Source organism: Roseicyclus marinus (assembly GCF_030163795.1).
GTDB classification, from domain to species: domain Bacteria; phylum Pseudomonadota; class Alphaproteobacteria; order Rhodobacterales; family Rhodobacteraceae; genus Roseicyclus; species Roseicyclus marinus.
Map to the genome: position 1 here is coordinate 397429 of NZ_JASJOF010000002.1, position 54160 is coordinate 451588.

The following is a 54160-nucleotide window of genomic DNA, read 5'->3' on the forward strand; positions in this document are numbered from 1 at the left end:
CGAGGTTCAGTTTTCCGGACCCTCACCGTCGCGCAGCGCGTCGAGCGCCCGGCGATCCCGTTTGGTGGGGCGTGGCCCGCTCCGTTCGGCCGGGATCGCATCCGCGCGCTCGGGCGTGAGATCTTCGTAGAGCGTCTGCGCCTCGGCCGCGGGACCGCGTCGGACGCCCAGGCCCGTGATCCGCACAACACGGATCCGCGCACCTTGCGGGAAGGTCAGCACATCACCCGGCCCCACGGCGGTGGCGGGCTTGACCACGCGCGCCGCGTTCACCCGCACTTGGCCATCGGCGACCAGCCGGGTGGCGAGGCTGCGCGTCTTGAAAAACCGCGCCTGCCACAGCCACTTGTCCAGCCGCCCTGTGGGGCGCGCCTCGGTCAGGTCTTGTCCCTCAATCCGGCGAGCGCCTGCGCAAAGGGATTATCGGGGTCGATCCGGTCCTTCTTGCGCTCGGGGCGGGCGGAAAAGACCTTGGGGCCGTCATCCTCCCGCTGGGGTTTGCCGCCCTTGCCACGCTGCGGCTTGCCACCTTTGCCACGGGGTTTGCCGCCTTCGCCGCGGGGTGGGCCGCCCTCTCCACGGGGCTGACCCGCGCCTGCGCGCTGGCCCTGCCCCTGATCTTGGCCCTGGCGTTTGCCGTCGCCCCGGCGCGATCCCTTGTTCCCGCCGCCCTGACGACGCGGGGCCCAAGTGAAGGTGTAGAAAACCTCGGTCTCCGCTGGGGCGGCGGCCTCGTCGCCGGGCGCGTCCTGCGGCACTTCGGCCGGCGCATCGTCGGGGACCTCCTCAGGTGCAGAGGGCGGCGTCTCGACCGGGGTTTCCACGGGCATCTCGGCGGGGGGCGGTTCGGGCATCGGGTCCGGCGTATCCGCTCCTTCAAGGCCGGTGGGCACCGCGGCGCCGAGAACGCTTTCATCCATCGTCTCGGGCGCGTCGGTTGCGGCAGGCTCGGGCGCGGGGGCCGGGGCAGGCTTAACCTTGGGCCTTTCGCCGCGTTCGGCGCGATAGCCGAGGCCACCCATCAGATCGGCGAATTGTTCCAGCGTCAGGCCGCTGATCGACAACATGTCGGGCGTCGCCTCGAAGCCTGCGCGCGTGTCGCGTGCCCGCAGCATGTCGGCCAGACGCTCCAGCATGTCGATCCGGATCGCGCGCGTGCCTGCCGGACGGTAGCCGGACATGGCGTAATAGCCGCGCGGTTGCTGGCTGTCGTGCGGAATAGTCACAAGCCCGGGAGGCGGGCTTTCGGGGAAAACATCAAGCCCCGACCACAGCCCCCAAAGAACCAAACGCAGCCGGGTCGGCGCGGGCTTGAGGAGCAGGGGTTGAAAGATCGTGAACTGGCCAAAGCGCACGCCATGCTTGCGCAACATGCCGCGCGCATCTTGATCCAGCGCCTTGATGTCATCGGCGATCTCGGAGCGGGGGACGATCCCGAACCCTTCGCGCATACGAAACGCCACGCCGCGCGCAAGCCCCGTCACGGCCTCGTCGCGCGACAAAGCCAGAAGCGGTTCGAACTGCGCCGCGATCCGGCGGTCGATGAAATGCTGCAACCGGCGCTGGACCTTGGTAACGACCTCGGGCCCGGCTTCGTCATCGACGAAAGCCTCAGCAGTGGGTTTCAGCGGATCGTCGCCCTTGACCAGCTTGCCGATGGCCTGATCGCCCCACATCAGCCCACCCTGTTCGGTCACGTCGAATTCGGTGTCGGGCGTGTTGTAGAAGCGGTCGGCGCGCAAGTGGAACTCGGGGCGGAGCGCCGCCATCGCGGCCTGGCGCAGGGTCTTTGCCTCGTCGGGGCTGGCGGTCTGGTCCTGGCGGAAACGGAACCCTTCGATCCGGCCCAGAACCTGGCCTTCGACCGTCACTTCACCCTTGTCGTTCACATCAGCCACCAGGCTCTCCTTCTGTTTCAACCGCCGGAGCAGCACGCTCGTCCGCCGGTCGACAAATCTTTGCGTCAGCGCACCATGGAGCGCATCGGACAGACGGTCTTCTACGGCACGCGTCGCCTCGCGCCAATGGGCAAGATCGTCCACCCAGCCGTCACGTTGCGCGACGTAGGTCCAAGTCCGGATGAAGGCGAGCCGCTTGGACAGCGTGTCGATATCGCCCTCGGTCCGGTCGATCCGCTTGACCTGACGGGCCAGCCAATCGTCGGGCACCCGACCCAGATCATGCAGGAAATCGAAGATACGCCCCAAAAGCTCGGCGTGTTCCGTGTGGCTGATGCCACGAAAATCGGGAATGCGGCAGACATCCCACAAAAGCCGAACGTCGCGCGCATCGCGCAATCGACCCTTCACATCGTCGCGCTCGGAAATCGCCTTGAGCGCCATAAGATCGTCGGCCTCACGCGCGCGGGACAGCCAATCATCCTCGATCGGCTGTTCGAGCGAGGCGACAAGCCGCGCGACCGAGCCGAACTCCAGATCGGAGTTACGCCAAAACAATTTGCGGATCGGGGCAAAGCGATGCTCCTGGATCGCAAGCGCCAGATCATCGTCCAACGGCGGTGCCTCGCCCGTCACGCCGAAGGTGCCGTCTTGGGTGTAGCGCCCGGCCCGGCCCGCGATCTGGGCCAGTTCATTGGGCATCAGTTCTCGCATACGCCGCCCGTCGAACTTGCGCAGACCCGAAAAAGCGACATGCCGGATGTCGAGGTTCAGGCCCATCCCGATCGCGTCGGTGGCGACCAGTACATCCACGTCGCCGTTCTGATACAGCTCGACCTGCGCATTTCGCGTGCGCGGGGACAGCGCCCCCATGACCACCGCCGCCCCGCCCTTCTGACGGCGTAAAAGCTCTGCGGTGGCATAGAGATTTTCGACGGAAAAGCCCACGATCGCACTACGTGGGGGCATCCGGCTTATCTTTTTCGAACCCGTATACACAAGCTGTGAAAAACGTTCGCGACTCAGGAATTGCGCACGGGGAACGAGTGCCGCAATCGCCCCGCGCATCGTCCCAGCCCCGAGAAACAGCGTCTCGTGAAACCCCCGCGCGTGGAGCAGCCGGTCGGTGAAGACATGCCCCCGCTCGGGATCGGCGCAAAGCTGGATCTCGTCGATGGCGACGAAATCCGCGCCAAGGCCCACAGGCATCGCCTCGACCGTGCAGACCCAGTACTGGGTACGCTCGGGCACGATGCGCTCTTCGCCGGTGACCAGCGCCACGACCGAGGGACCGCGCAAGGACACGATGCGGTCATAGACCTCGCGCGCCAGCAGGCGCAGCGGCAGGCCGATGATCCCGGTGCGATGCGCCAGCATCCGTTCGATGGCGTAATGCGTCTTGCCGGTGTTGGTCGGGCCCAGCACCGCAGCGATGCGGCCCCTGTCTGTCGTGCTGCCGTCCATCATCTGGCTGACTTTCCTCACGCCCCCGACGGCGGGCTGGGCGGGTTCAGAGGGCCTGCCCCTCAAGCGCGCGTTCGACCCGGCCCACCGCGTCGTTTATTTCGTCGCGGTGCGGATGTATAGCCTGCGCCGCCCGGAAGGCAGCCAGCGCCTCCTCCGGCAGCCCCATTTCCTCGAGCATGAAGCCCAGACCGGTCAGCGCCCCGAAATGACGCGGCTCCAGAGCCAGGACACGCTGGATATCGGCGATCGCGGGGCCGTAGCGATTCGCCTCGAAGAACATCGTGGCCCGCGCGTTCCAGCCCTCGGCGAAATCGGGCGCGTGATCGGTCAGCGCCGTCAGGTGATCGTAGGCCGCCGTCAGGTCGCCCCCTTCAAGCGCCGCACGCCCTCGGTCCAGAAGGTAATCTGCCGAAGCTGACCCGGAGCGCGACCAAAGCAGGATGATCTCTTCCTCGACCACGGGCCAGTTGCGCAGATCTGGCTGGGCCAGCCGATCCAGAAGCTCATCGGCGCGCGGTCTTTCCTGCGCCATGGCCGGCAGCGTGACCGCACATAGAAGTGCCGCAAGGGCAGTGTTGTGGAAGAACCGCATCCTTTTCATGATGCGAAGGTAGCATGTTCGCGCGGGGCTTCCATATCAAACCCGTGCGACCGAAAACGTGACGGAAGGGGAACGGCAAATGAGCGTGATTGACGAAGCGGTAAAGGCATTGGCCGCGAAACTGGGTGACGGGTTCGACGGCTCAGCCAAGTTCGTGATCGAAGGCGAGGGCGCAGTGATCGTGGACGGCGCGGGCGTCCGCGCGGCCGCAGAGACCGACGAAGCGGATGTGACCATGACGGCCAGCTCCGACACGTTCCAAGATATCCTTGACGGCAACCTGAACCCCACGATGGCCTTCATGTCTGGCAAGCTGAAACTGGACGGCGACATGGGCACGGCGATGAAACTCGGATCGGCGCTGTCCTGATGACAACCGGCGCTGCACCTCACGGCCTGTCGCCTGCACCCTTCTTCGACGATGTCGCGGAAGGGCCGCAGGGCGTGTCGGCCTATTGGGTGCACAGCGCCGATGGCACGCGCCTGCGGTTTGCGGTCTGGCCAAGCGGGCCCAAGGGCACCGTCCTGATGATGCCGGGCCGCACAGAATATTGCGAGAAATACGGACGCGTCGCCGCCGATCTGGCGGCGGCGGGCTATGGCATGGTCACCTTCGACTGGCGCGGGCAGGGATTGGCCGACCGGCCCGAACATCGCCGCGACATGGGCCACGTCATGAGCTTCGACGAATACCGGCAGGATGTGGCGGCCTTTCGCGGCGCCATCAGCGCACTACACCTGCCCGGCCCTTTCTTTTTGATCGGTCATTCCATGGGTGGTGCCATCGGGCTCAGGGCGCTCCATGACGGATTGCCGGTCAAGGCCGCGGTCTTCACCGCACCGATGTGGGAAATCCAGATGAAACCCCATCTCAAGGTGCTGCGCGGGCTGGTTCTGAGCCTGTCCGGCCCGCTAGGCTTGGAGCAGAGCTTTGCCCCGACGACCGGGCCCTATCAGCCGATGCCCTTCGACGACAATCCGCTGACCACGGATCGCGCGCAATTCGACTACATGGCCCGCCAGACCGAGGAACATCCCGATCTGGCGCTGGGGGGGCCGTCGATCCAATGGCTGAAATCGGCGCTGGCGGAATGCGCGGCGCTGATGGCAATGCCTGCACCCGCCCTGACCTGCACGGCCCTTGTCGGCACCCGCGAAAAAATCGTCGAACCCGAGGCGATCGAGCGGCGGATGGCGACATGGCCCGGCGGGCGTTTTGCCCTGATCGACGGGGCCGAACACGAGGTTCTGATGGAGGCGCCCGCGATGCGCACGCAAAGCCTGCGCATCATCCTCGACACCTTCGACGGCGCAGCCTAGGCCGGGACCAGCACGCCGCCCGACAGCTTCAGACGCCGATCCATCCGCGCCGCGAGGCCAGGATTATGCGTTGCGATCAGCGCGGCCATGCCCGTATCCCGCACCAAGCCCATGAGCGTGTCGAAAACAGTATCCGCTGTCTCGGGGTCGAGGTTTCCGGTGGGTTCATCGGCCAGCAACAGGCGCGGCTGGTTGGCCAGGGCCCGGCAAAAGGCGACGCGCTGTTGCTCGCCCCCCGACAGCGTGCCGGGGCGATGATCAAGTCGGTGATCCAGCCCCACGCGACCGAGCAGGTCACGCGCCCGCGCCTCGGCCTGATCTTGCGTGATGCCATGGGCCAGTTGCGGCAGGACGATATTCTCGACCGCGCTGAATTCCGGCAGCAGGTGGTGGAATTGGTAAACGAACCCCACCATGCCGCGCCGCGCCTCGGTCCGGGCACGATCACTTGCGCGCGACAGGTCCTGTCCGCCGATCACCACCCGGCCCGCATCGGGCGTATCCAACAGCCCCGCGATATGCAGGAGCGTCGATTTCCCCGCGCCCGACGGCGCAACCAGCGCCACGACTTCGCCCGGCGCGATGTCCACGGCGGCACCGCGCAACACGCGCACCTCGTTCGGACGGCCGAGGTTGTAGCCTTTCTCGATGCCCTCCAGTCGCAGTATGGCCTCACTCATGGCGCAACGCCTCGACCGGGTTCATCCGCGCCGCGCGGCGGGCAGGAAAGATCGTGACAACGAAGGACAGGCCCAGCGACAATGCCATGGCCGAGGCCACATCGCCCCATTCCAGTCGCGCGGGCAGGCTGGAAATCAGCCGTATCGACGGATCCCAAACCCCGCCCCCCGCGACCCAGTTCACGAAATCGAAGATCGGGTCGATCCAGATCGCAAAGGCGCAGCCAAGCGCCACGCCCGCCAGCGTCCCCGCCACCCCGATGGCCGATCCGCACAGGAAGAAGACGCGCAGCACCGAGGCCTCGGACAGGCCCATGGTGCGCAGGATGCCGATGTCGCGCGACTTGTTCTTCACCAGCATGATCAGGCCCGACACGATGTTCAGCGTCGCGATCAGCACAAGGATCGAGAGGATGATGAACATGATGTTGTCCTCCATCTGCAAGGCTTGCAGGAAGGCCCCGGAACTGTCGCGCCATGTCCAGATCGACACGTCGCCCGCCGCTTGCAGGATGGGCAGGATCATCGGGCCGACATCCTCGGGATCGTCGAGATAGACCTCGATCTCGTCGGCCACGCCGTCGCGGTTGAAATAGCTCTGCGCTTCGGCAAAGGGCAGGTAGACGCGCACCCGGTCGATGTCCCAGCGTCCGACCTGGAAGATGTAGACCACCTCGTAGGCCGAGACGCGGGGACTTGTGCCAAAGGGCGTGCGCGCCCCGTCGGGAGAAATCAGGCGAACACGGTCACCGATTTGCAGTCCCAGCTCGCGCGCGACGCCGATGCCGATGGCGACCCCGTCGCCCTGACCAAAGCGCGAGAGATCGCCGAAGGCCTGTTCGGGTTGGGCGACCAGCGGCACGGTGGCAAGGTCCGCAGGGGTGATCCCCGTCACCTCCACGCCGGCATTGCGCCCCTCATGCGCGGCCAGAACCTGCCCCCGGATCACGGCTGCGGCATGGCTGACGCCCGGCACGGCGGCGACGGCGGCGGCGGCTTCGGCGTAATCCTCGAACACCCGGTTCTGGCGACCATCGGCGTCCAACTCGACCTGATCGTAAAGGCTGACATGCGGGTTCGCGCCAAGGATGGTACCGACGAATTCGTAACGAAATCCGGTCCTTACGGCGAGCGTCGCGATCAGCGCGGCAACCGCCAGCATGATGCCCAGAAAGCTGATCACCGTCATCGTGCTGACCCCGCCCTCGGCCCTGCGCGCGCGCAGGTAGCGCCAAGCGATCATGCGTTCGAAACGGGAAAAGGGCGGCGGGGACTGGGGCAAGAACAGGTCCTTTCGATTGCCGCGCACCCTGCCCGGTTTCGCCGCCCTGTCAAGCGCAGGCCCTGATTGCCGCTGCGGCGCATCTTGACCCCGGCAAGGTTCCGCGCGCTTGTTGGGCAGGGAATGGAGAGAGACAGGATGCATCAGCCCGCCATCACCGGCACCGGCGTCTTCACGCCGCCCGAGATCATCACCAACGACGAATTGGTCGCGGCCTTCAACGCGCATGTCGATCTGTGGAATGCCGAGAACGCCGCGGCCATCGCGGCGGGAGAGGTCGAAGCCAAGGCTTATTCCTCGTCCGAGTTCATCGTCGCGGCCTCGGGGATCGAACGGCGGCATGTGCTTGACAAGTCAGGCGTTCTTGACCCCGCCGTCATGCATCCGTGGCTGCGGGAACGCGCCGACGACGAACCAAGCGTGATGGCGGAGATGGGGGTCGCGGCGGCGCGCGCGGCGCTGGAGATGGCGGGCGTCGCGGCGGGCGAGGTCGATCTGGTGATCTGCGCGGCCTCGAACCATGAGCGTGCCTATCCTGCGATTGCCGTTGAAATTCAGCAGCTTCTGGGATCGGGTGGTTTTGCCTTCGACATGAATGTCGCCTGTTCCTCGGCGACATTCGGGATTCAGGCGGCGGCGGACATGATCCGGTCGGGCAGCGCGGGCAAGGCGCTGGTAATATCGCCCGAGATCTGTTCGGCGCATCTGGAATGGCGCGACCGGGATTGTCATTTTATCTTCGGAGACGTGGCGACCGCCGTTCTGATCGAGCGCGAGGACGAAGCCGCGAAACCGCGCTTCGTCATTCGCTCGACCCGCTGCGCGACGGAATTTTCCAACAATATCAGGAACAACAACGGGTTCCTGCGGCGCACGCGCAAGGGCCATATGGAAGACCGGCGCGACATGCAGTTCATGCAAAACGGGCGCAAGGTCTTCAAGGATGTGTTGCCGATGGTCTCGGCGCATATCGCGGCGCACATGGCAGAGGAAGGCGTGCAAGCCGTTGATCTCAAACGGCTTTGGCTTCATCAGGCCAACAAGACGATGAATGATTACATCGGCCGCAAGGTGCTGGGCCGCGATCCCGAACCGGGCGAGCAGCCCAATATCTTGCAAGATTACGCCAATACGTCCTCGGCCGGGTCGATCATCGCTTTCGCCAAGTATTCCAAGGATTTGGAGGCGGGCGACGTGGGGCTGATCTGTTCCTTCGGGGCTGGATATTCGGTCGGATCGGTGATCGTGGAGCGGCGCATCGGGTGAGTTGGGGCGGTGCGCCGTGACAGGCGCAGGAGGCAGATCACGGTGCGCCTAAAGGCGCACCCTACGGGTTAAGGAAGGGTTGAGATCGCGGGCGATCCCTTGCGGAAAGATTAAATTTTCGAGGCGAATGTGGACGGATCGTTAACGTCCCGAAAGCCTTGCAACGGATCGTCAGGGAAAGCCCTCGACCCCGACCCCTCACCCCCGGCTTTCGGCCTCGAGACGGAGCTTCATCTCGACCAGCACCTTTTGCAATTCGAGCGTCTCTTCCAGAAGGCGGCGCGCCTCGTTGATCGAGATCTTCCCGTCCGCGATCGAGAGGTGATATTCCGCCATCAGGATCGCGAAGCGCTGGCTGAGCGCGATGACATGGCTGTTCACGCCCACCGCGCCCGACGAATTGCTCCGCGTCTCGCCCCGCGCGATCTGGCTGCCGTTCAATTCGGCGAGCGCTGCCGTGACATGCGGAAAACTGGCCGCCGCCTCGAGCGCGGCCACGGCATCGACCGGCATGAAGCGGTCGGCATGTTCGGAGCTTTCCGAGAAATAGCGCCCGAGTGTCGCCTTGGACCGGCCCGTCAGCTCGCAGGCGGCAGCGAACCCCACATCCTTGACCAGACGTTCGGTATGCCGCTTGAGATAAGTTTGCGCCCGGTCCGTCATGACACCCTCGTCCACGCCAAGATGGGTGGCAGAAAACCTGCTTTGGCCGGGCGGGTCAATCTTGCCGGGGCACGGGCTTCCGAGGCAGAAGGGGGGCCATGGCAAAGCTCTATTTCCATTACTCGACGATGAACGCGGGGAAATCGACCCTGCTGTTGCAGGCCTCGTACAATTACATCGAACGGGGGATGCAGACCTATCTGATGACCGCGAATTTCGACGATCGCGCGGGAACGGGAAAGATCGGCAGCCGGATCGGCATTTCCGCGGAGGCCGATACTTATGCGACGACGAGCGACCTGTTCGCGATGATCGCGGCGCGGATGCAGCGGGGGCCCTGCGCCTGCGTGCTGATCGACGAAGCGCAATGGCTGACGCGCGAACAGGTCTGGCAATTGGCGCGCGCGGTCGACGATCTGGGCGTGCCGGTCATGTGCTACGGGTTGCGGGTCGATTTCCGGGGCGAGTTGTTCCCGGGATCGGCGGCATTGCTCGCGCTGGCCGACGAGATGCGGGAGGTGCGCACGATCTGCCATTGCGGGCGCAAGGCCACGATGGTGATCCGCGTGGACGAGACGGGCCGCGCGCTGACCGAAGGGGCGCAGATCGAGGTGGGCGGAAATGACCGCTACGTGAGCCTCTGCCGGGTGCATTTCCGCGAGGCTGTGGGGGATCGGCAAGTCACCTGAGACCTTCGTCGCCTGCGGCGCCGAGCCCCTTGCGAGGGGCGCTGCCCCTCGCGCTCCCCGCCGTATTTGGGGGAAGATGAAGAGGCTCAGACAGGGTTCGGGAGCGCGCGTCCCTCGGCGAAGGCGATGCAATTGGCGAGCGCCATGCGGCCCATGTCTTCACGAACCTCGAGCGCGGCAGTGCCCAGGTGCGGCAGGAGCGTGACGTTTTCCATGTCGATGAGCGCCTGCGGCACCGCGGGTTCGAATTCGAAGACATCGAGGCCTGCGCCCGCGATCTGGTTCTGCGCGAGGGCCGTGATCAGGGCCGCCTCATCCACCACGTCGCCGCGGGAGATGTTCACGAAGATCGCATGGGGCTGCATCGCGGCGAATTCGGGCGCGCCCATCAGGTGATGGGTCTCTGCCCCGCCGGGGGTGGCGAGGACCACGATATCGGCGGCGGCCAGCGCCTCGGCCATCGGCAGTTGGGTGGCCGGGAAATCGACGGATTTGGGCGAGCGGTTGGCATAGAGGATCTTGCAGCCGAAGCCGAAATGGCAGCGCCGCGCGATGGCCTGACCGATGCGACCCATGCCGATGATGGCCATGGTGCGGCCCGAGACATGCATTCCGAGCATCTGGGTCGGGTGCCAGCCGGTCCATTGGCCCGCGCGCAGCATCCGTTCGCCCTCGCCCGCGCGGCGCGCGGTCATCAAGATCAGGGTGAGCGCGATATCGGCGGTGGCGTCCGTGACGGCACCGGGCGTGTTGGTGACGGCAAGGCCCGCAGCGCGGGCGGCGGTCACATCGATATGGTTGTAGCCCACCCCGAAATTGGCGAGCAGTTTGGCACGGGGTTCGGGCACCTCGGCGAAGGCCGGGGCGCGGAAGGCATCGCCCAAGGTGGGCAGGATCAAGTCATGGTCGCGCAGCGCCGCCACGCATTCGGCATGATCCATTGGCGTGGTGACGGTGCGGCAGGTGACTGTGAAGCGCGCCTCGGCTTCGGCCATGACGCTGTCGGGAAGGCGGCGGGAGACGAGGAGGCTCAGCACATCTTTTCTCCGTTGGGGACGGGTTGGTCGGGGGCGATGAGGACCACCTTGCCGTCTGCGTCATGCAGGCCGAGGACCAGCGCCTCGGACATGAAGGGGCCGATCTGGCGGGGCGGGAAATTCACCACGCCCAGAACCTGCCGGCCGATCAGGGCCTCGGGTGTGTAATGGGTGGTGATCTGGGCAGAGCTTTTCCTTGTGCCGATCTCGGGGCCGTAATCGACCCAGAGCTTGATCGCGGGTTTGCGGGCCTCGGGGAAGGGTTCGGCGCGGATCACGGTGCCGACGCGGATGTCGACGCGGGCGAAATCGTCGAAGGTGATGGTGTCGGTCATCCCTTGAGTTCCCGGCTGCGGTTCGTGGCGGCGGCGACGGTGGCGCGGATGAGCGGGGGGAGGCCCTTTTCCGGGTCCATCAGGACGCCAAGACCCGCCTGCGTGGTGCCATTGGGCGAGGTCACGTTGATGCGAAGCTGTTCGGGGGTCTCGGTCACGGCTTCGGCGAGCGCACCCGCACCTGCGACGGTGGCCTTGGCCAGTTGCATGGCGAGCGCTTCGGGCAAGCCTTCGGCGACGCCTGCAGCGGCGAGCGTGTCGATGAGGTGGAAGACGTAAGCGGGACCCGAGCCGGAGAGGCCCGTGACGGCGTCGATCTGATCCTCGGTCTGAAGCCGGACGACCTGGCCGATGGCCGAGAGAAGCGTTTCGGCGAGGTCGAGATCGGCGGGCCTGGCCGCGTCATTGCCGATGATCGCGGTGATGCCCTTGCCGATGGCGGCGGGCGTATTGGGCATGGAGCGGATGACGCGGGTGGCGGGGCCGAAGGCGGCCTCATAGGCGGCGATGGGGGTACCGGCGGCGACCGAGAGGACGAGGGTGCCGCCGCCGCCGAAGCGGGCGACCTGCGGCAGGGCGGCCTGCATCATCTGGGGTTTGACGGCGACCATGAGGACGGCCGGATCGGCCGGGAGATCCGCGTTGATCGCGACACCCGTGGCCCGCAGCCAATCGGAGGGGTTGGGGTCGATCACATGGACGGCGCGCGCGGGCAGGGCGTTGTTCAGCCAGCCCTCGAGCATGGCGGAGCCCATCTTTCCGCAGCCCAGCATGACCAGCCCACGGTTCGAGATATCGGCGAAATCCATCCTGTCCCCCCTTGGTTCGGGGGGCGAGGTTAGGCGCGGCCGTAGGTCTCTGCAATGGCGACCTGCATCGCCTCTTCGGGAGTGCGGTTGCCCCAGCAGGCGAGCTGGAAGGCCGGGTAGTAGCGTTCGGCGGCCATGACGGCGGTTTCCACCATGCAGGCGATCTGGTCAGGGCTGGCCAGTTGTTCGCCCGCAAGGACGAGGCCGTAGCGGTAGACCATGAGTTTCTGCGCGGCCCAGTAGGTGAAGGCCCCGGCCCAGCACCGGTCGTTGGTGAGGTTGAGGGTTTCGTAGAGGGCAGGCAGCGCTTCGGCGGGCGGCTCCATCTCGAAGGTGCAGATCATGCGCAGGGTTTCGTCATAGGCCGACCAGGCGAGCGTGACGGAATAGGTGCGCCATTGGCCTTCGATCGCCATGGCGATCTGGTCATCGGCGATACGGTCGAAATCCCATTCGTGGTGGGAGGCGAGCGTTTCGACGATGTCGATGGGATGGAGGTCTTCGATGTCCAGATACTGCTCGGAATGCGACATGGCCCAGGCCTCGTGTTCGGCAGCCTTGCGGGCCTTGGGTCTCTGTCCAAGACGCCCGCTATCGGCTGGGTGCCTTTCATATCGGTGGGGGCGTGATGCCCTTCACCTACGAAATACGGTGCGGCGGTTGGGGCCTTGTGTAAAGCAGTATTTTCGTGACGGACAGCGAGAGTTCCGCAAGGGGCGGTGGTATCCACAAGATATTGTGGGGTGTGGGTTATTCTGCGGCTATGGGCATAGGCAGGCTAAGGCAGCGGCGGATTTCCCCGATGTGACGCGGATCGAGACCGTTGGCGGGGATCTCGATCAAGGGCAGACCGGCGGCCTTGCAGGCGATGCGCTTTATCTTGTCACGCTTGGATGCGTCTTTCTGATCATGGCCTCGGCCGTGGTATTCCAACGCCGCCAGCGGACACCAGTTTTGGTCTACGATCAGGAAGTCAAAACGCTTTGCGTTGATCATGTTGAACGCGATTTGTCGGTCAGACCGGCGTGCGCCTCTTGGAAGCGTCAGGACCTCGCCGACCGAAACTTGTGCCAACAGCCGGTGCCCCCCGCGCACTTTGCGCAATTCGGCCTCGATTGCGTTGAAGACTTGGCCTTCAGATCGGTTCAGGAGCGGTCGTGCTGTCAACGACATCGAGGCAAGCACTTCGGTATCGGCACGACGTGCTGACTTGCGCCCTTTGCCCCCCTTTCGCGCGGCCAGCGTGACCACGGCTATCGCAAATGCGAGAAGAACAGGCACAATCAAAAGTGTCCACGGGACGTTCATCGCCTCGAGGACATCGGCAAAAGGTGAATTGGTCAACATGACACGCTCCGGGCTACTGACGCCCGAAGAGTTTCACCGGATTATGGAACAAGATGGTTGGCCGGTTGGCAACTTTGCGGCCAACGGGCCGTTCAACTGCCCTTCGCCTCGAGCGCGGCGAGGCGGGCCTTGAGCGCCTCGTTCTCTTCGCGGGCCTTTTGGGCCATGGCGCGGACGGCTTCGAATTCGTCGCGGGTGACGAAATCGCGGTCGGCGAGCCAGCGGTCGATCAGCGACTTCATCGCCGTTTCGGCCTCTTCGCGCGCGCCCTGTGCCACGCCCATGGCGTTGGTCATCAGCTGGCTGATGTCTTCCATGATCTTGTTGCGGGTCTGCATGGGCCGGGCTCCTTTGTGGTAGACCCGGATATGGCCCCGCGGGGCCGTGGGATCAAGGTTGACTTCGCCGCAGGCCGCGACCACCCATGGCCGCGACCTGATCCCCGGAGCCCTTGCCGCCCCATGCCCTTTGCCATTCCCTTTCCCGACCTGTCGCCCGAATTGTTCACGATCAACATCGGCGCATTCCAGTTCGCGCTGCGTTGGTATGCGCTGGCCTATATCGCGGGCTTGGTTGCGGGCTGGTGGCTGATCGTGCAGGCGGTCAAGCGCCCGGCGCTCTGGCCCGGCGATGCCGCGCCGATGCAGCCCGCACAGGTCGAGGGGCTGCTGACGGCGGTGGTTTTGGGCGTGATTCTGGGCGGGCGGATCGGCTTTGTCCTGTTCTACCAGCCGGGGTATTACCTGCAGAATCCGGGGCAGATCCTTCAGATCTGGCAGGGCGGCATGTCGTTTCACGGCGGGCTGATCGGGGTCGCGCTTGCGGGATATGTCTTTTGCCGCCTGAACAAGGTGCCGCCGCTGCAACTGGCCGATGCGATGTCGATGGTGGTGGCGATCGGTCTGGGCCTTGGGCGGCTGGCGAATTTCATCAACGCGGAATTGTGGGGACGGCCCACGGATCTGCCTTGGGGCGTGATCTTTCCCGGCGAGGCGGCGCAGGCCTGCGCGGGGCCTGTGGGGATCGTGATGACGGAGCTGGGCGAGATGTGCGCGCGCCATCCCTCGCAGCTCTACCAAGCCTTGCTCGAGGGGCTGGTGATGGGAGCCATCTTGTTGTGGCTGGCGTGGGCGCGCGGCTGGCTGAAGCGGCCCGGCGCGGTGACGGGGATGTTCTTTGCCCTTTACGGGATTGCGCGGTTCGCAGTGGAATTCGTGCGCCAGCCCGATGCGCAATTCGTGGGGCCGGACAACCCGGTGGGCTTTGCGCTGGCGCTGTCGCCCGATGTCGGCGTCACGATGGGGCAGATCCTGTCGGTGCCGATGATCGCGGCGGGCCTGTGGCTGGTCGCGCGGGCGCGGCGTGCGGCATGAGCGCGCTGAGGGATCGGTTGATCGCGCGGATCGCGCGGATGGGGCCGATAACGCTCGCCGATTACATGGGAGAATGCCTGCTGCACCCCGAGCATGGCTATTACGCGACGCGCGATCCCTTGGGCCAAGCGGGCGATTTCACCACCGCGCCCGAGATCAGCCAGATGTTTGGCGAAGTGATCGGGCTTTGGCTGGCACAGGTCTGGATGGATCAGGGCGCGCCCGCGCCGTTCATCCTGACCGAGCTGGGGCCGGGGCGCGGGACGCTGATGGCCGATGCGCTGAGGGCGACACGTGCCGTGCCGGGGTTTCACGACGCGCTCAGGCTGCATCTGGTCGAAGCCTCGCCGGTGTTGCGGGCGGCGCAGGGGGCGGCGCTGGCCCCTTACCAGCCGGTCTTTCACGACAGCCTGTCCGATGTGCCGGAGGGGCCGATCTGGCTGGTGGCCAACGAGTTTTTCGACGCGCTTCCGATCCGGCAATTCCTGAAGGGCAAGGGCGATGGCTGGCACGAGCGGATGATCGGGGCCGAGGGCGACCGGCTGATCCTTGGGCTGGGGCCTGCCGCGCCGGTCGGCGCGCTGGCCCATCGGCGGGAGGTGGCGGAGGGCCAGATCGTGGAGACCTGCGCCCCAGCCGAGGCCATCGCGGGCGAGATCGGGCGGCGGGTGGCCGCCCATGGCGGCGCGGCACTGATCGTGGATTACGGCGATGCCGAGAGCATCGGGGATACGTTTCAGGCGCTCCGCGCGCACAGGCCGGTTGACCCGCTGGAAGATCCGGGGATGGCCGATCTGACGGCGCATGTAGCCTTTGGCCCGATCGCGCGGGCGGCGGCGCCTGCACGGGCGAGCGGGTTGACGGCGCAGGGCGTGTTTCTGGAGCGGCTGGGGATCACGGCGCGGGCGCAGGTGCTGGCGCGCAACCTGACCGGTGCGGCGGTGGAGGCGCATGTCGCCGCACACAGGCGGTTGACGCACCCGTCCGAGATGGGACACCTTTTCCGCACGCTCGCCCTGACACCCATGGGCAGCCCGCTGCCCCCTGCCCTGGACCCTGCCCCCGCGACTGGCCCCACATGCCCCTGACCGCGACCCTCGATATCCTGACCTCGCCGCTGTTGGACGGCGTTAGGCACGGATTCTTTTCGCGGCGGGGTGGCGCGTCATCGGGGATTTTCGAGGGGCTGAATTGCGGCGGCGGATCGTCGGACCAATCCGAGATCGTGGCGATGAACCGCGACCGGGTGGCCGATGCGATGGGCGTGCCCCCCGACAAGCTGGTGACCGCGCATCAGATCCATTCGGCAGTGGCGGTGCATCTGGACGCGCCGCCCGGCGACAAGCCGCGCGCCGATGCCGTTGTGACGGCGACGCCGGGGCTGGCCATCGCGGTGCTGACGGCCGATTGCCAGCCGGTGCTGTTTGCTGACCGCGAGGCGGGCGTGATCGGCGCGGCCCACGCCGGGTGGCGCGGCGCGCTGGACGGCGTGCTGGAGGCCACCGTGGAGGGGATGGAGCGGCTGGGCGCACGGCGGGACGCGATCCATGCTGTCATCGGCCCCTCGATCAGCCAACGCGCCTATGAGGTCGGGCAGGAATTCTTTGAACGCTTCGTGGACGAGGACCGGACCAACGGCCGGTTCTTCGTGAACGGGGCGGATGGGAAATACCTGTTCGATCTGCCGGGCTACGGGTTGATGCGGTTGCGCGCGGCGGGCGTGGCCGGGGCGGAATGGACGCGGCATTGCACCTATCACGATCCGGATCGGTTCTATTCCTACCGGCGGGCGACGCATCGGGGCGAAGCGGATTACGGGCGATTGATCTCCGCGATTCGGCTGTAGGTTCGGGATTCGGGCGGTCTTGCCCGAATTGAGGAGCGGCTTTCGGAGAATGGGGCGGGAAGGCGGCGGGCCTTGCCCCGGCTTTGCCCAGATGGCGCGGGGGCAATGGCGCGAATTTGCGGAAAATGCAGTAAAACAATCGCCTTTTTGCCCTGTCCCCTGCCCCGAAAACGCCCCGAAGATTTACCGCGTCTTGACGGTTTCGCCCTATCCCTGCCGGAAAGCCCCGGCAATTTCTGTTTCAAGCCCCGGAAGCGGGCAGACACGCAACACGGCATGAAGGACGAGGCAGATGAAAACGCGGCGCTGGATGAAAGCGGTTCTGGTGGAAGCCCAGAAAGAGCAGATCGAAATGCCCTGGTCGCGCGCGAAGCGGGCCGAGGGACGGGCCGCGAAGCTGGCCAAGGTCGAGGCCGCCGAATAAGGCGGACCTCATCCCGCGCGGACCCAAGGCGCGGATGCTTGCAAGGGGGCGGCCAGAATGGCCGCCCTTTTTCCGTTACGGGTCAGGCCTGGGGGTCAGCCGAAATCGTAGCGCGTTGCGTCGAGCGCGGCGATCAGGGGCTGCAACGCGCCTTCGAAGCGTTTCCACGCGCCGACGGAGCCACGGTTGATCGGTTGGCGCACCTGCACGGAGCTGAGGGTGTGAACTTGCCGTTCGGTCCGTTCGGGGGTGAGGCAGGCCGGATCCCAAGGCAGGCCGCAGAAGTCGAGCAGCGCGCGCACATGGGGTTCGGGATCGGCAGTCAGCGCCTCGTAATCGACGATGTGGATCGCGTCCGGAATGCGTTTGCGCCACGCGGCGACGGCGGCGTCGAACAGACGGATCTGGCGGGCGATGTCGGTCAGGTCGTTGGAATAGCGATGGGTGCCGTCGCGAAAGAGGTTCTTGTAGATCGACAGGCCCACATCGCGCCGGTCGCGTTCAAGGACGACGAAGCGGGCGTCGGGCAGCGTGTCGAGCGCATAGCCCATGGTCGCATAGGTCGAGATGGATTTGTCCGTCGTGCGGCAGTCGCGGGATGCGGCGCCCAGTTTCCGGGCCATGCCGGCGACATAGGCCTGTCCGATGGCCTGGGCGTCGTAATCGGTGCCCTTGGAAAACCAAGCTTCGACCGCTGGATGGAGAAGGGGTGTCATCACGGCCGCCTCGCCGCCCGCCGCGACCTGAGGATGGGCGGCGAGGATGGTTTCCACCAGCGTCGTGCCCGAGCGCGGCAGGCCGGTGACGAAGATGGGCGCCGCCCCGGATTGGCCACGGGTGCGCGGCGTCCATGCGGCGATGGCGTCGCGCAGGAAGCCGTGGTCCGCCTCGAAATTCCACGGGAACTTGCGGCGCGTCATCGTGTTGGCGCGGTCGAGATGGGCAAAGACCTCGGCGTCGCGTTTCTGGTCTTCGAGGGCCTTGGCGAGCGCGAAGGACATGTAGCGGGTGGCCTCGGGATCGGCTGCGGCCTCGGGCAGACGCTGTTCGAGGGTGGCGACATGGGGCGCGCCGGGGGGTTGTTTGCGGGCGCGCATCAGCGCGAGCCACGCAAGCGGGTGATAGGGACGGGCGTCGAGGACGGCGAGAAGATCTGCCTCGGCCTCATCGATGCGGCCCGCTGTTTCCAGAAGGGACGCACGGGTGAGCAGAAGGCGGGGATCGGCGGGAGCCTTGGCCAGACCCTCGGCCAGAACCTTGAGCGCGGCGTCGGTTTCCGTGCGGTCGAAGAGGGCGCGGGCCCATGTCTCGCGCAGGGGGACGGGATCGCCGCCTGCCTCGAGCGCCTTGCGGTAGAGCCTGTCGGCCTTGCGCGGATCGCCGGTTTCGAGTTCGGCAAGCGCCTTGCGCATGGCGGCGGCGGATTTGTCCGAGGGGATGAGGCCAAGGCGCTGCGCCTCGGCCATGGCCTTGGCCCGTTCGGGTCCGTCAAGCACGTCGATGAGCGCGGTCCAGATTTCGATCTGACGCGGCTTGATCTCGAGGGCGCGGCGGAACCATGTCGCCGCCTCGGCGCGGCGACCGGTGCGGGCGGAGATCAGACCGAGTTGGAAACAGGGTTCGGCCAAAGGGCGGGTGCGCAGGATCGCAGCGTAGATTTGTGCTGCCTGTTGCAACTGGCCGGCGTTTTGCAGGCGAAGGGCCTGTTGATAGGCGGCCGGGATCTGTTGGGGCGATACCGGCGTCGGCGCGCCGGTCATGCCGTTTGGCCCAGCCGATCTTCCATCACGTCGAAGGGCACGCCCGGTGCATCCTTGGCGCCCCGGATCACCAGCGCGGTGCGGACGCTGGCGACATTGGGCGCGGCGGTGAGTTGCCCGGTCAGGAAGCTCTGGAAGGTGGAGAGATCGGGCGCGACGCATTTGAGGATGAAATCGATCTCGCCGTTGAGCATGTGGCATTCGCGGACGAGCGGCCAGTCGCGGCAACGATTCTCGAAAGCGATCAGATCTGCCTCTGCCTGCGAATGCAGACCCACCATGGCGAAGACCTGCACTTCAAATCCGAGCATCCGGGGATCGACATCGGCATGATAGCCGCGGATGAAACCGGCCTCTTCCAATGTGCGGACGCGGCGCAGGCAGGGCGGCGCGGAAATACCGACGCGCTTGGCCAGTTCGACATTGGTCATGCGACCATCGTCTTGCAATTCCGCGAGGATCTTGCGGTCGATCGGGTCGAGCTTGGTCTGTGGCATCTGGTCCGGTCCCCTCGCGCGATTTCCGATTCTGACCACGGCTGGCGTGGTCCGCGCAACTTTATTTCACACCCGCGCAACAAATGGAGCATATCGGCCCGGCGTGCAACCCTCTGACGCAGGGCTTTCGCCCGACGCCTTGCGGAAATATATGCGGATGGGCACAAGGACCAGTCCCGCCGACCGAGCGCGCGCCAAAGCAGGAGAGACCGATGAGTGATGCACCCCGCCATACCCGACTGTTGATCATCGGATCGGGCCCTGCGGGCTATACCGCCGGGGTCTATGCCAGCCGCGCGATGCTGAACCCGATCCTCGTGCAGGGCATCCAGCCGGGTGGGCAGCTGACCATCACCACCGATGTCGAGAACTGGCCGGGGGATGCCAGCGTCATGGGCCCCGACCTGATGGTGCGGATGGAAGCCCACGCCAAGGAGATGGGGACAGAGATCATTTCCGACCATATCCAGTCGCTGGACCTGTCCAAGCGCCCCTTCGTGGCGGAAGGCGATAGCGGCACGACCTATACGGCCGATGCCGTGATCCTTGCCACCGGGGCGCAGGCGAAATGGCTGGGCCTGCCGAGCGAGGAACAATTCAAGGGCTTCGGCGTATCGGCCTGTGCCACCTGCGACGGGTTCTTTTACCGCGGTCAGGAGATCGTCGTGGTGGGCGGCGGCAACACGGCCGTGGAAGAGGCGCTGTTCCTGACCAATTTCGCGTCCAAGGTGACGCTGATCCACCGCCGCGACAGCCTGCGGGCGGAAAAGATCATGCAGGACCGCCTGTTCAAGAATCCCAAGGTCGAGGTTTTGTGGAACCACGAGATCGACGCGGTGATCGGGGCTGACGGTTCCACGGGTGGACCCAGAGGCGTCGAGGGCGTGCGCGCGCGTCATGTCGAGACCGGCGCGATCACGGAAGTGCCCTGCAAGGGGTTCTTCGTCGCGATCGGCCATGCGCCCGCGAATGACCTGGTGAAGGACCAGCTGGAGCTGCACAACGGCGGCTATGTGAAGGTGGAGCCGGGCACGACGCGTACGAGCATTCCGGGCGTTTTCGCGGCGGGCGATCTGACCGATCACGTCTATCGGCAGGCGGTGACCAGCGCGGGCATGGGCTGCATGGCGGCGCTGGATGCCGAGAAATGGCTGGCCGAGCATGAGGCCGAGGCCACGGCCGCGGCGGCGGAATAGGCCCAGAAGGCCCGCAATTTGACGAAAAGCCCCTGCGCGGCCCCGCGCGGGGGCTTTTTGTTGCTGGATCTGCAACAGTTCGTTCAAACTTGAACAAACCCCTTTCGTGCGGCGCTTTCCCGGTGTATGTTCAATTCTGAACAAACCAAACGCACCCATGATCACCTCCACACCCACCCCGCCCGAGGAAGACCTGCTGTTCCGGCTGCTGCGCCAGCTGGACATCGCCCCCGAGGCGTCGCAGCGGGCGACGGCGGAGGCGTTGGACATCAGCCTCGGGCGGCTCAACGCGCTGCTCAGGGCTGTGACGGACGCAGGGTTGGTGCGTCTGGCCGAGCGTGACAGCGCCGATAGGCGCGCACGCGTTGCCTATGCCCTGACGGCGCGGGGCGCGGCGGAGAAGGCGCGTCTGACCGACCGCTTTCTGGCCCGCAAGCTTGCCGAGTACGACGCGCTCCATGCCGAACTGACCGGCACGGGGAGCGGTTTTTCCTTTCTCAAGTCCAGGACCCTGATGATGCAGAACCACCTTGCCCCCGTTCCGGAACTCTATGTCTCGGCCGACAGCGCGCAGAAGCTGAAGCGGGAGGCCGCCGATCTTTTGTCCTGGGACCTGACGCCGCGCCAGACCTGCGACCTGGAACTGTTGATGAACGGCGGGTTCAACCCGCTCAAAGGGTTCCTGGGCCGGGAGGATTACGAGAGCGTGGTGGAAACCATGCGGCTGGCCGATGGCACGCTTTGGCCGATGCCGATCACGCTGGACGTATCGGAGGATTTCGCCGCCAAGGTCGAGCCGGGACAGGATATCGCGCTGCGCGATGCGGAGGGTGTGATCCTTGCGATCCTGTCGATCGGCGACAAGTACATCCCCAACAAGGCGCGCGAGGCGCAGATGGTGTTCGGCGCGGATGACGTGGCGCATCCGGCGGTCAATTACCTGCATCACGTGGCGGGCCCGGTGTATCTGGGTGGGGCCATCACCGGCATCCAGCAGCCGGTGCATTACGATTTCCGCGCGCGGCGCGACACGCCCAACGAATTGCGCGCCTATTTCCGCAAGCTCGGCTGGCGCAAGATCGTGGCCTTCCAGACGCGCAACCCGTTGCACCGGGCGCACCAGGAACTGACCTTCCGCGCGGCCAAGGAAGCGCAGGCGAATCTGTTGATTCACCCGGTCGTGGGCATGACCAAGCCCGGCGACGTGGACCATTTCACCCGCGTGCGCTGCTACGAGGCGGTGCTGGACAAATACCCGGCGGCGACGACGCATATGAGCCTGCTCAATCTGGCGATGCGGATGGCGGGCCCGCGCGAGGCGGTCTGGCACGGGCTCATTCGCAAGAACCACGGCTGCACCCATTTCATCGTGGGCCGCGACCATGCGGGCCCCGGCAAGAACAGCCAGGGCGTCGATTTCTACGGCCCCTATGACGCGCAGGAGCTGTTCAAGACGCATGAGGCCGAGATCGGCATCGAGATGGTCGATTTCAAACACATGGTCTATGTGCAGGAAAAGGCGCAATATTATCCCGCGAACGAGGTGCCCGAGGGCGATACTGTCCTTGATATTTCCGGCACCGAATTGCGGCGGCGGTTGCGCGAGGGGCTGGAGATCCCGGAATGGTTCTCCTTCCCGGAAGTGGTCAAGGAATTGCGCCGCACCTCGCCGCCGCGCAGCCAGCAGGGGTTCACCGTGTTTTTCACGGGCCTGTCGGGGTCGGGCAAGTCGACCATCGCCAATGCGATCATGGTCAAGCTGATGGAACAGGGCGGACGGCCGGTAACGCTGCTCGACGGTGACGTGGTGCGCAAGCATCTGTCGAGCGAGCTGGGCTTTTCCAAGGAGCATCGGGACATCAACATCCGCCGGATCGGTTACGTGGCAAGCGAGATCACCAAGAACGGCGGGATCGCGATCTGCGCGCCCATCGCGCCCTACACGGCCACGCGCCGCGCGGTGCGCGAGATGATCGAGGCTTTCGGGGCCTTCATCGAGGTGCATGTGGCGACCTCTCTCGAGGAATGCGAACGGCGCGACCGCAAGGGCCTGTATAAGCTGGCGCGTGAGGGCAAGATCAAGGAATTCACCGGGATTTCAGACCCCTACGAAGCGCCGACCACCGCCGAACTGGTGGTGGACACGGAGGGCATGGACGTGGATTACTGCGCCCAGCAGGTGTTGTTGAAGCTCGAGAGCATGGGGTTGATCGCGGCCTGATCTCCCTTTGGCACGGCTGTGGAGGGGTCGGTTTCCGAGGGAAACCGGCCCCTTTTACTGCCGGGGCGCGGGGCGGCGGCTGCGGGACCGGGGCGCTGCCCCGGACCCCGGAGTTTTTTGGCCAAGATGAAGGGGGCGGTGTCCGGTGCACCGTTCCGGTGTCGGGATGGCGTGGACCCGGGGGCGGCCGGTGGATTGCGGCGGGCCCTATTGCGCCGGGGCGGGCGCGGGATCGGCGTTCGCCTCGGTCGTGTCGGGATCGGCGGCGGGGGTCGGGCCGTCGACCGCCGCCCCTTCGGTCGGCAGGCCGTTTTCCCATGTGCCGCGCAGGACCTCGCCGCTGGCGTAGCGCATCGTGCCCTCGCCCTCGCGGCGGCCGTCGACGAAGCGGCCCTCGTAGACATCGCCGTTGGAATAGGTGGCGATGCCGAAGCCGTTGATTTCGCCGTTCGCCCATTCGCCGACATAGGAGAAGGCATTGGGTTCGGGCATGGTCAGCCGCCCCTGCCCCGAGCGTACGCCCGCGACGAAGGTGCCGTCATAGACGGAGCCATCGGTATAGGTGGCGCGGCCCTGTCCGTGGCGCAGGCCGTTTTCCCACTGACCCTCGTAGCGGTAGCCGTCGGGATGGGTCATGACGCCCTGCCCGTGCTGGCGGGCGTTGAGGAATTGGCCGACATAGGTGAGCCCGTTGGCATAGGTGGCGGTGCCCTGCCCCTGGATCACGCCCTCGACCCAATCGCCCGTATAGGAGGCGCCATCGGGATAGGTGATCGTGCCCGTGCCATGGGCGAGATCATTGGCGAAACCGCCCTCGTAAACCGAGCCGTCGGGATAGGTGACGCGGCCTTGGCCGGAGATCTGCCCCTCGGCCCAGTCGCCGGTATAGACATAGCCGTCGGTCGCGGTGAAGGTGCCTGTCCCGTGGCGCTGGTCGTCGCGGAATTCCCCCTCGTAGACATCACCGTTGGCGTAGCGGACCGTGCCGCTGCCCTGGCGCTGGCCGTTCGCGAGCGCGCCTTCGTAGACATCGCCATTGGGCTGGGTGAGGGTGCCGGTGCCGTTGATCTGGCCGTCGGCCCATTCCCCCTCGTAGGTGACGCCATCGGGCATGACGAGGCGCCCGGTGCCCGCACGCTGACCCGCGACGAAGCCGCCCTCATAGGTCGCGCCATCGGGGTAGGTGATCGTCCCTTGGCCCTGTTTGACGCCCTCCTCCCACTCTCCCTCGTAGCGGTAGCCGCCGGGGCCGCTCATGACGCCCTGACCATGGTGCAGCGCGTTGCGGAATTCGCCGGTGTAGCTGACGCCGTTGGAATAGCTGGCCATGCCGCTGCCGTGGATGCGCCCCTCGGCCCAGTCGCCTTCGTAGGTGGAGCCGTCCGCGAAGGTGATGCGGCCCTGACCCTCGGGGCGGCCCGCGACAAAGGCGCCCTCGTAGATCGAGCCATCGGGGAAGGTGGCCCGGCCTTGGCCGCGAATCTCGCCGTCGACCCATTCGCCGATGTATTCATAGCCATTGGGCAGGCGGTACGTGCCCTGCCCGTGCTGCACGCCGTTGCGGAACTGCCCCTCGTAGATCCCGCCATTGTCGTATTGCTGGATGTCGGTGACGATCGGCGCGGTTTCGGCGGCGGCATCGGCGGCGGGGGCTGCAGCCTCCTGCGCGGGAACGGCGGTGGAGGAAAGAAGCACGGCGAGAAGCGCCATGGCGTGGGTCTTGCGGAACACTGGTGTCGCCTCCCTGTGGCCCGTGGCCTGTCGGTCTGTCTGGTCGGTCTTCAGGCTAGGGGGTCGGGGGCGGCGGCGCAACGGCTTTGCGGGATGCGCAAGGCGGGACGGCGGGGGCCTGCCCCTTGGCCTCGGGGCGCTTTCTGTTACATCTGCCGCGACGATGAGCGCGAAAGGGGCCGCCCATGGCCGAGAGGTTCCGCCTGAGCCTTGCACAATTGAACCCGACGGTGGGCGACCTGCGCGGCAATGCCGCGCTGGCCCGACGCGCCTGGGAAGAGGCGCGGGCGGCGGGGGCCGACATGGTGGCCTTTCCCGAGATGTTCCTGACGGGCTACCAATTGCAGGATCTGGTGCGCAAACCGGCCTTTTCGGCGGATGTCGGCCGCGTGCTGGCCGATCTGGCCAAGGATTGCGCGGACGGGCCCGCCATCGGCATCGGCGGGCCGCTGCCCGGCGGCGACAAGCCCTTCAACGCCTATTTCGTCTTGCAGGGCGGCAAGATCACGGCGCAGGTGCTCAAGCACCATCTGCCCAACTACAAGGTCTTTGACGAGAAGCGCTATTACCATGCCGGCGACCCCTCGGGGCCGGTCCGGGTGGGGCCCCTGCGGATCGGTATCCCGATCTGCGAGGATGCGTGGTTCGAGGATGTGACCGAAACGCTGGCCGAGACAGGGGCCGAGATCCTGCTTGTGCCCAACGGTTCGCCCTATCACCGGGGCAAGATGGACACGCGACAGGCGATCATGGTGAGCCGCGTGATCGAGACCGGGTTGCCGTTGGCCTATGTGAACCTCGTGGGCGGGCAGGATGACCAAGTGTTCGACGGGGCGAGTTTCGTTCTGAACCCGCATGGCGTTCTTGCCTGCCAGATGCCCGCCTTTGACAGCGTGTTGACCCATGTCGATTTCGAGCACGGGGCCGAGGGATGGCAGGCCGTGGCGGCCGAGAAATCCGCCCTGCCGGATCCGTGGGAGGCCGATTACCGCGTCATGGTGACGGGATTGCGCGATTACTGCGCCAAGACCGGGTTTTCCCGCGTGCTTCTGGGCCTGTCGGGGGGCGTGGATTCGGCGTTGGTCGCGGCGATCGCGGTCGATGCGCTGGGACCGGAGAACGTGCGCTGCGTGATGCTGCCCTCGCGGTTCACGTCGCAAGCCTCGCTCGACGATGCGGGCGATGTGGCGCGGCGGCTGGGTGTGCAACTCGACACGGTGCCCATCGGGGCGGCGCACGAGGCGGTGCTGGGCACGCTTGGCCCCCTGTTCGAGGGGCGCGCGCCCGACCTGACCGAGGAAAACATCCAGTCGCGCCTGCGCGGCGTGATGCTGATGGCGCTTTCGAACAAGTTCGGCGAGATGCTGTTGACCACCGGCAACAAATCCGAAGTGGCCGTGGGCTATGCCACGATCTATGGCGACATGGCGGGCGGCTACAATCCGATCAAGGATCTCTACAAGACCCGCGTCTTCGAGACGTGCCGGTGGCGCAACGCCCATCATGCGGCGTGGATGCAGGGACCGGCGGGCGAGATCATCCCGCCCGTCGTGATCGACAAGCCGCCGACGGCGGAATTGCGCGACAACCAGAAGGACGAGGACAGCCTGCCGCCCTATCCGGTTCTGGACGAGATCCTGGAGATGCTGATCGACAAGGAAGCGTCGGTCGCGGATCTTGTGGCGATGGGCCATGACCGAGACGTGGTGAAGAAGGTCGAAAGCCTGATCTACATCAGTGAATACAAACGCTTCCAGTCCGCCCCCGGCGCGAGGTTGACGGAACGGGCGTTCTGGCTGGATCGGCGCTATCCGATCGTGAACCTGTGGCGCGACGACGGCTAAGGCGGATCGCAGGAATGGACGGAATGGGCGGGATGGTGGGCAGATTGCCCACCCTACGGCCTGCCATGCCCCCTCAATGCACGCTGACGGGCGTCATGTCGTTCTGGCGGGCCACGACGAAGGCAAGCTTGCGGTCCTTGACCAGCGCCAGTTGCTCTCCGGTTTCGCTGCCGATGGCATAGAGCGTTTCGATGCCTTTGGCCTGCTCGCGGATCTCGTCGGGCAGATCGGCCACGGCTACGGGGCGGATGTAGACGATGGGACGGCCTTGCGGCGTGGCGGCGTCATGGTCGGTGGTCATGGTCTCATCCCTCCTTTCGCGTGGTGGTCCGGCCGTTGATGCGGATCGTCTGCACCACGGTTTCGGGCTGGCTGCGGCGCAGATCGATGTGCAAAAGCCCGTTTTCCATCGATGCGCCCGCGACCTCGACCCCTTCGGCCAGAACGAAGCTGCGCTGGAACTGGCGGGCTGCGATGCCACGATGCAGGAAGACGCGGTCGGCATCCGCCTCGGCCTGGCGGCCCCGGATCACCAATTGCCGATCTTCGAGCGTGATGGTCAGGTCATCCTCGCCAAAGCCCGCGACGGCGAGCGTGATGCGATAGGCGTTCTCGCCCTTTTGTTCGATATTGTAGGGGGGGTAGCCATTGGCGTCCGCCTTGGCGGTGCGTTCCACCAGGCGTTCGAGTTGATCGAAACCCAGAAGAAACGGGTGCGATCCAAGCGTCAGTTTCGTCATTCGGGGCACATCCTTGCGATTAAGCGATCTGCACATGGGCGACGCATCCCGGATACGGCGATGCGCCTTGCCTTTCATATGGAGCTTCGGCGGCGGCGCGCAAGGTTCCCATGCGCGAGGCTTGGCGGCCGTGCGGCGGCGCGCTAGACTGATGCGCCTGCCCCAGACTGACCCAGACTGACCCAGCGATCGGACCGCCCGGCATGAACGCCCCCAAAGGCCCCAGCGAATTGACGCACGAGGATGTGCTGCGCATCAAGCTCGAGGTGCTCAAGCGCGAGCATCGCGATCTCGACGATGCGATCGCGGCGCTGCACGACGCGGTGAACCCCGATCAACTGACCCTCAAGCGCCTGAAAAAGAAGAAGCTTTTGCTGAAAGACCAGATCGCGCGGATCGAGGATGAACTGACGCCCGACATCATCGCCTGAGCATGGCCTGCGCCGCATTGCGCCCGGGGCGCGCGCGGCTATAGTGCGGCGCTCAATCCGGGGCCGCGAGGGCAAGGCGCATGGCTGAGATCGAGGTGGGAATCATCATGGGCAGCCAGTCCGACTGGCCCACGATGCGCGAGGCCGCCACCGTGCTTGACGAGCTGGGCGTGGCTTACGAGGCGCGGATCGTGTCGGCCCATCGCACGCCCGACCGGCTTTGGGACTATGGGCGCGCGGCGGCGGGCCGGGGGCTCAAGGTGATCATCGCGGGCGCGGGCGGCGCGGCGCACCTTCCGGGCATGATGGCCTCCAAGACACGGGTCCCGGTGATCGGTGTGCCGGTGCAGACCAAGGCCTTGTCGGGGGTCGATTCGCTCTATTCCATCGTGCAGATGCCCAAGGGCTATCCCGTGGCCACAATGGCGATCGGGGCGGCGGGCGCGGCCAATGCCGGGCTGATGGCGGCGGCGATCCTCGCCACGTCGGATGCGGCGCTGGCCGAACGGCTTGACGCGTGGCGGGCGGCGCTGTCGGCCTCCATCCCCGAGGTGCCGCAAGATGACTGAGCCGCTCGCGCCCGGCGCGACGATCGGGATCTTGGGCGGGGGGCAATTGGGCCGGATGCTGTCGATGGCGGCGGCACGGCTCGGCTATCGCTGCCACATCTACGAGCCGGGGGCGGCCCCGGCCGCCGATGTGGCTCATGGGCTGACAACCGCCCCTTACGAGGATCTCGACGCGCTGCGCCGCTTCGCGCAGGCCTGTGACCTGATCACCTATGAATTCGAGAATATCCCGGCCGCGGCGCTCGATGTGCTGTCGGAAACCACGCCGCTGTTCCCGGATCGCCGCGCACTGGAGGTGAGCCAGGACCGGCTGGTCGAGAAGAGTTTTCTTGCCGGTCTGGGCCTTGCCACGGCCCCTTTCGCGGCCATCGACGGGCCGGGCGATCTGGCGGCGGCCCTTGCCGTCACCGGCACGCCCGCGATCCTGAAGACACGCCGCTTCGGCTACGACGGCAAGGGGCAGGCCCGCGTGATGGCGCCCGAGGCGGCGGAGGCGGCCTTGGACAGCCTCGCGGGTGCCCCCGCCATCGCCGAAGGGTTCGTGCGCTTCTCGAAGGAAATCAGCGTGATCGCCGCGCGCGGGCGCGATGGGAGCGTGGCGGCCTATGACCCGGGCGAGAATGTCCATGTGGACGGCATCTTGTCGACCACCACGGTGCCCTCTGCCCTGCCGCTCAAGCTCCGGACCGATGCGGTGCTGATCGCCTCGCGGATCCTGAACGCGCTCGACTATGTCGGCGTGATGGGGGTGGAATTGTTCGTGACGCCGGAGGGCCTCGTGGTGAACGAGATCGCGCCGCGGGTCCACAATTCCGGGCATTGGACGCAGGCGGGCTGCGCCGTCGACCAGTTCGAACAGCATATCCGTGCCATCGCGGGCTGGCCGCTGGGCAATGGTGCGCGCCATGCCGATGTGGTGATGGAGAACCTGATCGGCGCGGATGTCGCCCGCGTGGGCCAGCTTGCCGCCGACCCGGGCGTTCAGGTCCATCTCTACGGCAAGGACGAGGCGCGGCCGGGCCGCAAGATGGGGCATATCAACCGCGTAATCGGGGCGGCCTGAGGCGCGACCGCCCCTTCATCTTCCTGAAAATACGGGAAAACGGCCCTCTCCGCCCCGAGCCGCCGTCATTCGATGAGCGATTCCAGCGCCCCGATGTAATCGAGATCCTCGACAAAGGCCCCGTCGCGCAGGAAGGCCATGGTCTGGGCGATGACGCGGGGGTTGTTCATCATGAAGGTATGGGTGACCGGCAAGGTGATATGGCCCGCCATGCCTTCGACGCGGGTGCTCTCGACGGCGACCTTGCCGTCATCCTCGCCGGGGATCAGGGCGGAATAGATCGGGTTCAGCGTCTGGTTACCCGCGATCACGCCCAGTTCGAAATCCACCGGCGGCAGGCGGCTGGGCAGATCGGCGGGGCCGGTGCCCAATTGCTGCCCAGCGGGGCCGTTGATCCATTCAAAGGCCTCGAGCTCGCCCAGGACATCGACCAGTTCCGAGCCGCCGTTGGGCGGGGCCAGCATCACCACCCGCCCCATGGACACGGGCCGCGCGCCCCCTTGGGCCAGCGTGTAGCGGAGCAGGATACCGCCCATGGAATGGGTCACGAAATGCACCCGCCTGTCGCCGCAGGCCGCGACCGCGGGCACCAGCGTGGCCGCCGAGAGTTCCGCGATGGGGGCGCGGGTCGAGGGATAGCCCTGGTTGATGACATGGTAGCCTTCGGCGCTCAGCGCTTCTTCCATCACGAAAAGCGAAGTTTCGGTGCGGGCGAGCCCATGCAGCAGGATCACGCACTCATTCGTCATGGCCTCCTCCGTTGATTGGGCCATGGCCCTCGCGGCGGGCAAGAGACACAGGATAAGCGAGAGCACTGGCACGATCTTGTTCATGGCGTGCAACATAGGCGCGCAAGTATCCTGCTGCGAGGGGGATTGTCGGCGCGGGAACGCTGCGTCACTCTTGGCCCATGTCACATGCCAACCGCCCCCGTCTTGCCGTTCGCGGCCTGCTCTTGATCGAGAACCGGCTGCTGCTGGTGAATGCCTGGGGCGGGGGGAAAAGCGATCTTCTGTGCGCGCCGGGCGGCGGGGTGGAGATGCACAGCTCGCTCCCTGACAATTTGATCCGGGAATTCCACGAGGAAACCGGGTTGAGCGTGGCGGTTGGTGCGCCCTGCATGGTCAACGAATTCCACGCGCCCGGGCATGATTTCCATCAGGTGGACATCTATTTCCGGGTGCATCTGGTGGCGGGCGACCCGCTGGCGCCATGGACCGACCCCGAGGGGATCGTGACCGAGCGCCACCTGATCGCACAAGACGACATGCACCGCTATCGCTACAAGCCCGACAGCCTGCCCGACGTGACCTGGTCGGATATCGTATATTACGACGCGCTGGAACCCTTGGTCCGCTGAGGCCAGAGGCCCCAAGCGATGCCACCCAGAACCAGCGCGCCCGCCCCGAGCATCCGCAGGCTGGGCGCCTCGGACAGGAAGATCACGCCGCCAAGCGCCGCGATGACCGGGACGGACAATTGCACCAGCCCCGCGACGGACGCCCCGATGCGCGGCAGAACCTCGTACCAGAGCGCGTAGCCCAAGCCCGATGTGACCGCGCCGGATGTCACTGCCAGGGCAAGACCCGCCCAGGCGGCGTCATTGGCGGGGTTGCCGCCCGATTGGACCAGCACGGCAAGAAATCCCGCGATAGTGGCCCAGACGAAGGCCGCGCCGGTATCGCCCAAAGGGTCCGCCGAACCGCGCCCGATGAGGGAATAGATACCCCAGCCGATGGCGGCGAGGATCATGGACGCCACCGACAAGGCCGGAAGGCTGACCGAACCGCCGGGCCAGACCAGCCACGCAAGGCCACAAAACGCCAGCGCCGCCCCGATCCAGCGACGGGCAGGTGGGCGTTCCCCCATGACAAGTGCGCCTGCGAACATCGTGACCTGCACCCCACCGAACAAGATCAGCGCACCAAGCCCCGCATCCATCGCAAGGTAGGCCAAGGAAAAGCCGATCAGGTACGTCGTCAGCATCAGGCCGCCCAGCATCCGGCGCGGCTGCAAAAGCGGCAGGCTGCCATGGCGGAGCCGGATCAAAAGCACCAAAAGCGCCGCCCCCGAGACGGCGCGGACCAGCGCGAAATCGAGCGCACCGATCTGGCCCGCGCCCACGGCGGCGCGGTTCAGCACAGAATTGGCGGCGAAGGCCACCATCACGAGAGTCGTAAGCGCGATCAGCCTCATGCCAGCCACCGGACGGCCAGAGCGCCTGAAAGGTGGGACACGCGGCCCGCCACGATGGTGCCCGCGACGCGGCCTGCCCCGTCAAGAATAGCCAGATCCGCGCGCAGGCCTTGGGCGATCCGCCCCCGGTCCGTCCAACCCATGACGCGCGCGGGGCCGTCCGAGACGAGGGACCATGCCACGGACCATCCGTAGCGGTCGCTTAGACGCAGGGCGGCGCGGGCAAGCGAGGGATAGTGGTAGTCGGAGACGAGCGCATCGACGAGCCCCGCCTCGATCAGCGTCTCGGCCGCGATCTTGCCGCTGTGCGAGCCGCCACGCACCACGTTGGGCGCGCCCATGATGACGGGATCGCCTTGTGCCTTGGCGGCTTGGGCGGCGACAAGGGTTTCGGGGAATTCGCTGATTTCGGCCCCAATCGCCCGGAACTTGGCCCGATCCGCCGGGGTGTGGTCATCATGGCTGCCCATCCGGACGCCCAGGGCGCGAAATTCCTCCGCTATGGGGGCAAGACGGGCCATCACATCGGGGTCGTTGGAATGTAGCACCCGCAACATCGCCTCGTGGGCCTCAGGGGACCGCCCGGCCTTGAGCGCTTGGCCCGTCAGGCGGGGCGGGCGTTTGCCGGCGGCCAGTTCCTTGTGGGGCAGGTGATCGTTCCAGACGACGTAGCCGATGCCGAACCGCGCCACGAGATCGCGCATCGCATCCAGCGTGTCGAGCATGTGAGTTTCGACGCGCAATTGCAGCACCATGTCGGTCAGGGGCCGGGCATCGGCCAGCGCCTCGGCAAGAGCGGCGGCGAATTCGGGGCCGCGCATACCCCCTTCCCAACTCCAGAATTGGGCGAGGGTCGCGCTCGTGATACCGCAGGCACCGCATTCGGCATCGAGCGCGGCAAGGCCCATAGCGGGGCTTTCGACCGCGCCACGTCGCGGCGCCATGTGACGTTCGAACCCGTCGCCATGCAGGTCGATGATACCGGGCAGGATGCGGAAACCCGTGAGATCAATCTCGCGCCCGCCGCCGCCCGTGATCCGCCCCTCGGCCAACGACAGATCGGTGCGGGCGAAACCATCGGGCAACAGCACCTCGGCCCCGATCAGACGGAGCGGCGGCAGGTCATTCATCGCGGTAGCCCCGGCGCATCAGCGCCGCGATATCGGCATCGGCAAGGCCTGCAGCCTGTGCCTCATCGAGCAGGGATGCGAAGGCATCGAGCGTGGGGGTGGCGACCCCCGCCTCGGCGGCCACGCGGCGAAAGACGCCATTGTCCTTGGCGACACCGCTGATCGGAAAGCCGACGCTGTCGTCCTGCCCGAGGATGCGGGGCAGGCGGTCGCGCACCATGGGCAGGCCGGCCGGCCCGCCCGTCAGGATGGTCAGCGCGGTTTCGAGCGGCAGGCCCGCACGGGCGGCGATCTGCAATTGTTCGACAAGGCCCGCGGTATAGCTTTGCATCAGCGCGTTGTTCACCACCTTCATCACGAGGCCCGTGCCGAGCGGGCCGACATGAAAGATGCGGTCCGTCAGCGCCGAAAGCACCGCCTGCGCGCGGCCTGCTGCATCCGCTGCGCCACCGATGAAGAAACCGCAACTGCCTGCCGCGACCATCTCGGGCCCACCCGAGACAGGGGCATCGACGATCATGGCACCCTTGGCCGCGAAGCGTTCCGCGCGGGATTTGACGATCGCGGGGACGACCGTGCTGGTTTCGGCGACAAGCTTGCCCGCGATGTCCAGCGACAAAAGCCCGTCGAGCGTGTCGGCCACGGCAATGTCATCGTACAGGCTCAGGATCAGAACGTCCGAGGTCGCGACGAGCGCCGCCAGATCGGGCGCGGAGGATACGCCGTCGACCGCGCGCCCGCTGCGCGTCCAACCGGTAACGGGAACGCCCTGCCCCGCCAAACGCTCTGCCATGGCCGCGCCCATGCGGCCCAAACCGATAACGCCGATCTTGTCCATGTGCGCTGTCCCGAATGTGTCCATGCCGCGTCGCGGCGACCATGGCATGCGCCCGCCCGGCCCACAACCGCCCGGCATCTTGCCACGGGGGATGGCGGCGCGGCATCCTGTGCCGTCACAATCGAACGGAGATGCCGATGCCCGATCTCGCCCGCACCGCTGCCGAAATGATCGGCGGCATGGATCCCGTACTTTGGCAAGGCGCCTATCGGTTTTTCAGCACGACCGACCGCGCCGAGGCAGAGCGTTTGCGCGTCGAGGCGGTGGCCAGTTTCGAGGAGGAGGAAGGCATATCGCTGATCGTTCTCGCCGCGGACGATGCGGCGGATGCGATGCGGCGCATCACGCTCAGGGTTCATTCCGCGCTCGATGGTGTGGGGCTGACGGCGGCAGTATCCGGCGCGCTCGCGCGCAACGGCATCGCCTGCAACATGGTCGCGGCCTTCCACCACGATCATGTCTTCGTTCCTGCCGCACGGGCGGAGGAGGCGATGGAGATTCTGAGGGCGCTTCAGGCGCGCGGGGGGTAGGCGGCGGGCGGACATGACAAAGGGGCCCGAGGGCCCCTTTGCTTGGTGACGCTTCCCCCTCTCGGGATCGTTTCCCTTGGAAACGACCCTGTCGGGGTTACGCGCATCCTTGCAGGATGCGCTTACATCATGCCGCCCATGTCGGGCATGCCGCCGCCTGCGGGCTCGTCCTTCTTGGGCTTGTCGGCCACCATCGCTTCGGTGGTGATCAAGAGGCCCGCGATGGATGCCGCATCCTCGAGCGCGGTGCGCACGACCTTGGCCGGGTCGATCACGCCGAACTTGAACATGTCGCCATATTCTTCGGTCTGCGCGTTGAAGCCAAAGCTCTTGTCGTTCGATTCGCGGATCTTGCCGGCAACGACCGAACCGTCGACGCCTGCGTTCTCGGCGATCTGGCGCAGCGGTGCTTCGAGCGCCTTGCGCACGATGGCGATGCCGGCGTTCTGGTCCGAGTTGTCGCCGGTGACGCCTTCGAGCGCCTTGGCACCCTGCACGAGCGCCACACCGCCGCCGACCACGACACCTTCCTGAACCGCGGCGCGGGTTGCGTTCAGCGCGTCATCGACGCGGTCCTTGCGCTCCTTCACCTCGATCTCGGTCATGCCGCCGACGCGGATGACGGCAACGCCGCCCGCCAGCTTGGCAACACGTTCCTGCAGCTTTTCACGATCGTAATCGCTGGTGGTTTCCTCGATCTGCTGACGGATCTGGGACACGCGCGCCTCGATCTCGGGCTTGTTGCCCGCGCCGTCGACGATCGTGGTGTCGTCCTTCTTGATCAGGACCTTCTTGGCGCGGCCCAGCATGTCGAGCGTCACGCCCTCGAGCTTCATGCCGAGATCTTCGGAGATCACCTGGCCGCCGGTCAGGATCGCGATGTCCTGCAGCATGGCCTTGCGGCGGTCACCGAAGCCCGGTGCCTTGACGGCCGCGATCTTGAGGCCGCCGCGCAGCTTGTTGACCACGAGGGTCGCCAGCGCTTCGCCTTCCACGTCTTCCGCGATGATCAGGAGCGGCTTGCCCGACTGGATCACGGCTTCGAGCAGGGGGACCATCGGCTGCAGCGACGAGAGCTTCTTCTCGTGCAGCAGGATCAGCGCGTCATCGAGTTCCGCGACCATCTTGTCGGGGTTGGTGACGAAGTAGGGCGACAGGTAGCCGCGGTCGAACTGCATGCCTTCGACGACTTCGGTCTCGGTCTCGAGGCCCTTGTTCTCTTCGACGGTGATGACGCCGTCGTTGCCGACCTTCTGCATCGCATCCGCGATCTGGCGACCGATTTCCTTTTCGCCATTGGCGGAAATGGTGCCGACCTGGGCGACTTCGTCGCTGTCGGTCACGTCGCGGGCAGCGGCCTTGATGTGCTCGACGACCTTGGAGGTGGCCATGTCGATGCCGCGCTTGAGGTCCATCGGGTTCATGCCGGCGGCAACCGCCTTCATGCCTTCCTTGACGATGGCCTGGGCCAGAACCGTCGCGGTGGTGGTGCCGTCGCCGGCCTCGTCATTGGTGCGGGAAGCGACTTCCTTCACCATCTGCGCACCCATGTTCTCGAACTTGTCTTCCAGTTCGATTTCCTTGGCGACCGACACACCGTCCTTGGTGATGCGGGGCGCGCCGAAGGATTTCTCGATCACCACGTTGCGGCCCTTGGGGCCGAGGGTCACCTTCACCGCATCGGCGAGGATGTTGACACCCTTGAGCATGCGGTTCCGGGCGTCGGTGGAAAAACGTACGTCTTTAGCAGCCATCTTGGATAGCTCCCTTGAATTTGCGTTTCGGTTGGTCGGAAAGGATCAGGCGGCCTTGGCGGCCTTCTTGGCATCGAGGATGCCGAGGATGTCGCTTTCCTTCATGATCAGCAGTTCTTCGCCGTCGATCGTCACTTCGGTGCCCGACCACTTGCCGAACAGGACGCGATCACCGGCCTTGACTGCCATCTCGATCAGTTCGCCGGAATCCTTGCGTGCGCCGGGGCCGCAAGCGATGACTTCGCCTTCGGAGGGCTTTTCCTTGGCGCTGTCGGGGATGATCAGACCGCCCTTGGTCTTTTCCTCGGATTCGATCCGGCGGACCAGCACGCGGTCGTGAAGCGGTGTGAATGCCATCTCTCGAACTCTCCCTATGGGTTCGGTTGCAACTCTGGTGTTGTCACTCGACCGGGGTGAGTGCCAACACCGCGGAGATAGGGACAGGCTCCGCCCGTGTCAACAGGTCGCCTGCACGGGATATTCGCCGCGAGGCACCGCGCGCGCAGCGCCCGACGGCCTGCGGCACACTTGCCCCCCTGACAAGCCCGGCGGGCTTCGCTATGACGCGGCGCAAACAGATCCAATCCGCGGAATGAACCCATGACCACGCTCGTTTTCGGCCACACCTCCCCCGACACCGATTCCACCGGCTCGCCGATCATCTGGGCCTGGTACCTCAACGAGATCCGCAAGGATCCGGCCGAAGCTGTCCTTCTGGGCGAACCCAACACCGAGGCGGCCTTCCTCCTGCAGCGCTGGGACCTGCCCAAGCCGCGTATCATCGCGGATGTGGAACCGGGCCAGCCGGTGGTGATCGTGGACACCAACAACCCCGCCGAATTGCCCAAGGGCATCAACGGGGCCGATATCCGCGCCATCATCGACCATCACAAGCTGGTCGGCGGTCTGGAAACCAAGGGTCCGATCGAGATCCGGATGGAGCCCTTGGCCTGCACCGCCACGATCCTGCACAAGATGATCGGCGCAGATATCGCCCAAGCGCCCGAATGGCTGAAGGCCACCATTCTGACCTGTATCCTGTCCGATACGCTGGAATTCCGCTCTCCCACTACCACGCCAGAGGATCGCGCCGTGGCCGAGGCGCTGGCCGCGGAACTGGGCCTGTCGATCCCCGATTACGCCGCCGAGATGTTCGCGGCGAAATCCGATGTCTCGGCCTTCTCCGACGCTGAACTTCTGCGGATGGACAGCAAGACCTACGAGGTCGGCGGCAAGACCTTCCGCGTCAGCGTGCTCGAAACCACCTCGCCCGAGACGGTTCTGTCGCGCAAGGCGAGCCTGATGGAGACGATGCCAAAGGTCGCGACTGAGGATGGCGCGGACCAGGTGCTTTTGTTCGTCGTCGATATCCTGAACGAACAATCCACGCTGCTGGTGCCGAACGATCTGGTGGCACAAGTCGCCGCGAAAAGCTTTGGCGCGGATGTGGGCGGGGCCGATACGATCGTCCTGCCGGGCGTGGTCAGCCGCAAGAAACAGATCATCCCCAACCTCGCCCTTTGACCGGCCGGCCCCAAGGCGGGGCCTGCCTTCATCTTGGCACGAAAACTCCGGGGGAGGGCGCGCAAGGCGCGACCGGGGGCAGCGCCCCCTCCCCGTCCCCGGCGGCTGCACCGACTGTGGTCAGGCACCGTGCGGCGCGATCTTTCGCGGGAAAAACTTGCCCAGGCGACGGCTTTGACGGCGCAATCCCTCGACGGGCCGCGCAGGACCGCCTAAACCGCCCCTGACCTTTGACAGGAGCGCCCCCATGACCCGCATCATCGACAGCTTGGCCCAGATTACCGAGCATTATGACGCGCTCTTCTGCGATTTGTGGGGCTGCGTCCATGACGGCGTTCGTGCCTTTCCCGCCGCGGTCGCGGCGCTGCGGGCGTTCCGAGAGCAGGGCGGCACGGTCGTGCTGGTGACAAATGCCCCCCGCCCGCGCGCCAGCGTCGCCAAGCAGCTCGACCGGCTGGGGGTGCCCAGCGATTGTTGGGACGTGATCGCCACATCGGGCGACAGCGCGCGCAAGGCGATGTTCGAGGGCGTGGTGGGCAGCAAGGTCTGGCATATCGGCGAGCCGCATGACGCCCCGTTCTTCGAGCGGTTGCAGCTGTTGGAAAACCCGGTCGAGATCGAGAAAGTCGCGCTCGAAGAGGCGGAGGGGATCGTTTGTACCGGCCCCTTCGACCCGATGGCGGACCCGGCGGTGATGCGGCCGCAGTTCCTGCTGGCCAAGAGTCGCGGGCTGAAACTCCTGTGTGCCAATCCCGATCTCGTGGTCGACCGGGGCGAGACACGGGAATGGTGCGCGGGTGCCTTGGCGCAGCTTTACACCGAGATGGGCGGTGAAAGCCTTTATTTCGGCAAGCCCCATCCGCCGATCTACGACCTTGCGCGGCGACGGCTGGAACAGCTGGGCCGGTCGGTTTCCGACGACCGCATCCTGGCCGTGGGCGACGGGATTCTGACTGATGTTCTGGGCGGTCTGGGCGAAAGCATCGACACGCTTTTCATCACCGGGGGCCTTGCGCGGGCCGAGACCGGGACCGAGGATCAGCCCGACCCGGCAAAGCTGGCGCGGTTCCTGACCACGGCGGAGATGGAGCCGAGCTACTGCATCGGGATGCTGCGGTAAAATCAAGCGATTGGGAAACGTGACGGGCGGCGGAGCCGTGCCGTTTGCGGTGTTTCGGGACAGCTAGGGTGGGATCGCCTGCGCAACATAATTGCGACATATCGGGGTCGCTCGGGCATTTTATTTCTTTCTGCATTGCAGAAGCGTGGGGGAATCGGGTATAGCCGCACCATCATGCAAAAGGTGCCCGCCATGCTCGACAACATCACGACCGGCACGATCGTCATCGAGGATCTGGAGATCGGGATGACCCGGTCTTTGCAGAAGCTGATAACCGACACCGATATCGAGCTGTTCGCGCAGGTCTCGACCGACCGGAACCCGGTGCATCTGGACGATGATTATGCCCGCGACACGATCTTCGAGGGGCGGATCGCGCATGGCATGCTGACCGCGGGGCTGATTTCCGCCGTGATCGGCGAGCAATTGCCGGGGCATGGCACGGTCTACCTGGGTCAGACGCTGAAATTCATGGCACCCGTCCGGCCCGGCGACATGGTTCATGCCGAGGTCGAGGTAACCGAGATCGACCATGGCCGCCGGCGCGTGACGCTGGCCACCCATTGCCGGGTCGGCAAGACCGTGGTGCTGAAGGGCGAGGCCGTGGTGCTGGCCCCGTCGCGGAAATTCGATTGACCAAAGGTTAAGATCGCGGCCGCTTTCTTGAGGAAGGGTTAACGGCGCGGGCTGCTTGCGCATCGGCGCGGGGGCGGCTACCCGTCTTGCCATGCGCATCCTGCACGACCCCCAGTACACCCGTCCCGAGGACCGCGGCGCATCCGCCGCGATCGGGAATTTCGACGGGGTGCATCGCGGCCATCGCCATGTCATCGACCTGGCCCGGCGACCGGGCGTGCCCTTGGGCGTCGTGACCTTCGAACCGCATCCGCGCGCCTATTTCGCGCCTGATGCTCCGGCCTTTCGCCTGATGAACGCCAGCGCGCGGGCGCATCGGCTGGAAAAGCTCGGCGTCGAGATCCTCGCCGAACTGCCCTTTGACCGGCATCTGGCGGGGCTGTCGGCAGAGGATTTCGCGCGCGACGTGCTGGCGGGAGGATTGGGCCTGTCCCATGTCGTCGTGGGGGCGGATTTCTGTTTCGGCAAGGGACGGACCGGAACGGCGGCGATGCTGCGCGATTTCGGCGCGCGCTACGGGTTCGATGTGACGGTGGCCGACCTGCTGCTGGAAGGCGGCGATGGGGCGGTATCCTCGACCGCGATCCGGGCGGCGTTGAGCGAGGGGCGGCCGCGCGATGCCGCCGCCATGCTGGGCCACTGGCACCGGATCGAAGGGCCGGTCCTGCATGGCGACAAGCGCGGGCGGGAACTGGGCTATCCGACGGCGAACATGGCACTGGAGGGGCTGCATGTGCCCAAGCTGGGCGTTTACGCGGTTCTGGTCGATGTGCTGGAGGGGCCGCACAAAGGCACCTATCGCGGGGTGGCCAACCTTGGCATAAGGCCGATGTTCGCGAGGGAGACGCCGAACCTCGAGACCTTCCTCTTTGATTTCAAGGGCGACCTTTATGGGCGGCAGCTGTCGGTCGGGCTGGTGGAATGGCTCAGGGGCGAGATGGCCTTTGACGGGTTGCCCGCGCTGATCGCGCAGATGGACCGCGACAGTGCCGCCGCGCGCGAGGCGCTGGCGCGGACATGAGAGAGCGGTTCTGGGAACGGGTGCGCCCCGAGAAGATGACGCCCGAGGAATGGGAGGCGCTGTGCGACGGCTGCGGAAAGTGCTGTCTCAACAAGCTCGAGGACGAGGAGACGGGCGAGGTCGCGCTGACGCGCGTGGCCTGCCGGTTGCTTGACGATCAAAGCTGCCGCTGCGGGCAATATGCGATCCGCAAGACGCTGGTTCCCGAATGCATCCAGTTGACGCCCGCGACGATGAAGGATGTGGCCTATTTCATGCCCGCGACCTGCGCCTATCGGCTGATCCACGAGGGCAAGCCGCTTTTCTGGTGGCATCCGCTGGTGTCGGGCGATCCCGAGAGCGTGCATGAGGCGGGTGTGAGCATGCGTGGCCTGACGGTGCCGGAATTCGAGGTGCCCGAGGAAGATTGGGAAGATTACATCATCGAGGAGCCGGGCACATGATGTTCGCCAGCGACAATACCGGGCCGGTGCATCCGGCGATCATGGCGGCGGTGGCAGGGGCCAATGACGGCTATGCCATGCCCTATGGCAATGATCCCACGACCGAAGCCGCGCGGGCGGCCGTGCGCGACCTGTTCGAGGCGCCGGAGGCTGCGGTGGAATTCGTGGCGACGGGGAGCGTGGCCAATGCACTGGCGCTGGCCTGTCTGGCGAAGCCTTGGGATGGCGTCTTTTGTCACCGGATTGCCCATGTCGAGGAGGATGAATGCGGCGCGCCGGATTTCTATTCCGGGGCCAAGACGATCCTGATCGACGGGGCGGATGCGAAATTCACGCCCGAGGCGCTGGAGGCGGCGATTCTGCAATGCAAGGCGCGTGGCGTGCATGGCGCACAGCCCGGGCCGGTGACGATCACCAATATCACCGAGCGCGGGACGGTCTATACGCTGAACGAAATCCGGGCGATCACGGCTGTCGCCCACGCGCATGGTCTGGCGGTGCATCTGGATGGCGCGCGGTTCGCCAATGCCTGCGCGGCGCTCGGGTGCAGCCCGGCGGAGATGACGTGGAAGGCGGGTGTGGATGCCGTGAGTTTCGGCGGCACCAAGAATGGCTGCATGGGCGTTGAGGCGGTCGTGTTCTTCGACGCCGCGCACAGGCGGGAACTGGAGTTGAGGCGCAAGCGCGGCGGGCATCTGTTTTCCAAGCATCGGTATCTGTCTTCGCAGATGGTGGCCTATTGCGAAGGCGGGTTGTGGCTGGAGATGGCCAAGGCCGCCAATGCGCGGATGGCGCAGCTGGTGCAGGGTCTGGCGCGGGTGGAAGGGGCGCATCTGTGCCATCCGGTGGCGGGCAATCTTGCCTTTTTCGAGGTGCCGCGCGCGGCCCATGCCCGCGCCTTTGCCACCGGGGCGCAATATTACACCTTTGGCGGGACGGTGGAGGACGGGCCGGGCGATGCGCCGTTGCGCTGCCGGATCGTTTGCGACTGGGCCAAGACGTCGGAGGATGTGGACCGTCTTCTGGAGGCTTGGGCGGGGTAGCGTTTTCCCCGGGGAAAACGGTTTGGAAACCTCGAGGTTTCCAAGACGGAAAACCGAGGGTTCCGCCACCTCACCCCAGAAGGTGCCGGATTTCCTGCGCGACGGGCCCTGCATGGGTGATGGGGACCATATGGCCCGCGCCCGGGATGATGGCGCGGCGTGCCTGCGGGATCGCGGCGGCCAAGCCTGACTGGATTTCGGCGATGACGGGGGGGGAGGCCGCCCCTTCGATCAACAGGACCGGGCAGGCGAGTTGCCCGAGACGCGGCAGGAGGCGGGCGCTGTCGTCTTCGAGCGCGGGGCTGCTGGCGGGCACGACCCAGATCCGGTCGATCATGTAGGCCTGTTGGGTCTTTGGCATAGCGTCGAGCGGCACCCCCCCGCCCCATTGCGCAAGGAAGTCGCGCGTCGCGCCCTGTGCATCCCCGGCGTCGAGGCGCAGGCCGACACCCGCCATCCCCGCGACATGCGCGGCCCAGCCGGGGCCGCCCCGCGCGGCGGCGAACAGGACGGGTTCGATCAGCGTCAGGCTTGCCACGCGGTCGGGATGATCCAGGGCGAGGCGCAGCGCGACGGTCGCGCCGAAGCTGTGGCCGATCAGGTGGGTCGGGTGATCAGGCAGATGGGCCAAGGCCGCCTCGGTCGCCTGATCGTGGTAGTCGCGCGCGGGGTCGGGTGCAGGCCCGCGCCCGTGGCCGACAAGATCGGGGGCGGTCAGCGTCAGGCGGTCCGCCAGCGCGCGGGCCATGCCATCCCACGCACCGGAATGGGCGAGCGAACAATGAAGGAGGAGTGCAGGCTCACCCCCCTGCCCCCAGTGGCGCGCGTAGGCCGTCACAATTTCCCGGCGAGGAAGAGATCCAGATCCTCGATCCGGTCCTGACCCCAAAATTTCTCGGACCCGTCGACGATGTAGAAGGGTGCGCCGAAGACGCCCTTGGCGATGGCGTCCTCGGTGTTGCGGACGTAATCCTCGGCGCCTGCAAGCATTCCCATGCCCGCCAGCCCCCGGTCGAAGCCGGCGGCGGCGAAGCAATCGGCGATCACGTCATCCTCGGCGATATCGCGTTTGTCGCGCCAGACGGCGGCGGTGAATTCATGGACAAGCTGGCCCAGATTGCCGCCGCCCGCGCGGATCGCCGCGATGAAGGCATAGGACGAAGGCGCAGGGTTGATTGCGCGATAGGGCGGGTCGAGATCGAGGGGCAGGCCGTATTTGGCGGATTGGCGGCGCAGTTCCTGAAGCCGGTAATCGAGGCGGGCGGGATGGCGTTCCTTGACCGCCACGCCGCCGGTGCGGGGGAAGATGCCGCCGGTCAGGTCCATCGGCCTGTAGGTGATGGTGGCATCGTGGCGGGCGGCCACCTCCTCCATCCGGAGACCCGCGAGATAGGTGTAGGGCGACACGGTGGAGAAGAAATATTCGATATGGGCCATGGTGGCCGCCTCCCTTTTCGGCTTTGCGCGGAGCCTAGACGGGTGTTAGGGGGTGTCAATATTCCGCGCACGGGGACAGGCGCGGAACCTGCTGCCAAAAGGACATCGCACCATGCCTGCACAAGACCCGAAACTGATTTCCGGGAACGCGAACCTGACGCTGGCGAACGCAATTTCGCGGCGGATGTCGATGCATCGGGGGATGCAGGTGGGGCTGGTCGATGCGCGGGTCGAACGGTTCAACGACGGCGAGATCTTTGTCGAGGTGTTCGAGAATGTCCGCGGCGAGGACATGTTCATCATCCAGCCGACGTCCAAGCCGGCCAATGACAACCTGATGGAGTTGTTGATCATCACCGATGCGCTGCGCCGGTCGAGTGCGGCGCGGATCACGGCCGTGATCCCCTATTTCGGCTATGCGCGGCAGGATCGGCGGACCAAGGCGCGCACGCCGATTTCGTCCAAGCTGGTGGCCAACATGATGGTCACGGCGGGGATCGAGCGGATTCTGACGATGGATCTTCATGCGGCGCAGATCCAGGGGTTCTTCGATATCCCGGTGGACAACCTCTATGCTTCGCCGATCTTTGCACTGGATATCCTGCACCAGTTCAATGGCGACATGTCCGATGTGATGGTGGTGTCGCCCGATGTGGGAGGCGTGGCCCGCGCGCGGGAACTGGCCACCCGGATCGGCGCGCCGCTCGCCATCGTGGACAAGCGCCGCGAGAAGGCGGGCGAGGTCGCGGGGATGACGGTGATCGGGGATGTGGCGGGGCACAAATGCCTGATCGTGGATGACATGTGCGACACGGCGGGCACGCTGTGCAAGGCGGCCGAAGTGCTGATGGAGGCGGGCGCGACGGAGGTTCATGCCTATACGACCCATGGCGTCCTGTCGGGCCCTGCGGTGGAGCGGGTGAGCGGGTCGGTGCTTAAGACGCTGGTGATCACCGATACGATCGAGGCGCCTGCCGCCGCGCGGGCCTGCGCCAATATCCGCATCGTGCCGACCGCGCCGATGTTCGCGCAAGCCATCCTGAACATCTGGAACGGGACGAGCGTGTCGTCTCTCTTCGATACGCAGACGCTGGTGCCGATTTACGAGGGGCTTTACCCCAAGGGCATGTGGGGGCGGTAACGCGCGCCTTGGCCGGTGGTCGGTCGGACGCTTGGCGGTGGTGGGTCTGAGGGGGCGCTGCGCCGGGGTTGATGGCGGCACGGCGCGGATTGGTCGTCAGTAGAGATCCCAATCATCCTCGGCCTTGAGTTCGCCCAGTGCCATCCAATCGGCCCGGATGCGGGCGACGCGGCTGTCGCCCCATGTGCGAAAGACAAGCTGGAAGCCGGTGACCGTGACGGCCTCGGCGCGCAGGTCGGCGCGCTGGTTGGTGTCGCCGTCCATATCCCACATCGAGATCCCGACATGGACCATGGGTGGGGACCGGAAAGGTTCGGAAAACGTGACCGCGACGCGTTTTTCGCGCGGGCCGTCGCCTGTCCACATCGGGCCATTGTCCGCGAAATCGCTGAACAACAGGACAGAGCCCTGATCCGCGCCGATCTGGTGGTGGGTCAGGCGTTTCATCCTGCCGTCCGCTCCAATTGCCTTGGCCCCGGATCATGGGCGGATTTTGCGGCAGCAGCGTGGCGAGATGCGGGAAAGTTGTGACGGATGGCCACGAAAAAGGCCCCCGCAGCGGCGTGCGGGGGCCTATCTTGTGCGACGCTGGGCAAGTTCAGCCGAGGATGAGACCGCGGGCGGCCTCCATGTCGGCGACCAGTTTGGCCGTCGCATCGGCGTTGGTGGTGGCACCATCGCCTGCGGACAGCGCCTTTTCATGGGCGGCGCGGGCATCGGCGATGAAACCGTCGATCACCTCGGCGGTGACTTCGCTGACCGGGAGCGCCTGTTCGGCCAGAACGGTCACCGTCGGCCCCGCCACATCGGCGAAACCGCCGGTAACGAAATAGGCGGTTTCAGCCCCGCCCTCGGCCCCGTCGAGACGGAGCACGCCGGGACGCAGCGTCGTGATCATCGGTGCGTGATCCGCCATCGCGGTCATGTCCCCGTCGGTGCCGGGGATCTGCACCCCTTCGACCGCGACCGAGGCCAGCCGGCGTTCGGGCGAGACCAGATCGAATTGCAACTTGGCAGCCATTCGCGGCTCTCCTTGATGGCAGAGGGTGGACGGCAGCGACCTTGCGGGTCAGGCCCGCAAGACGGCCGCCGCCCCCGATGCGTTACGCGGCGTCTGCCGCCATGCGTTCGGCCTTGGCGATCACCTCGTCGATGCCGCCGACCATGTAGAAGGCGCCTTCGGGGAGGTGGTCGTATTCACCCGCGACCACGGCCTTGAAGGAGGCGATGGTGACATCGAGCGGAACCTGCACACCGTCGGAGCCGGTGAAGACCTTGGCCACGTCGAAGGGCTGCGACAGGAAGCGCTGGATCTTGCGGGCGCGGGCCACGGTCAGCTTGTCCTCTTCGGACAGTTCGTCCATCCCGAGGATGGCGATGATGTCCTGAAGCGACTTGTAGCGCTGCAGGATGCCCTGAACGTCGCGGGCGACCTTGTAGTGCTCTTCGCCGAGGATCTTGGGATCCATGAGGCGCGAGGAGCTATCGAGCGGGTCCACGGCCGGGTAGATGCCCAGTTCCGAGATCGCGCGCGACAGAACGGTCGTGGCGTCGAGGTGGGCGAAGGTGGTGGCCGGTGCGGGGTCGGTAAGGTCGTCCGCGGGAACGTAGACGGCCTGGATCGAGGTGATCGAGCCCTGCTTGGTCGAGGTGATGCGTTCCTGCATCTGGCCCATGTCGGTGGCGAGCGTCGGCTGGTAGCCCACGGCCGAAGGGATGCGGCCCAGAAGCGCCGACACCTCGGAACCCGCCTGGGTGAAGCGGAAGATGTTGTCGACGAAGAACAAAACGTCGGTGCCGGACTGGTCGCGGAACTGTTCGGCAAGCGTCAGGCCGGTCAGAGCGACGCGCGCGCGCGCGCCCGGAGGCTCGTTCATCTGGCCGTAGACCAGCGCCACCTGCGATTCCGTCAGGTTGTCGGGCTTGATCACGTTCGATTCGATCATCTCGTGATAGAGGTCGTTGCCTTCGCGGGTGCGTTCACCCACGCCTGCGAAGACCGAGTAGCCCGAGTGCACCTTGGCGATGTTGTTGATCAGTTCCATGATGAGAACCGTCTTGCCCACGCCGGCGCCGCCGAAGAGGCCGATCTTGCCGCCCTTGGAATAGGGGGCGAGCAGGTCGACGACCTTGATGCCGGTCACGAGGATCTCGGACTCGGTCGACTGGTCGTTGAATTCGGGGGCGGGCTGGTGGATGGCGCGGTATTCCTCGGCCTCGACCGGGCCGCCTTCGTCCACGGGTTCGCCGACGACGTTCAGGATGCGACCAAGGGTGGCGTTGCCCACGGGGACCATGATCGGGCCGCCGGTGTCCTTGACTTCCTGACCGCGCACGAGGCCTTCGGTCGCGTCCATCGCGATGGTGCGCACGGTGCCTTCGCCCAGGTGCTGGGCAACTTCGAGCACGAGGCGCTTGCCGCCGTTGTCGGTTTCAAGCGCGTTGAGGATCTCGGGCAGGTGATCGCCGAACTGCACGTCGACGACGGCGCCGATGACCTGGGTGATTTTTCCGACTGCATTTGCCATGTCGTGTCTCCGGTTCTTAGAGCGCTTCGGCGCCCGAGATGATTTCGATCAGCTCGTTGGTAATGACGGCCTGACGCGAACGGTTGTATTCGATGGTGAGGCGCTCGATCATGTCGCCGGCGTTGCGGGTCGCGTTGTCCATCGCGGACATCCGCGCGCCCTGTTCCGAGGCGGCGTTTTCGAGCAGCGCGGTGAAGATCTGGGTGGCGACGCCACGCGGCAGCAGGTCTTCGAGAACGGCCTCTTCGGAGGGTTCGTAATCGTAGACCGACCCGCTGTCGTCCGTTTCCTCGACCGCGTCGAATTGTGCCGGGATGATCTGGGTGGCCGTGGGCACCTGGCTGATCACCGACTGGAAGCGGTTGAAGAAGATCGTGGCGACATCGAATTCGCCCGCGTCGAAGCGGCCCAGAACATCCGTGGCGATGCGGGCGGCATCGGCATAGCCCAGCCGCTTGACATCGGACAGGTCGACGTGACCGACGAATTTGTCGGCGTGGTCGCGCTTGAGCTGTTCACGGCCCTTCTTGCCGACGGTCAGGATCTTGACCGTCTTGCCCTGCGCGCGGAGCGTTTCGGCATGGCTGCGGGCCTTGCGCACGATGGTGGAGTTGAAGCCACCGCACAGGCCGCGTTCCGCCGTCATCACCACGAGGAGATGAACGTCGGATTTGCCGGTCCCCGCCAAAAGGCGCGGCGCGCCCTCGGAATTGCCGACGGATTTGGCGAGGCCGCCCATGACGGCCTCCATCTTTTCGGCATAGGGGCGGGCAGCCTCCGCCGCGTCCTGCGCCCGGCGCAGTTTCGCGGCGGCGACCATTTGCATCGCCTTTGTGATCTTGCGGGTCGATTTGACCGACGCGATCCTGTTCTTGAGGTCCTTGAGATTGGGCATCTGTCAGACCCCTCAGGCGAAATCGGCGGCGAATTCGTCGATGGCAGCCTTCAGTTTCTCGGCATCGGCACCCTTGATCTTGGGGTCGCTCTTGGTGATCCACTCCAGCACATCGGCCTTCTTGGTGCGCATGAATTGCAGCAGCGCAGCCTCGAAACGGCCAACCTCGGAGACGGGCAGCTTGTCGAGATAGCCGTTGGTGCCCGCGAAGATCATGGTCACGATCTCGGCGTTGGTCAGCGGCGAGTACTGCGGCTGCTTCATCATCTCGGTCAGGCGCGCGCCACGGTTCAGGAGCTGTTGGGTCGACGCGTCGAGGTCGGAGCCGAACTGGGCGAAGGCCGCCATCTCGCGGTACTGGGCGAGCGACAGTTTCACCGGACCCGCGACCGAGGACATCGCCTTGGTCTGGGCGGAGGAGCCCACGCGCGACACCGACAGACCGGTGTTCACGGCGGGGCGGATGCCCTGGAAGAACAATTCGGTCTCGAGGAAGATCTGGCCGTCGGTGATCGAGATCACGTTGGTCGGGATGAAGGCCGACACGTCGCCGCCCTGCGTTTCGATGACGGGAAGTGCCGTCAGCGAGCCTGCGCCATTGTCCTCGTTCAGCTTGGCCGAACGCTCCAGCAGGCGGGAGTGGAGGTAGAACACGTCGCCCGGATAAGCTTCGCGGCCCGGCGGGCGGCGCAGCAGGAGCGACATCTGGCGGTAGGCGACGGCCTGCTTGGAGAGGTCATCGTAGATGATGAGCGCATGGCGGCCGTTGTCGCGGAAATATTCCGCCATCGCGGTCGCGGCATAGGGCGCGAGGAACTGCATCGGCGCGGGGTCGGATGCGGTGGCTGCCACAACGATCGTGTATTCGAGCGCGCCCGATTCCTCGAGCTTCTTCACCAGCTGGGCCACGGTCGAGCGCTTCTGGCCGACGGCGACGTAGACGCAGTAGAGCTTCTTGCTTTCGTCGTCGCCTGCGGCGTCGTTGTAGGATTTCTGGTTCAGGATCGTGTCGAGCGCCACGGCGGTCTTGCCGGTCTGACGGTCGCCGATGATCAGTTCGCGCTGGCCGCGGCCGATCGGGATCATGGCGTCGATGGCCTTGATGCCGGTCGCCATGGGCTCGTGCACCGATTTGCGCGGGATGATGCCCGGAGCCTTCACGTCGGCGATGCGACGCTCGGAAGCCTTGATCTCGCCCTTGCCGTCGATCGGGTTGCCCAGACCGTCGACAACGCGGCCCAGAAGCGCGTCACCGGCGGGGACGTCCACGATGGACTTGGTGCGCTTGACGGTGTCGCCTTCCTTGATGTCGCGGTCGGAGCCGAAGATCACGACGCCGACGTTGTCGGTTTCGAGGTTCAGCGCCATGCCGCGGATGCCACCGGGGAATTCCACCATCTCGCCGGCCTGCACGTTGTCGAGGCCATAGACGCGGGCGATCCCGTCGCCGACCGACAGCACGCGGCCCACTTCGGCCACTTCGGCGTCCTGTCCGAAATTCTTGATCTGGTCCTTAAGGATCGCAGAGATTTCTGCAGCTTGGATCGCCATGTTAACCGACCTCTTTCATCGTGTTCTGGAGTGCGTTGAGCTTTGCCTTGATCGAGGTATCGATCATGGTGGAGCCAACCTTGACGACAAGACCGCCGATGAGGCTTTCATCGACGGTCGATTTCAGGTTCACCTCGCGGCCGGTTGCGGCCTTGAGCACCTTGGAAAGCTTGTCCGACTGCGCCTTGGTCAGGGCCTTGGCCGAGACGACTTCAGCGCTGATCTCGCCCTTGTGGTCCGCGATGCGGGCGCGCAGCGCGACGAGGAGCGCGGGCAGAACGAAGAGGCGGCGCTTTTGCGCCATCAGGCGCAGCGTGTTGCCGGTGATCGCGTTCATGCCCATCGCATCGGCCACCTTGCCGATGGCGGCGGTGGCCACGTCGCGGCCGTAGATCGGCGAGGCGATCAGGTCGCGCAGGTCAGCGCTTTCGGCCAATGCGGCCTCTAGGGCGGCGACATCGGATTCGAGGGGGCCAAGCGCGCCTTCCTCCTTGGCCAGGTCGAACAACGCGGTCGCGTAACGCGCGGCGATGCCGGTCGAGATTGAAGCAGGTTCGCTCACGTCCACCCTTTCATCATGCAGCTATCCCGGACAGAGCGCGGCGACGCCTCCGGGTTGGTCTTCATCGGCAGCGGATGGCAGCCGTTTCCCCATAAATCGCCCGCCATGTAGCAGAGCCCCCGCCATGCTGCAACCGCGATAGGATCGGGGCGGCAGCATCGGAAGCCCCAAGAAAACAAGGACGCGGCCCCGTGGGCACAGTTGGTGCGACACTCGGTGGCAAGGCTGCGGCGATTTGGCGGCGGCCCATTCGCGCAGGGGCACGACGATTCTGACGCGGCAGTGCAGCGGCGCGCCGCTGGCATGGATCGGTGAATCCTGCCCCATTGCCCGCCTTGCGCCCCGTGGCACCGGCCAAACGGATCAGGCCACCCGCCTTTTGCCTTCAGAAAATGGCAGATTTCACGTATTATCAGTTCAGTGTTTTTGTGCGGAACGAGTAAATGTTTACGATTATCGGTTTGATGATGGTCGCAAGCCTCGCGGCGATGGCGATCATTGGGGATGATGGCGACAGCCCACCCGAGGAAGAGATCCAGCAAGATGTGCCGGAACCGGAGTCCGATCCAGAGCCGGAGTCCGCGCTAGAGCCGGAGCCCGAACTAGAACCGGAGGAGCGATCCGAAGCCCAACCCCTGTTCACGCTGCAGACCGACCCAGTCACCGGTGACACCAACGTTACCGTCGCCCCCGAGGCACAAGGGCGTCTGATGGCTTTTTTGGAGACCGGTGAAATCAATCGATTTGGTGACCCCTGTTCGAGCGCCGAATACTTCGGCCTGACGCTTGTTCTGGTCCCTGAGGATGTTGATTTCGAAGCGGCGGCCAACGGCTTTGACTGGCAGTCATTCCGCGATGCCAACATCGCAGCGGGGATCACGCCTGACCGCGCAGATTTTTTCGCAGCCATCGGCGTCGAGCTTGTGCAACAATGGGACCTTGGCGAGAGGAGTTTCCTGGAGCCCTTCATGTGGGAATTTCTCGACGATGACGACCAAATCCAGTTCGTCGACGGCGACCGCATGCCCGAAATCACGGCCAATCGCGATATCGAATGGTTCGAACTGACCGATGATCGCGAGCTGCTTTACCAGATGATCACCAATTCAGTTGTCTCCGAGCAGGTCGAAGGCCCCGAGGGGATCGTCGATCCCCGCACCAGTGTAGAAAGTTTCTCGCAGGGCACGGACAATTCGCCTGAGACGGTGTTCCTCACGCCGGACGAGGGCGACGTGGTCATGGGCAGCGAATTTGCCGATGTGATCGTGCATCCGCAGGTCGACACGACGGCGATCACGATCATCGGCGGTGCAGGCGAGGATACGATCACCGCCGGGCTGAACGACACGATCATCACGAACGACGACACCGATGCCGACCTCATCAACATCGACACCTTCCCCGGCTTTGCACAGCGCTATGACGAGGTTCCGGTGATCCGGGCGGGCCCCGAGGATGTGATCGATATCGACCCCATCAACAGCATCGTCATCAGCTATGAAATCGACCGCGGCGCGGGCGTGACCGATTATGTCCATCACATCATCTACACGCTGGGGTTCGACGTCACCCCCGACCAAGTGATGGGCCCGGGGGGCTCACTATCGCTGGCGCAATACTACAATGCGGCATGCATGCATTTGTTGGCCGTGGTTCCCGGGGGCAGCGTCGATCTGAGCGACCCGGCAAATCCAATAGACACGCGCGTGGCGCCGCCGCAATTCCAAGGGGCCGGATTGGGGATGTATTCCGCCGTGCTGCAGGGCGAGACGGTGACGCCAAGCACGGTCTTCCAGCCTGTCCCGGTCGGCTAGAGCGCGGCGCGTTCCTCCGCAGTCACGCGCCGCTCTCCAACCTTTTGATGTCGCATGTCCGGGGAGCGCAAAACCGGTTCCCAATTTTGCGCGACATGCTCTAAACCCGCCCGCCCCTTCGGCTGGCCCCCGCGGGGGCCGGCGCGCCCTCCAGCACCTTGAGCGGCTGGCGGACCCGTTCGGCAAGGCCGGGACGGGTGGGGGCGTAGACGCGTTTGGACACCTCGAGCAAGATCACGCCGCCTGCGTAATAGCTCGACATGGTTGCACCGAGCCGTTCCACCAGTTCCGCCGAGCGCAGCCAAAAGCGGTGCTGGGAGGGCGGCGCGAAGAGGGCCGCGGCATGGCGTTCGGGCATGAAGTCGTGGCGTTTCATCTGCGCCTCGAGTTGGCCCAGCGAATAGGGGCGGCCAAAGCCGAAGGGCGTCGCGTCGCGGCGCGCCCAGAGGCCCGAGCGGTTGGGCACGATGAAGAGCGCCTTGCCACCTGGGCCCAGCACACGCTTGCATTCCTCGAGCACTTCGGAGGGGTGTTCAGAGGTTTCCAGCCCATGCAGGCAGACGATGCGGTCGGCCACCCCGGTCTGGAGCGGCCACTGCCCCTCGCGGCAGAGGGTGGAGACATTCTCCATCCCGGCGGGCCACGGCATGACGCCCTGTTCGGCGGGCATGAGACCCACGACGCGCCGCGCATCCGCAAGATAGGGGCGCAGGAGCGGCACGGCGAAACCGAAACCCACCACTGTTTGTCCCTGCGCCTCGGGCCAGAGCGCCAGCATCCGGTCGCGGATCGCCTTTTGCGCGATCCGGCCCAGCCGGGTCCGGTAATAGAATTGGCGCAGGTCGGTGACGTCGAGATGCATTGCACTAGGTCGTTAGGTGCGCGAGGGTGGCACCCCCGCAGCATTACGGAACCGAGACGGAATATCCATGCCCGAGACCGCGACCCAGCCCGAAATCGTCACCGTTCCCTGCCTCAAGGACAATTACGCCTTTTTGCTGCACGATCCCGCGACCGGGGCCGTGGCGGTGTTCGACGTGCCCGACGCCGGGCCGATCGAGGCGGCGCTGGCCGAGCGGGGCTGGACGCTGAGCGATATCGTGATCACCCATCACCACTGGGACCATGTCGACGGGGTGGAGGCCCTGCGCGGCGCCACCGGTGCAAAGGTCTGGGGGGCCGCGGCCGATGCCCATCGGTTGCCCGCGCTGGATCAGGCGCTGGTCGAAGGCGACAGCGTGACCATCGGCGGGCTGACGGGGCACGTGATCGACGTGTCGGGGCATACAATCGGGCATGTCGCCTATCATTTCCCGCAGGCACAGGCGGTTTTCACGGCCGACAGCCTGATGGCGCTGGGATGCGGGCGGCTGTTTGAGGGGACGCCGGACCAGATGTGGGAGAGCTTGTCGAAACTGGCCGCCCTGCCCCCTGAAACGCTGGTCTGTTCGGGCCATGAATACACCGAAGGCAACGCGCGGTTCGCGATCACCATTGATCCTGACAATCCGGCGCTTATCTCTCGGAAGGAAGGGATCGAGGAGGCGCGTCGCGCGAACCGCCCCACTGTCCCCTCCACGCTGGCCGAGGAATTGGCGACCAACCCGTTCCTGCGCGCCGCAGACCCCACCATCGCCCGCCGCCTAGACATGGCGGGCGCCGATCCCTCCTCTGTCTTTGCGCGCATCCGAAGCTTGAAGGATGCGTTTTGAAGATGGACCGAACAACTGCCCAAAATTTAGGCAACCGCCCCGCGGCCAAGGTATAGAGGCCCAGACCGCGACGGCACACGAGACCTTGAGCAAATTCTCCTTGAAAGACGCCCGGAGAAAGCAAAGCTTAAGGATATGAGGCCATGATCGGCGTGAGGCACAAGCCCACCCGATGCACGAGGAAAGGAGCACGCTGGTGCCGTCTTTTTCGACAACACTTGAGCAGGCCATTCACGCGGCGCTGGCCAACGCAAATGCGCGCCGCCACGAACTTGCAACGCTGGAGCATCTGCTGCTTGCGCTGATCGACGAACCCGAGGCGCGCAAGGTGATGCTGGCCTGTTCGGTCGACATCGACGCGCTGCGCGAGACGCTGACCGCCTTCATCGACGACGATCTGTCGACGCTGGAGACGGATATCGACGGCTCGGAGGCGGTGCCGACGGCGGCCTTCCAGCGCGTGATCCAGCGCGCGGCGATCCATGTCCAGTCTTCGGGCCGGACGGAGGTGACGGGCGCGAACGTGCTGGTCGCCATTTTTGCCGAGCGCGAATCGAACGCGGCCTATTTCCTGCAAGAGCAGGACATGACCCGGTATGACGCGGTGAATTTCATCGCCCATGGCGTGGCCAAGGACCCGTCCTATGGCGAAAGCCGCCCCGTGACCGGCGCGACCGATCCCGAGGAGGAAAACCGCACCGCCCCCAATGGCGGGGCCGAGGGCGGGGAGGCCAAGGAATCGGCGCTGGCTAAATACTGCGTCGATCTGAACGCCAAGTCGCGCAAGGGCGATATCGACCCGCTGATCGGTCGCGCCCACGAGGTGGAACGCTGCATTCAGGTGCTGTGCCGCCGCCGCAAGAACAACCCGCTGCTGGTGGGCGACCCCGGCGTGGGCAAGACGGCCATCGCCGAAGGTCTGGCCAAGAAGATCGTCGAGGGTGAAACCCCTGAGGTTCTGGCCAATTCCACGATCTTTTCGCTCGACATGGGCGCGCTTCTGGCGGGCACCCGCTATCGCGGCGATTTCGAGGAGCGGCTGAAAGCCGTGGTCAAGGAACTGGAGGAGCACCCCGACGCGATCCTGTTCATCGACGAGATCCACACGGTGATCGGCGCAGGTGCGACGAGCGGCGGTGCGATGGATGCCTCCAACCTGCTCAAGCCCGCGCTTCAGGGCGGCAAGCTGCGCTGCA

The 54160-nt window shown here is 65.7% G+C and carries 58 protein-coding genes (1 of these 58 cut by a window edge); 26 read left to right on the forward strand and 32 right to left on the reverse strand.

Annotated elements, in window-relative coordinates:
* Window positions 1-6: 6 nt before the first annotated feature.
* Genes QQK63_RS04725 through QQK63_RS04735 form a run of 3 tightly spaced genes read right to left on the reverse strand, consistent with a single transcriptional unit; the run spans window position 7 to window position 3957 of the window.
* Window positions 7-381, reverse strand: coding sequence for an RNA-binding S4 domain-containing protein (locus tag QQK63_RS04725; RefSeq protein ID WP_277827810.1), 375 nt, complete (start codon window positions 379-381; stop codon window positions 7-9).
* Complete coding sequence (locus tag QQK63_RS04730; protein ID WP_377134777.1) at window positions 378-3362, reverse strand: helicase-related protein; 2985 nt, start codon at window positions 3360-3362, stop codon at window positions 378-380. Before QQK63_RS04730 ends, QQK63_RS04725 begins: the two co-directional genes overlap by 4 nt.
* A 46-nt stretch (window positions 3363-3408) precedes the next feature.
* Complete coding sequence (locus tag QQK63_RS04735; RefSeq protein WP_431312817.1) at window positions 3409-3957, reverse strand: tetratricopeptide repeat protein; 549 nt, start codon at window positions 3955-3957, stop codon at window positions 3409-3411.
* Between the two features lie 88 nt (window positions 3958-4045).
* On the opposite strand from QQK63_RS04735, the gene QQK63_RS04740 reads away from it, so the two are divergent.
* Window positions 4046-4336, forward strand: coding sequence for an SCP2 sterol-binding domain-containing protein (locus QQK63_RS04740; RefSeq protein WP_277827027.1), 291 nt, complete (start codon window positions 4046-4048; stop codon window positions 4334-4336).
* Window positions 4336-5286 (forward strand): alpha/beta fold hydrolase, encoded by a 951-nt coding sequence (locus QQK63_RS04745; RefSeq protein WP_277827025.1) that lies wholly within the window; start codon window positions 4336-4338, stop codon window positions 5284-5286. Before QQK63_RS04740 ends, QQK63_RS04745 begins: the two co-directional genes overlap by 1 nt.
* Here QQK63_RS04745 and QQK63_RS04750 read toward each other — a convergent pair.
* Together QQK63_RS04750 and QQK63_RS04755 are read right to left on the reverse strand one after the other, a co-directional pair.
* Window positions 5283-5966, reverse strand: coding sequence for an ABC transporter ATP-binding protein (locus QQK63_RS04750; RefSeq protein WP_277827023.1), 684 nt, complete (start codon window positions 5964-5966; stop codon window positions 5283-5285). The genes QQK63_RS04745 and QQK63_RS04750 overlap by 4 nt on opposite strands.
* Entirely contained in the window at window positions 5959-7248 is a 1290-nt protein-coding gene (locus tag QQK63_RS04755; RefSeq protein WP_277827021.1) for a lipoprotein-releasing ABC transporter permease subunit, read from the reverse strand. The genes QQK63_RS04750 and QQK63_RS04755 overlap by 8 nt, the downstream gene beginning before the upstream one ends.
* Window positions 7249-7386: 138 nt before the next feature.
* Here QQK63_RS04755 and QQK63_RS04760 point away from each other — a divergent pair, with 138 nt between their 5' ends.
* Window positions 7387-8514 carry a beta-ketoacyl-ACP synthase III gene (locus QQK63_RS04760; RefSeq protein ID WP_277827019.1) on the forward strand — a complete coding sequence of 376 codons (1128 nt, stop codon included), beginning with the start codon at window positions 7387-7389 and terminating at the stop codon, window positions 8512-8514.
* Window positions 8515-8712: 198 nt separating this feature from the next.
* On the opposite strand, the gene QQK63_RS04765 is transcribed toward QQK63_RS04760, so the two are convergent.
* Window positions 8713-9177: a hypothetical protein gene (locus QQK63_RS04765; RefSeq protein WP_277827017.1), complete on the reverse strand. Its 465-nt coding sequence runs from the start codon at window positions 9175-9177 to the stop codon at window positions 8713-8715.
* 98 nt (window positions 9178-9275) lie between these two features.
* Between QQK63_RS04765 and QQK63_RS04770 the strand changes: the two genes are divergently transcribed.
* Window positions 9276-9866, forward strand: a complete 591-nt coding sequence (locus tag QQK63_RS04770) for a thymidine kinase (RefSeq protein ID WP_277827015.1) — start codon at window positions 9276-9278, stop codon at window positions 9864-9866.
* A gap of 86 nt (window positions 9867-9952) precedes the next feature.
* Here the strand turns inward: QQK63_RS04770 and QQK63_RS04775 are convergent, their stop codons facing one another.
* From QQK63_RS04775 to QQK63_RS04800, 6 genes are all read right to left on the reverse strand, one after another.
* Window positions 9953-10900, reverse strand: a complete 948-nt coding sequence (locus tag QQK63_RS04775) for a 2-hydroxyacid dehydrogenase (protein WP_277827808.1) — start codon at window positions 10898-10900, stop codon at window positions 9953-9955.
* The gene (locus tag QQK63_RS04780; protein ID WP_277827013.1) at window positions 10897-11238 is read right to left on the reverse strand and encodes a tRNA-binding protein; all 342 of its coding nucleotides are present in this window, start codon (window positions 11236-11238) and stop codon (window positions 10897-10899) included. The genes QQK63_RS04775 and QQK63_RS04780 overlap by 4 nt, the downstream gene beginning before the upstream one ends.
* Window positions 11235-12047, reverse strand: a complete 813-nt coding sequence (gene proC, locus QQK63_RS04785) for a pyrroline-5-carboxylate reductase (RefSeq protein ID WP_277827011.1) — start codon at window positions 12045-12047, stop codon at window positions 11235-11237. The genes QQK63_RS04780 and proC overlap by 4 nt, the downstream gene beginning before the upstream one ends.
* 29 nt (window positions 12048-12076) lie before the next feature.
* Entirely contained in the window at window positions 12077-12580 is a 504-nt protein-coding gene (locus QQK63_RS04790; RefSeq protein ID WP_277827009.1) for a type III secretion system chaperone family protein, read from the reverse strand.
* A gap of 217 nt (window positions 12581-12797) precedes the next feature.
* The gene (locus QQK63_RS04795) at window positions 12798-13394 is read right to left on the reverse strand and encodes a DUF2726 domain-containing protein (RefSeq protein WP_277827007.1); all 597 of its coding nucleotides are present in this window, start codon (window positions 13392-13394) and stop codon (window positions 12798-12800) included.
* A gap of 92 nt (window positions 13395-13486) precedes the next feature.
* Complete coding sequence (locus QQK63_RS04800) at window positions 13487-13732, reverse strand: accessory factor UbiK family protein (protein WP_277827005.1); 246 nt, start codon at window positions 13730-13732, stop codon at window positions 13487-13489.
* Between the two features lie 123 nt (window positions 13733-13855).
* Here QQK63_RS04800 and lgt point away from each other — a divergent pair, with 123 nt between their 5' ends.
* The 4 genes from lgt (at window position 13856) to QQK63_RS04820 (ending at window position 17037) form a co-directional block, all read left to right on the forward strand.
* A complete protein-coding gene (gene lgt / locus QQK63_RS04805) occupies window positions 13856-14767 on the forward strand; it encodes a prolipoprotein diacylglyceryl transferase (protein WP_277827003.1) in 912 nt (303 codons plus the stop codon).
* A complete protein-coding gene (locus QQK63_RS04810; protein WP_277827001.1) occupies window positions 14764-15855 on the forward strand; it encodes a class I SAM-dependent methyltransferase in 1092 nt (363 codons plus the stop codon). Before lgt ends, QQK63_RS04810 begins: the two co-directional genes overlap by 4 nt.
* Window positions 15846-16613, forward strand: coding sequence for a peptidoglycan editing factor PgeF (gene pgeF / locus QQK63_RS04815; RefSeq protein ID WP_277826999.1), 768 nt, complete (start codon window positions 15846-15848; stop codon window positions 16611-16613). Before QQK63_RS04810 ends, pgeF begins: the two co-directional genes overlap by 10 nt.
* A 292-nt stretch (window positions 16614-16905) precedes the next feature.
* Window positions 16906-17037: a hypothetical protein gene (locus QQK63_RS04820; protein ID WP_277826997.1), complete on the forward strand. Its 132-nt coding sequence runs from the start codon at window positions 16906-16908 to the stop codon at window positions 17035-17037.
* 95 nt (window positions 17038-17132) lie between these two features.
* Here the strand turns inward: QQK63_RS04820 and QQK63_RS04825 are convergent, their stop codons facing one another.
* Both QQK63_RS04825 and QQK63_RS04830 read right to left on the reverse strand, forming a co-directional pair.
* Window positions 17133-18797, reverse strand: a complete 1665-nt coding sequence (locus QQK63_RS04825; protein WP_277826995.1) for a tetratricopeptide repeat-containing sulfotransferase family protein — start codon at window positions 18795-18797, stop codon at window positions 17133-17135.
* Window positions 18794-19294, reverse strand: a complete 501-nt coding sequence (locus tag QQK63_RS04830) for an Lrp/AsnC family transcriptional regulator (protein WP_277826993.1) — start codon at window positions 19292-19294, stop codon at window positions 18794-18796. Before QQK63_RS04830 ends, QQK63_RS04825 begins: the two co-directional genes overlap by 4 nt.
* Before the next feature lie 212 nt (window positions 19295-19506).
* Here QQK63_RS04830 and trxB point away from each other — a divergent pair, with 212 nt between their 5' ends.
* Both trxB and QQK63_RS04840 read left to right on the forward strand, forming a co-directional pair.
* A complete protein-coding gene (gene trxB / locus QQK63_RS04835; protein ID WP_277826991.1) occupies window positions 19507-20490 on the forward strand; it encodes a thioredoxin-disulfide reductase in 984 nt (327 codons plus the stop codon).
* A gap of 157 nt (window positions 20491-20647) precedes the next feature.
* Window positions 20648-22711, forward strand: a complete 2064-nt coding sequence (locus QQK63_RS04840) for a bifunctional sulfate adenylyltransferase/adenylylsulfate kinase (protein WP_277826989.1) — start codon at window positions 20648-20650, stop codon at window positions 22709-22711.
* Between the two features lie 207 nt (window positions 22712-22918).
* Here QQK63_RS04840 and QQK63_RS04845 read toward each other — a convergent pair whose 3' ends face one another.
* Window positions 22919-24421: an MORN repeat-containing protein gene (locus tag QQK63_RS04845; RefSeq protein WP_277827806.1), complete on the reverse strand. Its 1503-nt coding sequence runs from the start codon at window positions 24419-24421 to the stop codon at window positions 22919-22921.
* A gap of 206 nt (window positions 24422-24627) precedes the next feature.
* Between QQK63_RS04845 and QQK63_RS04850 the strand changes: the two genes are divergently transcribed.
* Entirely contained in the window at window positions 24628-26286 is a 1659-nt protein-coding gene (locus QQK63_RS04850; RefSeq protein ID WP_277826987.1) for an NAD+ synthase, read from the forward strand.
* 73 nt (window positions 26287-26359) lie between these two features.
* Here QQK63_RS04850 and QQK63_RS04855 read toward each other — a convergent pair whose 3' ends face one another.
* A complete protein-coding gene (locus QQK63_RS04855) occupies window positions 26360-26587 on the reverse strand; it encodes a DUF1150 family protein (RefSeq protein WP_277826985.1) in 228 nt (75 codons plus the stop codon).
* Between the two features lie 4 nt (window positions 26588-26591).
* Window positions 26592-27026, reverse strand: a complete 435-nt coding sequence (locus QQK63_RS04860) for an Hsp20 family protein (RefSeq protein WP_277826983.1) — start codon at window positions 27024-27026, stop codon at window positions 26592-26594.
* Window positions 27027-27229: 203 nt separating this feature from the next.
* On the opposite strand from QQK63_RS04860, the gene QQK63_RS04865 reads away from it, so the two are divergent.
* The 3 genes from QQK63_RS04865 (at window position 27230) to QQK63_RS04875 (ending at window position 29089) form a co-directional block, all read left to right on the forward strand.
* Window positions 27230-27457 (forward strand): YdcH family protein, encoded by a 228-nt coding sequence (locus QQK63_RS04865; protein ID WP_277826981.1) that lies wholly within the window; start codon window positions 27230-27232, stop codon window positions 27455-27457.
* Between the two features lie 80 nt (window positions 27458-27537).
* Window positions 27538-28026: a 5-(carboxyamino)imidazole ribonucleotide mutase gene (gene purE / locus QQK63_RS04870; RefSeq protein ID WP_277826979.1), complete on the forward strand. Its 489-nt coding sequence runs from the start codon at window positions 27538-27540 to the stop codon at window positions 28024-28026.
* The gene (locus tag QQK63_RS04875; RefSeq protein WP_277826976.1) at window positions 28019-29089 is read left to right on the forward strand and encodes a 5-(carboxyamino)imidazole ribonucleotide synthase; all 1071 of its coding nucleotides are present in this window, start codon (window positions 28019-28021) and stop codon (window positions 29087-29089) included. The genes purE and QQK63_RS04875 overlap by 8 nt, the downstream gene beginning before the upstream one ends.
* Window positions 29090-29154: 65 nt before the next feature.
* Here QQK63_RS04875 and QQK63_RS04880 read toward each other — a convergent pair whose 3' ends face one another.
* Window positions 29155-29838: an alpha/beta fold hydrolase gene (locus tag QQK63_RS04880; protein WP_277826974.1), complete on the reverse strand. Its 684-nt coding sequence runs from the start codon at window positions 29836-29838 to the stop codon at window positions 29155-29157.
* 161 nt (window positions 29839-29999) lie between these two features.
* Between QQK63_RS04880 and QQK63_RS04885 the strand changes: the two genes are divergently transcribed.
* A complete protein-coding gene (locus QQK63_RS04885) occupies window positions 30000-30449 on the forward strand; it encodes an NUDIX domain-containing protein (RefSeq protein WP_277826972.1) in 450 nt (149 codons plus the stop codon).
* Here the strand turns inward: QQK63_RS04885 and QQK63_RS04890 are convergent.
* From QQK63_RS04890 to QQK63_RS04900, 3 genes are read right to left on the reverse strand one after another with little or no spacing between them, the layout of a single operon-like run.
* Window positions 30419-31285, reverse strand: a complete 867-nt coding sequence (locus QQK63_RS04890; protein ID WP_277826970.1) for a DMT family transporter — start codon at window positions 31283-31285, stop codon at window positions 30419-30421. The two genes, QQK63_RS04885 and QQK63_RS04890, sit on opposite strands and share 31 nt — an antisense overlap.
* Complete coding sequence (locus QQK63_RS04895; RefSeq protein ID WP_277826968.1) at window positions 31282-32415, reverse strand: alpha-D-ribose 1-methylphosphonate 5-triphosphate diphosphatase; 1134 nt, start codon at window positions 32413-32415, stop codon at window positions 31282-31284. The genes QQK63_RS04890 and QQK63_RS04895 overlap by 4 nt, the downstream gene beginning before the upstream one ends.
* Window positions 32408-33253, reverse strand: a complete 846-nt coding sequence (locus QQK63_RS04900; protein ID WP_277826966.1) for an NAD(P)-dependent oxidoreductase — start codon at window positions 33251-33253, stop codon at window positions 32408-32410. The genes QQK63_RS04895 and QQK63_RS04900 overlap by 8 nt, the downstream gene beginning before the upstream one ends.
* Window positions 33254-33390: 137 nt before the next feature.
* On the opposite strand from QQK63_RS04900, the gene QQK63_RS04905 reads away from it, so the two are divergent.
* Window positions 33391-33783 carry an ACT domain-containing protein gene (locus QQK63_RS04905; RefSeq protein ID WP_277826964.1) on the forward strand — a complete coding sequence of 131 codons (393 nt, stop codon included), beginning with the start codon at window positions 33391-33393 and terminating at the stop codon, window positions 33781-33783.
* A gap of 122 nt (window positions 33784-33905) precedes the next feature.
* On the opposite strand, the gene groL is transcribed toward QQK63_RS04905, so the two are convergent.
* A complete protein-coding gene (gene groL, locus QQK63_RS04910; RefSeq protein WP_277826962.1) occupies window positions 33906-35537 on the reverse strand; it encodes a chaperonin GroEL in 1632 nt (543 codons plus the stop codon).
* A gap of 45 nt (window positions 35538-35582) precedes the next feature.
* The gene (locus tag QQK63_RS04915) at window positions 35583-35894 is read right to left on the reverse strand and encodes a co-chaperone GroES (protein WP_277826960.1); all 312 of its coding nucleotides are present in this window, start codon (window positions 35892-35894) and stop codon (window positions 35583-35585) included.
* A 243-nt stretch (window positions 35895-36137) separates the two neighbouring features.
* On the opposite strand from QQK63_RS04915, the gene QQK63_RS04920 reads away from it, so the two are divergent.
* The 6 genes from QQK63_RS04920 (at window position 36138) to QQK63_RS04945 (ending at window position 41324) form a co-directional block, all read left to right on the forward strand.
* The gene (locus QQK63_RS04920) at window positions 36138-37061 is read left to right on the forward strand and encodes a manganese-dependent inorganic pyrophosphatase (RefSeq protein ID WP_277826958.1); all 924 of its coding nucleotides are present in this window, start codon (window positions 36138-36140) and stop codon (window positions 37059-37061) included.
* 247 nt (window positions 37062-37308) lie between these two features.
* A complete protein-coding gene (locus tag QQK63_RS04925) occupies window positions 37309-38181 on the forward strand; it encodes a TIGR01459 family HAD-type hydrolase (RefSeq protein ID WP_277826956.1) in 873 nt (290 codons plus the stop codon).
* 192 nt (window positions 38182-38373) lie between these two features.
* The gene (locus QQK63_RS04930) at window positions 38374-38817 is read left to right on the forward strand and encodes a MaoC family dehydratase (RefSeq protein ID WP_277826954.1); all 444 of its coding nucleotides are present in this window, start codon (window positions 38374-38376) and stop codon (window positions 38815-38817) included.
* A gap of 91 nt (window positions 38818-38908) precedes the next feature.
* Window positions 38909-39838 carry a bifunctional riboflavin kinase/FAD synthetase gene (locus tag QQK63_RS04935; RefSeq protein WP_277827804.1) on the forward strand — a complete coding sequence of 310 codons (930 nt, stop codon included), beginning with the start codon at window positions 38909-38911 and terminating at the stop codon, window positions 39836-39838.
* Window positions 39835-40281 (forward strand): YcgN family cysteine cluster protein, encoded by a 447-nt coding sequence (locus QQK63_RS04940; RefSeq protein ID WP_277826952.1) that lies wholly within the window; start codon window positions 39835-39837, stop codon window positions 40279-40281. Before QQK63_RS04935 ends, QQK63_RS04940 begins: the two co-directional genes overlap by 4 nt.
* On the forward strand, window positions 40278-41324 hold the full coding sequence (locus tag QQK63_RS04945) for a threonine aldolase family protein (RefSeq protein ID WP_277826950.1): 1047 nt from the start codon (window positions 40278-40280) through the stop codon (window positions 41322-41324). Before QQK63_RS04940 ends, QQK63_RS04945 begins: the two co-directional genes overlap by 4 nt.
* 70 nt (window positions 41325-41394) lie before the next feature.
* On the opposite strand, the gene QQK63_RS04950 is transcribed toward QQK63_RS04945, so the two are convergent.
* Together QQK63_RS04950 and QQK63_RS04955 are read right to left on the reverse strand one after the other, a co-directional pair.
* Window positions 41395-42162: an alpha/beta fold hydrolase gene (locus tag QQK63_RS04950; protein WP_277826948.1), complete on the reverse strand. Its 768-nt coding sequence runs from the start codon at window positions 42160-42162 to the stop codon at window positions 41395-41397.
* Entirely contained in the window at window positions 42159-42761 is a 603-nt protein-coding gene (locus QQK63_RS04955) for a 2-hydroxychromene-2-carboxylate isomerase (RefSeq protein WP_277826946.1), read from the reverse strand. The genes QQK63_RS04950 and QQK63_RS04955 overlap by 4 nt, the downstream gene beginning before the upstream one ends.
* Before the next feature lie 112 nt (window positions 42762-42873).
* Here QQK63_RS04955 and QQK63_RS04960 point away from each other — a divergent pair, with 112 nt between their 5' ends.
* Window positions 42874-43902: a ribose-phosphate pyrophosphokinase gene (locus QQK63_RS04960; RefSeq protein ID WP_277826944.1), complete on the forward strand. Its 1029-nt coding sequence runs from the start codon at window positions 42874-42876 to the stop codon at window positions 43900-43902.
* A 96-nt stretch (window positions 43903-43998) separates the two neighbouring features.
* Here the strand turns inward: QQK63_RS04960 and QQK63_RS04965 are convergent, their stop codons facing one another.
* The 6 genes from QQK63_RS04965 to QQK63_RS04990 form a co-directional block, all read right to left on the reverse strand.
* Window positions 43999-44349 (reverse strand): H-type lectin domain-containing protein, encoded by a 351-nt coding sequence (locus QQK63_RS04965; RefSeq protein WP_277826942.1) that lies wholly within the window; start codon window positions 44347-44349, stop codon window positions 43999-44001.
* Window positions 44350-44500: 151 nt separating this feature from the next.
* On the reverse strand, window positions 44501-44923 hold the full coding sequence (locus QQK63_RS04970; protein ID WP_277826940.1) for a F0F1 ATP synthase subunit epsilon: 423 nt from the start codon (window positions 44921-44923) through the stop codon (window positions 44501-44503).
* 82 nt (window positions 44924-45005) lie between these two features.
* Entirely contained in the window at window positions 45006-46430 is a 1425-nt protein-coding gene (gene atpD / locus QQK63_RS04975; RefSeq protein WP_277826938.1) for a F0F1 ATP synthase subunit beta, read from the reverse strand.
* A 16-nt stretch (window positions 46431-46446) separates the two neighbouring features.
* Window positions 46447-47325, reverse strand: a complete 879-nt coding sequence (locus tag QQK63_RS04980) for a F0F1 ATP synthase subunit gamma (protein WP_277826936.1) — start codon at window positions 47323-47325, stop codon at window positions 46447-46449.
* A 12-nt stretch (window positions 47326-47337) separates the two neighbouring features.
* Window positions 47338-48876 carry a F0F1 ATP synthase subunit alpha gene (gene atpA / locus QQK63_RS04985; RefSeq protein WP_277826934.1) on the reverse strand — a complete coding sequence of 513 codons (1539 nt, stop codon included), beginning with the start codon at window positions 48874-48876 and terminating at the stop codon, window positions 47338-47340.
* 1 nt (window position 48877) lies between these two features.
* Window positions 48878-49438 carry a F0F1 ATP synthase subunit delta gene (locus tag QQK63_RS04990; RefSeq protein WP_277826932.1) on the reverse strand — a complete coding sequence of 187 codons (561 nt, stop codon included), beginning with the start codon at window positions 49436-49438 and terminating at the stop codon, window positions 48878-48880.
* A gap of 443 nt (window positions 49439-49881) precedes the next feature.
* Between QQK63_RS04990 and QQK63_RS04995 the strand changes: the two genes are divergently transcribed.
* Complete coding sequence (locus tag QQK63_RS04995) at window positions 49882-51252, forward strand: hypothetical protein (RefSeq protein ID WP_277826930.1); 1371 nt, start codon at window positions 49882-49884, stop codon at window positions 51250-51252.
* 100 nt (window positions 51253-51352) lie between these two features.
* Here the strand turns inward: QQK63_RS04995 and QQK63_RS05000 are convergent, their stop codons facing one another.
* A complete protein-coding gene (locus QQK63_RS05000; RefSeq protein ID WP_277826928.1) occupies window positions 51353-52114 on the reverse strand; it encodes a class I SAM-dependent methyltransferase in 762 nt (253 codons plus the stop codon).
* A gap of 67 nt (window positions 52115-52181) precedes the next feature.
* Here QQK63_RS05000 and gloB point away from each other — a divergent pair, with 67 nt between their 5' ends.
* Both gloB and clpA read left to right on the forward strand, forming a co-directional pair.
* Window positions 52182-52964, forward strand: coding sequence for a hydroxyacylglutathione hydrolase (gene gloB / locus QQK63_RS05005; protein WP_277826926.1), 783 nt, complete (start codon window positions 52182-52184; stop codon window positions 52962-52964).
* A gap of 196 nt (window positions 52965-53160) precedes the next feature.
* Window positions 53161-54160, forward strand: partial view of an ATP-dependent Clp protease ATP-binding subunit ClpA gene (clpA, locus tag QQK63_RS05010; RefSeq protein WP_277826924.1) — the start only. It continues 1337 nt past the right edge of the window; 1000 of the gene's 2337 nt are visible here — the first part of the coding sequence; it begins with the start codon at window positions 53161-53163; the stop codon falls past the right edge of the window.

Excerpts from the sequence above, each read along its gene's own strand:
- QQK63_RS04935 (WP_277827804.1), top strand. The coding sequence starts at position 38,909 with ATGCGCATCCTGCACGACCCCCAGTACACCCGTCCCGAGGACCGCGGC.
- QQK63_RS04905 (WP_277826964.1), top strand. The coding sequence starts at position 33,391 with ATGCCCGATCTCGCCCGCACCGCTGCCGAAATGATCGGCGGCATGGAT.
- QQK63_RS04750 (WP_277827023.1), bottom strand. The coding sequence starts at position 5,966 with ATGAGTGAGGCCATACTGCGACTGGAGGGCATCGAGAAAGGCTACAAC.
- purE (WP_277826979.1), top strand. The coding sequence starts at position 27,538 with ATGGCTGAGATCGAGGTGGGAATCATCATGGGCAGCCAGTCCGACTGG.
- QQK63_RS04930 (WP_277826954.1), top strand. The coding sequence starts at position 38,374 with ATGCTCGACAACATCACGACCGGCACGATCGTCATCGAGGATCTGGAG.
- QQK63_RS04880 (WP_277826974.1), bottom strand. The coding sequence starts at position 29,838 with ATGACGAATGAGTGCGTGATCCTGCTGCATGGGCTCGCCCGCACCGAA.
- QQK63_RS04760 (WP_277827019.1), top strand. The coding sequence starts at position 7,387 with ATGCATCAGCCCGCCATCACCGGCACCGGCGTCTTCACGCCGCCCGAG.
- QQK63_RS04730 (WP_377134777.1), bottom strand. The coding sequence starts at position 3,362 with ATGGACGGCAGCACGACAGACAGGGGCCGCATCGCTGCGGTGCTGGGC.
- lgt (WP_277827003.1), top strand. The coding sequence starts at position 13,856 with ATGCCCTTTGCCATTCCCTTTCCCGACCTGTCGCCCGAATTGTTCACG.
- gloB (WP_277826926.1), top strand. The coding sequence starts at position 52,182 with ATGCCCGAGACCGCGACCCAGCCCGAAATCGTCACCGTTCCCTGCCTC.
- QQK63_RS04895 (WP_277826968.1), bottom strand. The coding sequence starts at position 32,415 with ATGAATGACCTGCCGCCGCTCCGTCTGATCGGGGCCGAGGTGCTGTTG.
- atpD (WP_277826938.1), bottom strand. The coding sequence starts at position 46,430 with ATGGCAAATGCAGTCGGAAAAATCACCCAGGTCATCGGCGCCGTCGTC.
- proC (WP_277827011.1), bottom strand. The coding sequence starts at position 12,047 with ATGGATTTCGCCGATATCTCGAACCGTGGGCTGGTCATGCTGGGCTGC.
- QQK63_RS05000 (WP_277826928.1), bottom strand. The coding sequence starts at position 52,114 with ATGCATCTCGACGTCACCGACCTGCGCCAATTCTATTACCGGACCCGG.
- QQK63_RS04840 (WP_277826989.1), top strand. The coding sequence starts at position 20,648 with ATGATCACCTCCACACCCACCCCGCCCGAGGAAGACCTGCTGTTCCGG.
- QQK63_RS04795 (WP_277827007.1), bottom strand. The coding sequence starts at position 13,394 with ATGTTGACCAATTCACCTTTTGCCGATGTCCTCGAGGCGATGAACGTC.
- QQK63_RS04790 (WP_277827009.1), bottom strand. The coding sequence starts at position 12,580 with ATGTCGCATTCCGAGCAGTATCTGGACATCGAAGACCTCCATCCCATC.
- QQK63_RS04885 (WP_277826972.1), top strand. The coding sequence starts at position 30,000 with ATGTCACATGCCAACCGCCCCCGTCTTGCCGTTCGCGGCCTGCTCTTG.
- QQK63_RS04860 (WP_277826983.1), bottom strand. The coding sequence starts at position 27,026 with ATGACGAAACTGACGCTTGGATCGCACCCGTTTCTTCTGGGTTTCGAT.
- QQK63_RS04740 (WP_277827027.1), top strand. The coding sequence starts at position 4,046 with ATGAGCGTGATTGACGAAGCGGTAAAGGCATTGGCCGCGAAACTGGGT.
- QQK63_RS04890 (WP_277826970.1), bottom strand. The coding sequence starts at position 31,285 with ATGAGGCTGATCGCGCTTACGACTCTCGTGATGGTGGCCTTCGCCGCC.
- QQK63_RS04820 (WP_277826997.1), top strand. The coding sequence starts at position 16,906 with ATGAAAACGCGGCGCTGGATGAAAGCGGTTCTGGTGGAAGCCCAGAAA.
- QQK63_RS04735 (WP_431312817.1), bottom strand. The coding sequence starts at position 3,957 with ATGCGGTTCTTCCACAACACTGCCCTTGCGGCACTTCTATGTGCGGTC.
- trxB (WP_277826991.1), top strand. The coding sequence starts at position 19,507 with ATGAGTGATGCACCCCGCCATACCCGACTGTTGATCATCGGATCGGGC.
- QQK63_RS04825 (WP_277826995.1), bottom strand. The coding sequence starts at position 18,797 with ATGACCGGCGCGCCGACGCCGGTATCGCCCCAACAGATCCCGGCCGCC.
- QQK63_RS04800 (WP_277827005.1), bottom strand. The coding sequence starts at position 13,732 with ATGCAGACCCGCAACAAGATCATGGAAGACATCAGCCAGCTGATGACC.
- QQK63_RS04920 (WP_277826958.1), top strand. The coding sequence starts at position 36,138 with ATGACCACGCTCGTTTTCGGCCACACCTCCCCCGACACCGATTCCACC.
- QQK63_RS04915 (WP_277826960.1), bottom strand. The coding sequence starts at position 35,894 with ATGGCATTCACACCGCTTCACGACCGCGTGCTGGTCCGCCGGATCGAA.
- QQK63_RS04745 (WP_277827025.1), top strand. The coding sequence starts at position 4,336 with ATGACAACCGGCGCTGCACCTCACGGCCTGTCGCCTGCACCCTTCTTC.
- QQK63_RS04810 (WP_277827001.1), top strand. The coding sequence starts at position 14,764 with ATGAGCGCGCTGAGGGATCGGTTGATCGCGCGGATCGCGCGGATGGGG.
- QQK63_RS04900 (WP_277826966.1), bottom strand. The coding sequence starts at position 33,253 with ATGGACAAGATCGGCGTTATCGGTTTGGGCCGCATGGGCGCGGCCATG.
- QQK63_RS04845 (WP_277827806.1), bottom strand. The coding sequence starts at position 24,421 with ATGGCGCTTCTCGCCGTGCTTCTTTCCTCCACCGCCGTTCCCGCGCAG.
- QQK63_RS04875 (WP_277826976.1), top strand. The coding sequence starts at position 28,019 with ATGACTGAGCCGCTCGCGCCCGGCGCGACGATCGGGATCTTGGGCGGG.
- QQK63_RS04960 (WP_277826944.1), top strand. The coding sequence starts at position 42,874 with ATGCCTGCACAAGACCCGAAACTGATTTCCGGGAACGCGAACCTGACG.
- QQK63_RS04830 (WP_277826993.1), bottom strand. The coding sequence starts at position 19,294 with ATGCCACAGACCAAGCTCGACCCGATCGACCGCAAGATCCTCGCGGAA.
- QQK63_RS04925 (WP_277826956.1), top strand. The coding sequence starts at position 37,309 with ATGACCCGCATCATCGACAGCTTGGCCCAGATTACCGAGCATTATGAC.
- QQK63_RS04955 (WP_277826946.1), bottom strand. The coding sequence starts at position 42,761 with ATGGCCCATATCGAATATTTCTTCTCCACCGTGTCGCCCTACACCTAT.
- groL (WP_277826962.1), bottom strand. The coding sequence starts at position 35,537 with ATGGCTGCTAAAGACGTACGTTTTTCCACCGACGCCCGGAACCGCATG.
- QQK63_RS04995 (WP_277826930.1), top strand. The coding sequence starts at position 49,882 with ATGTTTACGATTATCGGTTTGATGATGGTCGCAAGCCTCGCGGCGATG.
- QQK63_RS04850 (WP_277826987.1), top strand. The coding sequence starts at position 24,628 with ATGGCCGAGAGGTTCCGCCTGAGCCTTGCACAATTGAACCCGACGGTG.
- QQK63_RS04970 (WP_277826940.1), bottom strand. The coding sequence starts at position 44,923 with ATGGCTGCCAAGTTGCAATTCGATCTGGTCTCGCCCGAACGCCGGCTG.
- QQK63_RS04855 (WP_277826985.1), bottom strand. The coding sequence starts at position 26,587 with ATGACCACCGACCATGACGCCGCCACGCCGCAAGGCCGTCCCATCGTC.
- QQK63_RS04770 (WP_277827015.1), top strand. The coding sequence starts at position 9,276 with ATGGCAAAGCTCTATTTCCATTACTCGACGATGAACGCGGGGAAATCG.
- QQK63_RS04945 (WP_277826950.1), top strand. The coding sequence starts at position 40,278 with ATGATGTTCGCCAGCGACAATACCGGGCCGGTGCATCCGGCGATCATG.
- atpA (WP_277826934.1), bottom strand. The coding sequence starts at position 48,876 with ATGGCGATCCAAGCTGCAGAAATCTCTGCGATCCTTAAGGACCAGATC.
- QQK63_RS04780 (WP_277827013.1), bottom strand. The coding sequence starts at position 11,238 with ATGACCGACACCATCACCTTCGACGATTTCGCCCGCGTCGACATCCGC.
- QQK63_RS04965 (WP_277826942.1), bottom strand. The coding sequence starts at position 44,349 with ATGAAACGCCTGACCCACCACCAGATCGGCGCGGATCAGGGCTCTGTC.
- QQK63_RS04865 (WP_277826981.1), top strand. The coding sequence starts at position 27,230 with ATGAACGCCCCCAAAGGCCCCAGCGAATTGACGCACGAGGATGTGCTG.
- pgeF (WP_277826999.1), top strand. The coding sequence starts at position 15,846 with ATGCCCCTGACCGCGACCCTCGATATCCTGACCTCGCCGCTGTTGGAC.
- QQK63_RS04765 (WP_277827017.1), bottom strand. The coding sequence starts at position 9,177 with ATGACGGACCGGGCGCAAACTTATCTCAAGCGGCATACCGAACGTCTG.
- QQK63_RS04980 (WP_277826936.1), bottom strand. The coding sequence starts at position 47,325 with ATGCCCAATCTCAAGGACCTCAAGAACAGGATCGCGTCGGTCAAATCG.
- QQK63_RS04940 (WP_277826952.1), top strand. The coding sequence starts at position 39,835 with ATGAGAGAGCGGTTCTGGGAACGGGTGCGCCCCGAGAAGATGACGCCC.